This window comes from Brachybacterium sp. J153 (genome assembly GCF_036311905.1).
Classification (GTDB): Bacteria; Actinomycetota; Actinomycetes; order Actinomycetales; family Dermabacteraceae; genus Brachybacterium.
This window is the reverse complement of record NZ_JAZDCH010000018.1, coordinates 1-55767: the sequence shown is the minus strand read 5'-3', so window position 1 is coordinate 55767 and position 55767 is coordinate 1. Positions and strand designations below refer to the sequence as shown.

General features: G+C 73.5%; 52 protein-coding genes and 2 tRNA genes. 20 read left to right on the top strand and 34 right to left on the bottom strand.

What is annotated here, in order from left to right:
* Positions 1–214: 214 nt before the first annotated feature.
* The 6 genes from V1258_RS09300 (at position 215) to V1258_RS09275 (ending at position 6933) form a co-directional block, all read left to right on the top strand.
* Positions 215–1060, top strand: coding sequence for a sugar phosphate isomerase/epimerase family protein (locus V1258_RS09300; protein WP_329749378.1), 846 nt, complete (start codon positions 215–217; stop codon positions 1058–1060).
* 104 nt (positions 1061–1164) lie between these two features.
* Entirely contained in the window at positions 1165–2067 is a 903-nt protein-coding gene (locus V1258_RS09295; protein ID WP_329749377.1) for a phosphogluconate dehydrogenase C-terminal domain-containing protein, read from the top strand.
* A 266-nt stretch (positions 2068–2333) separates the two neighbouring features.
* Complete coding sequence (locus V1258_RS09290) at positions 2334–4052, top strand: dihydroxyacetone kinase family protein (RefSeq protein ID WP_329749376.1); 1719 nt, start codon at positions 2334–2336, stop codon at positions 4050–4052.
* 180 nt (positions 4053–4232) lie between these two features.
* Complete coding sequence (locus V1258_RS09285) at positions 4233–4703, top strand: ribose-5-phosphate isomerase (RefSeq protein WP_329749375.1); 471 nt, start codon at positions 4233–4235, stop codon at positions 4701–4703.
* Positions 4704–5138: 435 nt separating this feature from the next.
* Positions 5139–5912: a triose-phosphate isomerase gene (locus V1258_RS09280; protein ID WP_329749374.1), complete on the top strand. Its 774-nt coding sequence runs from the start codon at positions 5139–5141 to the stop codon at positions 5910–5912.
* Between the two features lie 151 nt (positions 5913–6063).
* Entirely contained in the window at positions 6064–6933 is an 870-nt protein-coding gene (locus V1258_RS09275; RefSeq protein WP_329749373.1) for a hypothetical protein, read from the top strand.
* A gap of 390 nt (positions 6934–7323) precedes the next feature.
* On the opposite strand, the gene V1258_RS09270 is transcribed toward V1258_RS09275, so the two are convergent.
* Positions 7324–8061: a GntR family transcriptional regulator gene (locus V1258_RS09270; protein ID WP_329749372.1), complete on the bottom strand. Its 738-nt coding sequence runs from the start codon at positions 8059–8061 to the stop codon at positions 7324–7326.
* A 245-nt stretch (positions 8062–8306) separates the two neighbouring features.
* Here V1258_RS09270 and V1258_RS09265 point away from each other — a divergent pair, with 245 nt between their 5' ends.
* Complete coding sequence (locus V1258_RS09265; protein WP_329749454.1) at positions 8307–9569, top strand: MFS transporter; 1263 nt, start codon at positions 8307–8309, stop codon at positions 9567–9569.
* 80 nt (positions 9570–9649) lie between these two features.
* Here V1258_RS09265 and V1258_RS09260 read toward each other — a convergent pair whose 3' ends face one another.
* The 9 genes from V1258_RS09260 to V1258_RS09220 all read right to left on the bottom strand — a co-directional run bounded on the left by V1258_RS09260 (position 9650) and on the right by V1258_RS09220 (position 21222).
* The gene (locus V1258_RS09260) at positions 9650–11161 is read right to left on the bottom strand and encodes an aldehyde dehydrogenase family protein (RefSeq protein ID WP_329749371.1); all 1512 of its coding nucleotides are present in this window, start codon (positions 11159–11161) and stop codon (positions 9650–9652) included.
* Entirely contained in the window at positions 11158–12036 is an 879-nt protein-coding gene (locus V1258_RS09255) for an NAD(P)-dependent oxidoreductase (protein WP_329749370.1), read from the bottom strand. The genes V1258_RS09260 and V1258_RS09255 overlap by 4 nt, the downstream gene beginning before the upstream one ends.
* Positions 12036–12566 (bottom strand): hypothetical protein, encoded by a 531-nt coding sequence (locus V1258_RS09250; protein WP_329749369.1) that lies wholly within the window; start codon positions 12564–12566, stop codon positions 12036–12038. Before V1258_RS09250 ends, V1258_RS09255 begins: the two co-directional genes overlap by 1 nt.
* The gene (locus tag V1258_RS09245) at positions 12566–13414 is read right to left on the bottom strand and encodes a DUF3100 domain-containing protein (protein WP_329749368.1); all 849 of its coding nucleotides are present in this window, start codon (positions 13412–13414) and stop codon (positions 12566–12568) included. The genes V1258_RS09250 and V1258_RS09245 overlap by 1 nt, the downstream gene beginning before the upstream one ends.
* A 151-nt stretch (positions 13415–13565) precedes the next feature.
* The gene (locus tag V1258_RS09240) at positions 13566–14501 is read right to left on the bottom strand and encodes a LysR family transcriptional regulator (protein ID WP_329749367.1); all 936 of its coding nucleotides are present in this window, start codon (positions 14499–14501) and stop codon (positions 13566–13568) included.
* A 1-nt stretch (position 14502) separates the two neighbouring features.
* Positions 14503–15516, bottom strand: coding sequence for a Gfo/Idh/MocA family protein (locus tag V1258_RS09235; protein WP_329749366.1), 1014 nt, complete (start codon positions 15514–15516; stop codon positions 14503–14505).
* On the bottom strand, positions 15510–16517 hold the full coding sequence (locus V1258_RS09230; protein WP_329749365.1) for a Gfo/Idh/MocA family protein: 1008 nt from the start codon (positions 16515–16517) through the stop codon (positions 15510–15512). The genes V1258_RS09235 and V1258_RS09230 overlap by 7 nt, the downstream gene beginning before the upstream one ends.
* A 323-nt stretch (positions 16518–16840) precedes the next feature.
* The gene (locus tag V1258_RS09225; RefSeq protein ID WP_329749364.1) at positions 16841–20152 is read right to left on the bottom strand and encodes a GH36-type glycosyl hydrolase domain-containing protein; all 3312 of its coding nucleotides are present in this window, start codon (positions 20150–20152) and stop codon (positions 16841–16843) included.
* A complete protein-coding gene (locus V1258_RS09220) occupies positions 20149–21222 on the bottom strand; it encodes a LacI family DNA-binding transcriptional regulator (RefSeq protein WP_329749363.1) in 1074 nt (357 codons plus the stop codon). The genes V1258_RS09225 and V1258_RS09220 overlap by 4 nt, the downstream gene beginning before the upstream one ends.
* A gap of 227 nt (positions 21223–21449) precedes the next feature.
* Here V1258_RS09220 and V1258_RS09215 point away from each other — a divergent pair, with 227 nt between their 5' ends.
* The gene (locus V1258_RS09215) at positions 21450–23822 is read left to right on the top strand and encodes a beta-galactosidase (protein WP_329749362.1); all 2373 of its coding nucleotides are present in this window, start codon (positions 21450–21452) and stop codon (positions 23820–23822) included.
* Positions 23823–24019: 197 nt separating this feature from the next.
* Here V1258_RS09215 and V1258_RS09210 read toward each other — a convergent pair whose 3' ends face one another.
* The 4 genes from V1258_RS09210 to V1258_RS09195 all read right to left on the bottom strand — a co-directional run bounded on the left by V1258_RS09210 (position 24020) and on the right by V1258_RS09195 (position 29901).
* On the bottom strand, positions 24020–26095 hold the full coding sequence (locus V1258_RS09210) for an ABC transporter ATP-binding protein (protein ID WP_329749361.1): 2076 nt from the start codon (positions 26093–26095) through the stop codon (positions 24020–24022).
* A gap of 1 nt (position 26096) precedes the next feature.
* Positions 26097–27164, bottom strand: coding sequence for an ABC transporter permease subunit (locus V1258_RS09205; protein ID WP_329749360.1), 1068 nt, complete (start codon positions 27162–27164; stop codon positions 26097–26099).
* 1 nt (position 27165) lies between these two features.
* Positions 27166–28152 (bottom strand): ABC transporter permease, encoded by a 987-nt coding sequence (locus tag V1258_RS09200; protein ID WP_329749359.1) that lies wholly within the window; start codon positions 28150–28152, stop codon positions 27166–27168.
* 63 nt (positions 28153–28215) lie between these two features.
* Positions 28216–29901: an ABC transporter substrate-binding protein gene (locus tag V1258_RS09195; RefSeq protein ID WP_329749358.1), complete on the bottom strand. Its 1686-nt coding sequence runs from the start codon at positions 29899–29901 to the stop codon at positions 28216–28218.
* Between the two features lie 262 nt (positions 29902–30163).
* On the opposite strand from V1258_RS09195, the gene V1258_RS09190 reads away from it, so the two are divergent.
* Positions 30164–30574, top strand: coding sequence for a hypothetical protein (locus V1258_RS09190; protein ID WP_329749357.1), 411 nt, complete (start codon positions 30164–30166; stop codon positions 30572–30574).
* On the opposite strand, the gene V1258_RS09185 is transcribed toward V1258_RS09190, so the two are convergent.
* Complete coding sequence (locus V1258_RS09185; RefSeq protein WP_329749356.1) at positions 30560–31939, bottom strand: aminotransferase class I/II-fold pyridoxal phosphate-dependent enzyme; 1380 nt, start codon at positions 31937–31939, stop codon at positions 30560–30562. The two genes, V1258_RS09190 and V1258_RS09185, sit on opposite strands and share 15 nt — an antisense overlap.
* Before the next feature lie 10 nt (positions 31940–31949).
* Positions 31950–32750 carry a hypothetical protein gene (locus V1258_RS09180; protein ID WP_329749355.1) on the bottom strand — a complete coding sequence of 267 codons (801 nt, stop codon included), beginning with the start codon at positions 32748–32750 and terminating at the stop codon, positions 31950–31952.
* 256 nt (positions 32751–33006) lie between these two features.
* Between V1258_RS09180 and pdxS the strand changes: the two genes are divergently transcribed.
* Both pdxS and pdxT read left to right on the top strand, forming a co-directional pair.
* The gene (pdxS, locus tag V1258_RS09175) at positions 33007–33930 is read left to right on the top strand and encodes a pyridoxal 5'-phosphate synthase lyase subunit PdxS (protein ID WP_329749354.1); all 924 of its coding nucleotides are present in this window, start codon (positions 33007–33009) and stop codon (positions 33928–33930) included.
* A gap of 86 nt (positions 33931–34016) precedes the next feature.
* Complete coding sequence (pdxT, locus tag V1258_RS09170) at positions 34017–34598, top strand: pyridoxal 5'-phosphate synthase glutaminase subunit PdxT (protein WP_329749453.1); 582 nt, start codon at positions 34017–34019, stop codon at positions 34596–34598.
* Between the two features lie 86 nt (positions 34599–34684).
* On the opposite strand, the gene V1258_RS09165 is transcribed toward pdxT, so the two are convergent.
* A complete protein-coding gene (locus V1258_RS09165; RefSeq protein WP_329749353.1) occupies positions 34685–35179 on the bottom strand; it encodes a flavodoxin domain-containing protein in 495 nt (164 codons plus the stop codon).
* A gap of 202 nt (positions 35180–35381) precedes the next feature.
* Between V1258_RS09165 and V1258_RS09160 the strand changes: the two genes are divergently transcribed.
* The gene (locus V1258_RS09160; RefSeq protein ID WP_329749352.1) at positions 35382–35927 is read left to right on the top strand and encodes an AMIN-like domain-containing (lipo)protein; all 546 of its coding nucleotides are present in this window, start codon (positions 35382–35384) and stop codon (positions 35925–35927) included.
* Positions 35928–36151: 224 nt separating this feature from the next.
* Here the strand turns inward: V1258_RS09160 and V1258_RS09155 are convergent, their stop codons facing one another.
* Complete coding sequence (locus V1258_RS09155; protein WP_329745905.1) at positions 36152–36781, bottom strand: superoxide dismutase; 630 nt, start codon at positions 36779–36781, stop codon at positions 36152–36154.
* Between the two features lie 151 nt (positions 36782–36932).
* Complete coding sequence (soxR, locus tag V1258_RS09150; RefSeq protein WP_329749351.1) at positions 36933–37415, bottom strand: redox-sensitive transcriptional activator SoxR; 483 nt, start codon at positions 37413–37415, stop codon at positions 36933–36935.
* Between the two features lie 237 nt (positions 37416–37652).
* Here soxR and fdxA point away from each other — a divergent pair, with 237 nt between their 5' ends.
* Entirely contained in the window at positions 37653–37970 is a 318-nt protein-coding gene (fdxA, locus tag V1258_RS09145) for a ferredoxin (RefSeq protein ID WP_329744830.1), read from the top strand.
* A gap of 39 nt (positions 37971–38009) precedes the next feature.
* Here the strand turns inward: fdxA and V1258_RS09140 are convergent, their stop codons facing one another.
* From V1258_RS09140 to idi, 11 genes are all read right to left on the bottom strand, one after another.
* Positions 38010–38465 carry a ribonuclease inhibitor gene (locus tag V1258_RS09140; protein WP_329749350.1) on the bottom strand — a complete coding sequence of 152 codons (456 nt, stop codon included), beginning with the start codon at positions 38463–38465 and terminating at the stop codon, positions 38010–38012.
* A gap of 266 nt (positions 38466–38731) precedes the next feature.
* Positions 38732–39400 carry a class I SAM-dependent DNA methyltransferase gene (locus V1258_RS09135; RefSeq protein ID WP_329749349.1) on the bottom strand — a complete coding sequence of 223 codons (669 nt, stop codon included), beginning with the start codon at positions 39398–39400 and terminating at the stop codon, positions 38732–38734.
* Between the two features lie 58 nt (positions 39401–39458).
* Positions 39459–40349 (bottom strand): prenyltransferase, encoded by an 891-nt coding sequence (locus V1258_RS09130; protein ID WP_329749348.1) that lies wholly within the window; start codon positions 40347–40349, stop codon positions 39459–39461.
* A complete protein-coding gene (locus V1258_RS09125) occupies positions 40346–40654 on the bottom strand; it encodes a lycopene cyclase domain-containing protein (protein ID WP_329749347.1) in 309 nt (102 codons plus the stop codon). The genes V1258_RS09130 and V1258_RS09125 overlap by 4 nt, the downstream gene beginning before the upstream one ends.
* Positions 40651–41046, bottom strand: coding sequence for a lycopene cyclase domain-containing protein (locus tag V1258_RS09120; protein WP_329749346.1), 396 nt, complete (start codon positions 41044–41046; stop codon positions 40651–40653). Before V1258_RS09120 ends, V1258_RS09125 begins: the two co-directional genes overlap by 4 nt.
* Entirely contained in the window at positions 41043–42671 is a 1629-nt protein-coding gene (gene crtI, locus V1258_RS09115; RefSeq protein ID WP_329749345.1) for a phytoene desaturase family protein, read from the bottom strand. The genes V1258_RS09120 and crtI overlap by 4 nt, the downstream gene beginning before the upstream one ends.
* Complete coding sequence (locus V1258_RS09110; RefSeq protein ID WP_329749344.1) at positions 42668–43579, bottom strand: phytoene/squalene synthase family protein; 912 nt, start codon at positions 43577–43579, stop codon at positions 42668–42670. Before V1258_RS09110 ends, crtI begins: the two co-directional genes overlap by 4 nt.
* Positions 43576–44406 (bottom strand): tryptophan-rich sensory protein, encoded by an 831-nt coding sequence (locus tag V1258_RS09105; protein ID WP_329749343.1) that lies wholly within the window; start codon positions 44404–44406, stop codon positions 43576–43578. The genes V1258_RS09110 and V1258_RS09105 overlap by 4 nt, the downstream gene beginning before the upstream one ends.
* Positions 44403–45941, bottom strand: coding sequence for an SDR family oxidoreductase (locus V1258_RS09100; protein ID WP_329749342.1), 1539 nt, complete (start codon positions 45939–45941; stop codon positions 44403–44405). The genes V1258_RS09105 and V1258_RS09100 overlap by 4 nt, the downstream gene beginning before the upstream one ends.
* Positions 45938–47035: a polyprenyl synthetase family protein gene (locus tag V1258_RS09095; RefSeq protein ID WP_329749341.1), complete on the bottom strand. Its 1098-nt coding sequence runs from the start codon at positions 47033–47035 to the stop codon at positions 45938–45940. The genes V1258_RS09100 and V1258_RS09095 overlap by 4 nt, the downstream gene beginning before the upstream one ends.
* Positions 47036–47040: 5 nt before the next feature.
* Positions 47041–47613: an isopentenyl-diphosphate Delta-isomerase gene (idi, locus tag V1258_RS09090; protein WP_329749340.1), complete on the bottom strand. Its 573-nt coding sequence runs from the start codon at positions 47611–47613 to the stop codon at positions 47041–47043.
* Positions 47614–47739: 126 nt separating this feature from the next.
* Here idi and V1258_RS09085 point away from each other — a divergent pair, with 126 nt between their 5' ends.
* Entirely contained in the window at positions 47740–48246 is a 507-nt protein-coding gene (locus tag V1258_RS09085; RefSeq protein ID WP_329749339.1) for a MarR family winged helix-turn-helix transcriptional regulator, read from the top strand.
* A gap of 385 nt (positions 48247–48631) precedes the next feature.
* Here the strand turns inward: V1258_RS09085 and V1258_RS09080 are convergent.
* The 3 genes from V1258_RS09080 to V1258_RS09070 form a co-directional block, all read right to left on the bottom strand.
* Positions 48632–48704: transfer RNA gene (locus V1258_RS09080), tRNA-Ala, on the bottom strand.
* A gap of 27 nt (positions 48705–48731) precedes the next feature.
* Entirely contained in the window at positions 48732–48911 is a 180-nt protein-coding gene (locus V1258_RS09075; protein WP_329749338.1) for a DLW-39 family protein, read from the bottom strand.
* Between the two features lie 20 nt (positions 48912–48931).
* Positions 48932–49005 (bottom strand) — tRNA-Ile (locus V1258_RS09070).
* 327 nt (positions 49006–49332) lie between these two features.
* Between V1258_RS09070 and V1258_RS09065 the strand changes: the two genes are divergently transcribed.
* The 4 genes from V1258_RS09065 to V1258_RS09050 are packed head-to-tail and all read left to right on the top strand — an operon-like array spanning position 49333 to position 53090.
* Positions 49333–50013: a fasciclin domain-containing protein gene (locus tag V1258_RS09065; RefSeq protein ID WP_329749337.1), complete on the top strand. Its 681-nt coding sequence runs from the start codon at positions 49333–49335 to the stop codon at positions 50011–50013.
* A gap of 37 nt (positions 50014–50050) precedes the next feature.
* Complete coding sequence (locus V1258_RS09060; RefSeq protein ID WP_329749336.1) at positions 50051–50656, top strand: sigma-70 family RNA polymerase sigma factor; 606 nt, start codon at positions 50051–50053, stop codon at positions 50654–50656.
* Positions 50653–51480, top strand: a complete 828-nt coding sequence (locus V1258_RS09055; RefSeq protein ID WP_329749335.1) for an anti-sigma factor — start codon at positions 50653–50655, stop codon at positions 51478–51480. The genes V1258_RS09060 and V1258_RS09055 overlap by 4 nt, the downstream gene beginning before the upstream one ends.
* On the top strand, positions 51477–53090 hold the full coding sequence (locus V1258_RS09050; RefSeq protein ID WP_329749334.1) for a molybdopterin-dependent oxidoreductase: 1614 nt from the start codon (positions 51477–51479) through the stop codon (positions 53088–53090). The genes V1258_RS09055 and V1258_RS09050 overlap by 4 nt, the downstream gene beginning before the upstream one ends.
* A 27-nt stretch (positions 53091–53117) precedes the next feature.
* Here the strand turns inward: V1258_RS09050 and V1258_RS09045 are convergent, their stop codons facing one another.
* Entirely contained in the window at positions 53118–53867 is a 750-nt protein-coding gene (locus V1258_RS09045; protein WP_329749333.1) for a hypothetical protein, read from the bottom strand.
* A gap of 141 nt (positions 53868–54008) precedes the next feature.
* Between V1258_RS09045 and V1258_RS09040 the strand changes: the two genes are divergently transcribed.
* Positions 54009–54488 carry an aminoacyl-tRNA deacylase gene (locus V1258_RS09040; protein ID WP_329749332.1) on the top strand — a complete coding sequence of 160 codons (480 nt, stop codon included), beginning with the start codon at positions 54009–54011 and terminating at the stop codon, positions 54486–54488.
* Between the two features lie 348 nt (positions 54489–54836).
* Positions 54837–55679, top strand: coding sequence for an alpha/beta fold hydrolase (locus V1258_RS09035; protein ID WP_329749331.1), 843 nt, complete (start codon positions 54837–54839; stop codon positions 55677–55679).
* Positions 55680–55767 lie beyond the last annotated feature (88 nt).

Here is a 55767-nt window from a genome sequence, read left to right as displayed (position 1 = left end):
CGCCGGCGGCGACCGACGGTCGACTCGCCGGCAGTGGCGGGCGCCGGGCCCCCTGCCGCGGCGGCGGGCGGATCGGCCATCGGAGACTGCGGCGCGATCCACCCCTCCGCCCAGGGTGGCCAACCGGTTGACCACTTGCGACGAGCTGTGTCAGAGTGCTCCCGAGCGGCCGACGTGGCCCGCTGACACGGAACCGCATCGGAGTGACCTGCGCATGAAGATCGGCATCGGCACCTACGCCCTGTTCTGGGAGTTCGAGGCCCGCAACCCCTCCCCCCTGAGCATCGCGGGGATGATCGACCGCGCCGCCGAGCTGGACTGCGAGGTCTTCCAGATCTGCGACGACCCCCGCCTCGAGGAACTCGACGACGAGGCGCTGCGAGCGCTGCGCGACCGGGCCGAGCTGCTCGGCGTCGAGCTGGAGCTGGGCACCCGCACCGTCGGCCGCGAGCACCTGGCCCGCTTCATCCGCCGCGCCGAGCTGCTGGGCGCCCGCACCCTCCGCTCGATGATCCAGAGCCAGGAGATCGCCGCCGGCGTCCCGGCCGTCGCCGAGGAGCTGGCGGCGAGCGTCCCCGCCCTCGAGGCGGCCAGCGTGACCCTCGCCCTCGAGACCTACGAGCAGATCCCCACGGCGACGCTTCTCGAGGTCATCGATCTCGTCGGCTCCCCGCGGATCGGAGTGTGCCTGGACCCCGCGAACTGCGTCTCCGCCCTCGAACACCCGCGCCAGGTCGTCGAGGCCTGCGCCACGCGCACGGCGAACCTCCACGTGAAGGATTTCGCCTTCGCCCGCCAGGAGGGCTGGGTGGGCTTCACGTACTCCGGCGCACCGCTCGGCGACGGCCTGCTCGACCTCGACCACGAGCTGAGCAGCGTCTACGGCGCCGACGGGGGCGCAGTTTCCGGTGCGAGCTCGGCCCCCAGCGCGATCGTCGAGCACTGGCTGCCCTGGCAGGGCGACCTCCCCGCGACCCTCGCCCTCGAGCGCGCCTGGACCGACCGCACCCTCGCGGCGCTGCGCGACTGGCGCGCGACCCACCGCCCGTCGGCCCGCTGAATCGCCCGTCGGCCGCCTGACCTGCCGGGCCGACCCCGCCCGTCGGCCGCCCACCCCCTCCCCGACCACCCCTCACCGCCCCATCCCCCGCGAAGGAGAACCCCATGAGCAGCAGCAAGGAGCTCAACCCCCTGTTCGGCAAGACCGTCGAGCTGGACCCGTCGATCAGCGTCGCCGTGGTCGGTGCCGCCGGGAAGATGGGCACCCGCGTGTCCAACAACCTGAACCTCACCGACGCCCCGGTCTCGTACGTCGAGGCCTCCGAGGCCGGCCGGGAGCGCCTCGCCGCGCTGGGCCGCGAGGTCACCGAGCTCGAGGACGCCGCCGCCGCGGCCGACGTCGTGATCCTCGCGGTGCCCGACGTCGTCCTCGGCAAGATCTCCGCGCAGGTCGTGCCGCTGATGAAGGACGGCTCCGTGCTGCTCACCCTCGACCCGGCCGCCGCCTACGCCGGCCTGCTCACCGAGCGCGAGGGCGTCCACCAGGCGTGCGCGCACCCCGCACACCCGTCGGTCTTCCTCGAGCGCACCACCCCCGAGGAGTGGGCCGACACCTTCGGCGGCATCGCCGCGCCGCAGGAGGTCGTGGCCGCCTACGAGGGCGGCGACGAGGCGATCCGGGAGAAGGTCGCGCAGGTCATCCGCGCCATCTACGCCCCCGTCATCGACGTGCACTGGGTGACCGTCAAGCAGCTCGCCCAGCTCGAGCCCACCCTCGTGGAGACCACCGGCTGCATGATCGGCCAGTTCCTCAAGGACTCGATGGACCACGCGATCTACGAGGTCGGCATTCCCGAGAAGGCCGTGAAGGCGCTGTTCTACGGGCACATCTTCATCTCGCTGACCAATGCCCTGCGCGGCTCGAACCCGTTCTCCGAGGCGTGCCTGCGCGCCATGGACTACGGGCGCGAGTCGATCATCCAGCCCGACTGGACCAAGGTCTGGGACGACGCCGAGCTCGATCGAGTCCTCGCCCAGATGCTCGACATCCCCGCTATCGAGCGCTGAGCCGGGCGAGGCGCAGGGCGAAGGCGGTCCGGGCCAGATTCTCAGCCACTTCCGCGCCCGAAGTGGCTGAGAATCCGGCCCTGTTCCCCTGCGTCGGCGCGGCCGTCGGCCGCGTCGCCCCCGTCGGCCGCCCCCGCACCACCGCCCGTCGCGACCCTCCCTACCCCACCGCCCCCGATTCCTATAGGATTCGGGGAGCTGATCCCGCTGCCGAGCTCGGCACCCGACATCGCCGTCCCCCGTCGGCGCCCGTGGAGGAAGACCCGATGACGTACCTCTTCAACGACCCCGCCCGTTTCGCCGCCGACGCCGTCCGCGGCCTCGCCGCCGCCCATCCCGACCATGTGGCCGTCGTGCACGGCGGCGTGGTCCGCGCGACCGAGACCCCCGCCGGCCAGCCCGCCCTCGTGATCGGCGGCGGCTCCGGCCACTACCCCGCCTTCGCCGGCTGGGTCGGCCCCGGCATGGGTCACGGCGCCCCGTGCGGCAACGTGTTCGCCTCGCCGTCGGCCTCACAGGTCTACTCCGTCGCTCGCAACGCCGAGAACGGCGGCGGCGTGATCCTCGGCTTCGGCAACTACGCCGGCGACGTGCTCCACTTCGGCGCCGCGGCCGAGAAGCTGCGCGCCGAGGGCGTGGACGTGCGGATCATCAAGGTCAGCGACGACATCATCTCCAACACCCCCGAGAACCACCGCGACCGCCGCGGCATCGCCGGTGACCTGCCCGTCTTCAAGATCGCCGGCGCCGCGATCGAGGCCGGCGCCGACCTCGACGAGGCCGAGCGGATCGCCTGGAAGGCCAACGACGCGACCCGCTCCTTCGGCGTCGCCTTCGACGGCCCGACCCTCCCCGGCGCGGGCGAGGCCCTCTTCCACGTCCCGGACGGCCAGATGGGCGTCGGCCTCGGCATCCACGGTGAGCCCGGCGTGCGCGACGAGCCGATCGGTACCGCCGACGAGATCGCGACCCTGCTGGTCGAGGGCCTCCTCGCCGAGCAGCCGGAGCGCGTCGAGGGCGGCTACCAGGGGCGCGCCGCGGTGCTCGTCAACGGGCTCGGCACCGTGAAGTACGAGGAGCTCTTCGTCGTCTACGCGAAGGTCGCCGAGCTGCTCGAGGCTGCGGGCATCACCCCCGTCCGGCCCGAGGTCGGCGAGCTCGTGACCAGCCTCGACATGTCGGGGCTCTCGCTCACCCTGGTCTTCCTCGACGAGGAGCTCGAGCGGCTCTGGCTCGCCCCCGCCGACACCCCCGCCTTCCACCGCGGGTCGATGACCGCCGCGGCGGATCGTCCGCGACGCACCTCCTTCTGGGAGGCCGGGGCCGACGAGATCCCCGCCGCGAGCGCCGAGTCCCGCGAGGTCGCCACGCGGATCACCAGCGTGCTCGACCTGTTCGAGGCGGTGTGCGCGCGGGAGGAGGCCGAGCTGGGCCGGATCGACGCGATCGCCGGCGACGGCGACCACGGCCAGGGCATGGCCTTCGGCTCGACGGGCGCTGCCGCCGCGGCGCGCGAGGCCCTCGAGGGCGGCGCCGGGGCGCGCACGCTCTTGGTGCGTGCCGGGGAGGCCTGGTCGGAGTCGGCCGGCGGCACCTCGGGCGCGCTGTGGGGCGCGGCGCTGATCGCGGCCGGCGGGGTCTTCGCCGACGACGCGGGCGCCGATGACAGCACGACGGTCCGGGCGCTCGACGCCGGCATCGACGCGATCCAGCGGCTCGGCGGTGCGAAGGTGGGCGACAAGACCATGGTCGACGCCGCCGCCCCGTTCCGCGAGGAGCTGGACTCTGCCTTCACCGGCGAGAACGCGGCCGAGGCGATCCTCGCCGCCGCCGAGGTGGCCTGTCGCGCCGCCGACGCCACCGCCGAGATCACCGCCTCCCTCGGCCGCGCCCGTGTGCTGGGCGAGAAGTCCGTGGGCACCCCCGACCCCGGCGCCATCTCCTTCTCGATCCTGATGAAAGAGCTCGGTCAGCACCTGTCGTGAGGCGGTGGCCTGTTTCTCAACCGCTTTCGGGCCGATAGTGGTTGAGAAACAGGCCACCGTCACCGGTCGAGGCCGCGCCGGGCCCTCGTCCGTCGTGGTCACCGACCGTCGCCGCTCTCCGCCTCTCGCCCTCCGCCTTCCACCTCACCCTCTCGTCCACCTCTCTCGAAGGAGACCCTCATGGCTCTCACCATCGTCACCGGATCCGACAACGCCGGCCACGGCCACAAGACCGCCCTCAAGGAACTCCTCGAAGCCGACCCCCGCGTCGAGAAGGTCATCGACGTCGGCGTGCTCTCCCGCGAGGACCAGGAGCTCTACCCCAACGTCGCCGTCGCTGCCGCGAAGAAGGTCGCCGCCGGAGAGGCCAACCGGGCCCTGCTGATCTGCGGCACCGGACTCGGCGTGGCGATCGCCGCGAACAAGGTCTCCGGGATCCGCGCCGTCACCGCTCACGACCTCTACTCCGTGCAGCGCTCCGTGCTCTCCAACAACGCGCAGGTCCTGTGCATGGGCGAGCGGGTCATCGGCCTCGAACTCGCCAAAGAACTCGTCAAGGTCTGGCTCGACCTCGAGTTCGACCCCACCAGCAGCTCCGCCGAGAAGGTCGACGCCATCTGCGCCTACGACGGCAGCCTCGGCCAGGCCTGACCCGGGCTCGAGCCGGCCCGGCCGGCCGGGCTGTCCACACAAGGGACGTGAGCGGCAGCTGCCCTGCATATAGCAGGCCGGTGTCCGCTCACGTCCCTTTGATGGACACGGCCGCTCCGCGCCCCACGGCCAGCTCTTTCTCCCCCGGTCCCGCGCCCCTGGCACAGGTCGACACTGTCGCCTCACGAGCCAGAACCACCCCCAATCTGGCTCGCCAGTCGACACTGTCGACCCGCGGCGGCAGGGTGGAGGGGAGCACCGCGCCGCGCCGGGCCGGGCCGCGCCGGCGACATCCTCCCGTCGGCGGGGGATCTCGCCGTTGGGCGCCCGAGGGGAAGGCAGACTGCGCTCCAAGCAGCCCCGTCCCGCGCCGCGCCCCGCCAGGCCCCGCCCCAGACGCCCCGCCCCGCCCGACCTCGCTAACCAAGGAGACCCATGAACACCATCTGGATCGGCACCAGCTGGAAGATGACCAAGACCCTCGCCGAGGGCCGCGAGTGGGCCACCGGCCTGCGGGGTCACCTCGAGTCCGCGCACGACGGCCGCGCCCCCGCGGGCATCCAGCCGTTCATCATCCCGTCCTTCACGGCGACGACCACGGTGCGGGGCATCCTCGGCGAGGACTCGCCCGTGCTGCTCGGCGTGCAGAACGCCCACTGGGAGGACGCGGGGGCCTGGACCGGCGAGGTGTCCGTCCCGCAGGCGAAGGATGCCGGTGCGCAGCTCGTCGAGATCGGGCACTCGGAGCGTCGGGAGCACTTCGGCGAGACCGTCGAGACGACGCGGCTGAAGGTCGCCGCGGCACTCCGTCACGGCCTGACCCCGCTGCTGTGCATCGGCGAGAGCGCCGAGGTGAAAGAGGCCGGCGGGTCGAGCGCCTTCATCCTCGACCAGGCCGCCGGGGCGCTCGAGGGCCTCTCGGCAGACGAGCTCTCGCGCGTGGTCATCGCCTACGAGCCGATCTGGGCGATCGGCGAGAAGGGCCGGCCGGCCACGATCGAGGAGCTCATCGAGCCCTTCGCCGCGCTCGGCGCCGAGTACACGGGTCGCGTCGCGGGGCTGCTCTACGGCGGCTCGGTGAACCTCGACAACGCGGCCGACCTCCTCGGGATCGAGCACGTGAACGGCCTGTTCGTCGGCCGCACGGCATGGAAGCTGGAGGGCTACCTCGAACTGCTGCGGATCGCCGCCGCCCACGTCGCAGGCTGAGCCGGGGCCGAGGGAGCGCCGCAAGGGGCGTCCCACCCCGCGATCCGCCCCCGACCCTCGGCCATCCACCGGCCGACCTTCCGCCTAGGCCGTCCCGAGGCTCCGGCGATATCCTGGCCGCAGATCTCGCGAGCCCGGGAGGAGGCGGACCATGGCCGATCGACGCGGCGCTCCGCGCGGCGCACCCTGGCGCCAGGGTGCCCCCTCGCCCCCGTTCGGCCGACCCACCCCGCCTCTCGGCGGCCCGCTCGAGGGCACCATCCACTCCCCGCGCTCGCGCGCCGTCGCGCGACCCCGTCGGCGCGGGCGCTGGCTCACCGTCGGCGTCCCCGTGGTCGTCGGCGGCACCCTCGGACTCAGCGCGTTCATGGTGCTCGGCGTCGCCGCGCTGATCGGCGGCGCGGGCCTCGTCGGCCCCGCCCTCGCGGGACTCGGCATCGCGGGAGCGTTCGGCGGCGGCACGGGATTCCTGCTGCGCAACCGTCGGCCCCACCGGACCCTGCAGGTCGCCGCATCGGGTTCGATGCCGACGGGCACGCGCACCGCGCTCGAGGCCATCCTGCGCACCTCCCGCACGCAGCAGCGCCGGATCACGAGGGTGCGGCGCCAGGTGCGGCACCCGGCGGTCCGCGAGCTCACCGACCGCGCGGACCTGCTGCTGCAGCGGATCGGCGCCCTGCTCGCGACCGAGTCGATGCAATCCCGGCGGCCGTCCGACGACGACGTGATGCTGCTCGAGGGCATGGCCGAGCGCTACATCCCCGACCTCGTCGAGGCCCTCGAGAACACCGCGGGCTTCCTGGCCACCGGACGGGAGGAGGCCGCCGCCCGGGCCCAGGCGAACCTGCGCAGCGTCGAGTCGCAGCTCGCCTCCCTCGACGCCGCGCTCGACCGCGTCGAGGACGATCTGATCGCCCACGTGACCCGCAGCCTCGACGTCCACTCGGCGTTCCTCGACCAGCGACTGGCCTCCCGCTCCGCGGATCCGCTGCTGGATCCGGACGCGGGCCGCGAGGGCTGACGGCGCCGGCCGACGGGACCTCCCCCCGGCGTTCCTGCCGGTCGGGCGCCGTGCGCGCCCGACGTCGCCGCGTCAGTCCGCGAGCAGCTCCTGGGCGCTGCTGCGGTCGACGACGACGTTCGTGATCAGCCCGCGCTCGAGCGGGCCCGACTCGAGCTGTGCCGAGCGGAACCGGGCTGGGCTGGACCGACTTCCCGGCCGGGGCGGCTGAGCCGGGCGGGGCTGGGCTGGGCTGGACCGAGCTGACCCGGGGCGATCTCCCCTCGACCGACGTCCCGCCCGGCCCCGCACCCCGGAACAGGTCGACACTGTCGCCTCACGAGCCAGAACCACCCTCGATCCGGCTCGCCAGCCGACACTGTCGAGCTACCCGCCGATCCTGGCCCGCGCTCAGGCCTCGGCCGCAGCTGCCTCCGGCTCGCGCTTCTCCGCCTCGGCGCCCTCGCCGTCCCCCGTCGGCCCCTGCAGCGAGCGGCCGAGCACGAGGTCGAGGTGCTCGGCAAGGGCGCGCAGGGCGCCGTCGTGGTTGTGCTGCCGCACCATCTGCAGGATCCTGCTGTGCTCCTCGTGCGCCTCACGGCCGTCGAAGCTCACGGAACCGCCGGACCAGGTCTGCCGCATCCGGTGGGTGTGGGTGCGGAGGTTCTCGACCATCGTGAGCAGGTAGCGATTGCGGGCGTGGTTGAAGAACACCTGGTGGAAGGCCCAGTCGGCCTGGAAGTGCTCGTTGATCAGGTCGTAGTCGATCTGGCCGTCGCTCTCGATGCGGGCGAGCACCTCGGCATGGTGAGTATGGGCGGCTTCGAGGTCGGCGAGCAGCGGCTCCCACTCCTCGAAGGACTTCCCGAGCGCGGCCGACTCGACGGTTCGGCGCGCATCGAGGAGCTCGACCATCTGGCCGTCGTCGAGCATCGGCGCGACGACGTAGCCGCGCAGCGCCACGTACTCCACGAGGCCCGAGCGCTCGAGGGAGACCATCGCCTCGCGCACGGGCGTCGGGGAGACCTCGAGGTCACGGGCGAGTCCGTCGATGCTGAGGCGGGAGCCGGGCGCCCAGCGGTTCTCGAGGAGGCGCTGGAGGATCAGCTCCTCGACCTCGTCGCGCAGCACCTGTCGTCGAATGGCCATGGTGGGTTCCTTCAGGTGCTGGGGGTCGCTCGGCCCGGATCGGGCTTCCCATAGGATAAGCGGCTCGCTGCCCGCCAGGGGTGCGTTCGGGGACGGCTCACACCCCGCCGCCCACCCGTCGGCCGCCCCTGCCGACCACCCCTCGGACCACCCCGTGCCGGGCGCCCCGCGCGAGGCCTAGGCTCCTTAACTGGTCGCGCCACGCCCCGGCCGACCCGAGACCCGAGGAGCCCGTCACGTCCACCATCGCCCCGCGTCGCTTCGGCGCTCTCCGCGACCGCCATTCGCGGCCGTACCTGTTCACCGCGGGCCTGTCGATGATGGCCGACAACATCGAGCACGTCATCACCTACTGGTTCCTGTGGCAGGCCTTCCACTCCCCCGCCCTCGTCGGCTTCCAGGTGATCAGCCACTGGCTGCCGTTCCTGCTGTGCTCGGTGTGGTTCGGGGAGCTCGCCGAGCGGTACGACTGCCGGCGCATCATCCAGATCGCCCAGGGCCTGTTCGCGTTCGTGTCGATCGCCTGGGGCGTCCTGTTCCTCACCGACAGCCTGCAGATGTGGCAGGCGTGCGTGCTGCTGGTGCTGCACGGCTGCGCGGGCGCGCTGTGGGGTCCGGCCGAGCAGCTGATGCTCCACGACTTCGCCGAGCCGAAGGACCTCCCCGGCGCGGTGCGGCTCAACGCGACGTTCAAGAGCCTCGGCGTGCTCGCGGGGCCGGTGGTCGGCTCGGCGCTGCTGCTCGCCCTCGGCCCCGGTGTCGGGATCCTGGCGAACGTGCTGTTCTACGTGCCGATGACGCTGCTCATGCTGCGCACCCCGTTCACGGGGCACAGCCGGGACGGGTTCGTGCGCCGCGAGCGGCTGGGCCCGATCCGCTCCCTGGGCGTGCTGCGCACCGTCGCCGGCGACCGGGTGCTGGTCTCGATGATCGCGCTCGGCGGGCTGATCGCCGTCGGCGTCGGATCCTCGCTGCAGGTCGCGATGCCGTCGCTGGCCGACGCGCTCGGGGCCGGGGAGGCGGGCGCCGCCTACGGCCTGCTGCTCTTCGCCAACGGCGCGGGCGGCGTGCTGGGCGGCTTCCTGCTCGAGGCGACCGGGGTGATCAAGCCCAGCACGCGGGCGGCGGTGGTCGCGACCTTCCTGTTCGGGGTGACGACGATGGTGGTCGCCGTGTCGCCGAGCTATGCCCTGACGATCCTCGCGCTCGTGATCGGCGGCGTCGCGAACCTCGCCTCGATGACCATCGGCCAGGCGGTCGTGCAGCTGCGGGCGCCCGTCGAGCAGCGCGGTCGCGTGATCGGCGTGTACAGCATGCTCACCACGGGCCTGCGCACCGGCAACGGGATCACTCTCGCCGTGCTCGGCTCGTTCATCGGGGTGACCGGCACGGTGCTCGTGGGCGGGGTGACGCTCGTGGTGGGCGCGGTGGTCATCGCGGCGCTGGTCGCGCTCGCGGCACGGGGCCGACGGCGGGCGGCCGACGGGGGCGCGCCGGTCGGCGAGTGATCGGCGCGGCCGACGGAGGGCCGGCCGGGCCCGCGCCGGTCGGTGAGCAGGGCCCGGGCGGCCCCCCGGGAGGGTGAGGCTCAGTACCCGAACGTGAGCGGGGCCGACGGGTCCGTCTCGACCCACACCGCCTTCGGCGTCGAGTACTCGAGAAGGCCGTCGTGCCCGCTGGAGCGTCCCGAGCCCGAGTGGCCGAAGCCGCCGAAGGGCGCCATGACGTTGATGGTCTTGTAGCTGTTGACCCACACGGTGCCGGCGCGCAAGGCCCGCGCGACCCGGTGCGCGCGATCCACGGCGGAGGTCCAGACAGCGCCCGCGAGGCCGAAGTCGGTGGCGTTCGCGAGAGCGATCGCCTCGTCCTCGTCCTCGAAGGGGATCGCGGCGACGACCGGTCCGAAGACTTCCTGCTGGGCGATGGGGTCCGTGTTGGAGACCCCGGCGAGCAGCGTCGGCGGGAAGAAGAAGCCCGGGCGGTCGAGCACTGCTCCTCCGGCGAGCACGTTGGCCGCTGGAGCGGCCTCGCCCACGAGCGCCGCGATCCTCTCGAGCTGGGCGCGGTTCTGGATCGGGCCCACCTGCGTCGCCGGGTCCGTCGCGTCCCCCTGACGGAGGGAGGTGGCGAGCGCGGCGAGCTTCTCCACCACCTGGTCGTGGACGGAACGGTGGACGAGCAGCCGCGAGCCGGCGACGCAGCTCTGCCCCGCCCCGGAGAAGACGGCGGCCGCTGCCCCGGCGACGGCGCGGTCGAGGTCCGCGTCGGCGAAGACGATGTTGGCGCTCTTCCCGCCGAGCTCGAGCACGGAGGGCGTGAACTGCGCAGCGGCGTCGGCGGCGATCCTCCGTCCCGTCGCCGGCGAGCCGACGAACACCACCTTCGCCACCTCGGGATGGGTGACGAGCCGGTTGCCGGCGGTCGGGCCGAGGCCTGCGAGCACGTTGACGAGGCCGCGGGGGGTGCCCGCGCGCTCGGCCAGCCGCGCGAGGAGCAGCGAGGTGAGCGGGCTCAGCTCGGACGGCTTGAGCACCACGCCGTTGCCGGCGGCGAGCGCGGGGGCTAGCTGCCAGCCCGCAGTGAAGATCGGGGCGTTCCACGGAGTCATCTGCGCGACCACGCCGTACGGCTCGCGCAGCGTGTAGGTGAGGTGGCTCGTGGGGACGGGGATGACCTCGCCGTGCTGCTTGTCGGCCCAGCCGGCGTAGTACTCGAACATCTCCGCGACCTTGGTGACCTCGGCCGTCGCGTCCTTCAGGAGCTTTCCCGCGGTGCGGGACTCGAGGCGGGCGAGCGGCTCGAGGTGCGCGCGGACCTCGGCCCCGATCGCCCAGAGCACGCGGCCGCGGGCGGAGGCGGTGAGCGACCACCACTCGCGCTGGGCCCGTCGGGCGGCCGCGACGGCCGCGTCGACCGCCTCGCGGCCGCCGTCGGCGTAGGCGACGAGGTCGGTGCCGCTCGACGGGTCGACGAGGGTGACCTCCTCCCCCGCGCCGGGGAGGATCTCGCCGTCGACGTAGCTGCCCACCGCGGCGGTGCCCAGGAGCTCGGTCCAGAGGCTCAGCTCGGGGGCGGCGGGGGTCCGGGTCGGAGCGGTCATCGTGCGGTCACCATCCTGTTGAAATCGTCGCGGGGGCCGGTGGTGCGGAGGAGCTCTTCCCACATGGAGCGGGCCGCCTCGACCAGGGGCGAGGAGACGCCGAGGTCCGCGGTGAGATCCGCGGCGAGGCCCACGTCACGGGTCATGAGGCCGACGGGGAACCCGGAGTCGTAGCTGTCGCTGAGCACCCAGCGGGGCAGGTTCACCTCGGTGACGGCGGAGCGGCCCGACGCGGTGTTCAGCGCGGCGAGCAGGCGATCCAGGTCGACCTCGGAGGCCTCAGCGGCTCCGTGGAGGGCGCGCGCCGCGGCGAGGTGGATGCCGCACAGGAGGTTGTTGAGCAGCTTCGCGGTACTGCCGGCGCCAGTCGTGCCGATGTGGTGGACCTGGGCGGCGAGCGGCTCGAGCGCGGCGAGCACCTCCGCGAGGCGCTCCTCGGGGCAGCCGAGGAAGACGGTGAGCGAGCCGGTGGCGGCCCCCGCCGGGCCCCCGCTCACGGGGGCGTCGACCAGCAGGTGACCTGCCTCGGCGAGCACCTCCGCCCTCCGCCGGGAGTCGCCCGGCGGGCAGGTGCTCGCGTCGATCACGAGTCGCGGGCCGGGGGCGGCGAGCAGGTCCGGCAGGAGCTCGTCGACCTGGGCGGTGCCCGGCAGGGAGAGGACCAGGACCTCCGCCTCCGCGATCGCCTCGGCCGCCGTCACGCGCCGGACGCCCCCGGGGGTGGGGACGGGGCCGGGATCCACGCCGAGCACGGGATGGCCGGCGCGGAGGAGGCTCGCGGCCATGCCGCCGCCCATGTGCCCGAGGCCGAAGACCGCCCGGGGCGCGAGATCCTGCGGGCTGGTGCGGTCCGGGCTGGGTGCGGGCGCGGCCATCACACGGCTCCCGTCAGTCGGAGGGTCAGCTCGGCGATCAGGGCGGAGCCGATGTAGGTGCCGAGGAAGACGAGGATCGCGATCGCGAGGATCTTCCATCCCGAGCGCTTGAGGACGTCGATCTCCAGCTTGGAGATCGCGAAGCCGGCGTAGGCGAGCGGAGGCACCGCCAGGGCGAGGAAGTCGATGCCCTCGACGAGCGGGAAGACCGCTCCCGCCCAGGGCAGCATCGGGAGGGTGAGTACCACGGCGACCAAGGAGATCCAGGCGACCGAGGGCAGTCGCAGCGGGACATAGCGCGTCAGCAGCAGGCCGACGACGCACATGCCGTACAGGACGGCGAGGCCGATGACGATGTCGAGGAGACCCAGATCGGTCGCGATGGCTTGGATGGGCACCGAGATGAGGGAGATCAGCGCGAGGTCGCGCAGGGTGCGCCCGAGGTCCATCTTCCGCTCGTCGACCTCGGCGTAGTCGAGATCGGCGAGGTCGTCGGCGGGGCGGTCGGGGGTGGCGTCGGCGGTGGTCATCAGGCGGCCTCTCCCTGGGTGCGGGCGGTGGGGCGGGCGTGGTTGAGCGGGTCGTCGGGGCGGGAGCGGCGGTACATCCACTCCACGAGCGGGAGGGCGACGAACAAGCTCACGTACATGCCGGTCGCGTAGGTGAGCAGGTTCGAGGAGCCCGCGAGCGCGGTGATCGACTCGGTGTCCGCGGGGTTCGCGGCCGCGAGTGCGCCGGAGCAAGCGGCCATCATCGAGCCGGACCCGACGCCGCAGGCCATGGCGAGCGCCTCGAGGCTGAACACGCCGAGGCCGTCGAGCAGCGAGGCGATGATCGCGAAGATGAAGGTGCCGAAGAGGGTGCCCATCACGTAGACGCCGAGCACGCCGGTGCCCTCCGCGCTGCGCAGGCCGTAGCGGTCGGCGATGATCGCGATGTTCGGCTCGCGAGCGATGGAGTGCACGGCGCCGATGGATTCGCGGCCCATGCGCAGGACCCACACGGCCACCGGGAAGGCGAGCACGATCGTGCCGAGGTTGCCGATCTCCTGCAGGAGGAGGGCGGGGCCGGAGCGGATGACGAGCTCGATGCCGGGGCCGATGTCGGCGCCGAACCGGGCGATGAACGGCATGATCGCGACGACGATCAGGGGGCTGGCCGCCGCAGCCCGACGGACCGGCATGATCCGCGAGACCGCAGGGACGATGTTGGGGTTGAGCAGCAGCGCCAACGCGAAGGCGAAGAGCATGGGCAGCAGCAGGATCGTGCCGATGCCGATGGGGATGCGCAGGATCCCGATCAGCTGGCTGACGACGCCGATGACCAGGACCGCCAGGTGCAGGGGCCAGAGCCGGGCCAGTTCGCGGACTGTCTCCATGAGGACTCCTCGGGGACGGGGCCGACGGGCGCTCCTCGTCGTCGAGGGGGCGCGGGTCGGCGGGTGGGGAGGGATCCTTGGAGCGTAGGAGGTCCGCGGCGCACCGGGAAGACCTCGATCGGGCGACACGGTGTTGTCCGCACGGCAACACTCAGGGGTTCTCGCCGGCCATCCAGCGGGAGCAGGCCTGCAGCAGCGCGCGGGAGGCGGGAGGGAGCCGGCGGTCGCGGCGCACCATGAGCGCGGAGCGCACCGCGCTCAGGTGGTCGTCGGCGATGTCGAAGGTCCGCAGCTCGCTCCCCGCGGGGCGCGGGCTGAGGAAGACCGGTGGGAGCAGCGAGACGGCACGGCCCCGCGCCACGGCGCCGAGGAGGACCGTCTGAGAGTCCGTCTCGAGCACCGTCCGCATGCCCACGGTGTGGACGCGGAGGAACTCGTCGTGAAGGGCCCGCAGACCGAAGCCGCGGGCCATCACCGCCACGTCCAGCCCCTCGAGATCCGACGGGGCGAGGACCGCGCCCTCGGGATGTGCGGCCGCCACCGGGTGATCGGCGGCGCAGGTGAGCCGCAGCGGCTCGGGGGCTTCTCGGAGCACGGCGACCCGGGGGTGAGGCGCGGGGTGCAGGGCGATCGCGACATCGGCGTCGTCCCGGGCGAGCGTCTCGACCATCGAGTCGGTGCCCCCGGCCTGCACCACGATCGTCACGTCCGGATGCGCGCGCTGGAAGGGGTCGAGCACGTGCTCGTCGACCTGCTCGAGGAAGCCGAGGCCCACCGCGAGCCGCACCGTGCCGGTCGCGGCGCTCCTCCCCAGGGCGACCTCGTCGGCGAACAGCGCATCGAGGTCCCTGCGCTCCAGGGCGTAGCGCACCGCGACCCGCCCCAGCTCCGTGACCCGGGCCCCGTCGGCCCCGCGCTCGAACAGCGCCTCGCCCAGCCTGCGCTCCGCGGCCGCGATCGTGCGCTGGACGGCCGACGGCGCGATGCCCAGGTCCCGGGCCGCCGCCCGCAGGGAGCCCGCCTGCGCGACCGCGAGGATGCAGCGCAGTGTCCGGTCCTCGAGCACCGGCTCCCCCGTCGGCAGCACCTCAGCCCTCGGCGAGCGCGACTGGCTGCCCGGTCCGCGCCGATTCCTGGGCGGCGGCGACGACGCGGACGGTCGCGAGGCCGGCATCGCCCGTCGGCGCGACGGCCTCCCCGGCGCGGACCGCGGCGAGGAAGGCGTCGAGCAGCTCGGCGTCGAGGTCGACGCCGTAGGGCAGCCAGCGGCCGGGGCCGCCGACGTGCAGGGCGAAGGCGTCGATCTGCATCTGTCCGCCGGTGCCGACGGCCTGCAGGGTCAGGCCGCCCCAGGTGGGGGCGTCGACCGGCTGCGACCAGGAGCAGTCGATCGTGGCGACCATGCCGTTCGCGTAGGTGAGGGTGACGAGGCCGCCGGTCTCGGCGACGGCCCCGGCGCGGTCGGCGCTGAGGATCCGGTTGGTCACGGCGTGCACGGTCGCGGGCGGCCCGAAGACCGCGTCGAGGATCTGGGCGACGTGGACGGTGTGGTCGACGAGGCTGCCGCCGCCGGAGAGCTCCACGTCGGTGAACCAGTCGCGGGCCGTGGGCAGCATGCCGTTGTTGGTGCCGGTCAGGCCGATGACCTGGCCGAGGCGCCCGTCGGCGATCGCGGCTCGGAGGGTCTGCACGGCGGGCGAGAAGTGGACGGGGAAGGCGGTCATCAGCACCACCCCAGCCTCGCGGCAGGCGGCGACCATCTCCTCGGCGTCGGCGACGGTGGTCGCGAGCGGCTTCTCGCAGAGCACGTGGACGCCGCGCCGGGCGGCCTCGAGCACGAGCTCCTTGTGGTGAGCGTTCGCGCTGGTCACGATTACGGCATCGGGCCCCTCGGGCCAGGCGGCCCACGCCTCGTCGTAGCTGCCGACGACCCGTTGCGCGGTCACGTCGCCGAAGCCGTCGGGATCGGCGACGACGAGGTCGACGTCCTCACGGGCGTCGAGCAGGGCGGCATAGCCGGCGGCGTGCGTGTGGGCGCAGCTCAGCAGCGCCACGCGCAGCGGCTCCGCGGCCGACAGGAGAACGTTCTCGGGGGTCAGCATGCGATGCTCCGTCCGGTGCGCAGGGACTCGAGGGCGGCGCGGGCGACCTCGACGGCGCGGACCCCGTCGGCCGCCGTGACGCGCGGGGCCTCCCCGGTGCGCAGCGCGCGGACCGCGGCGAGGACCTCCTCCGCGTAGGGGCTGCGCAGGGACGTCACGTCGGGCAGGTAGTCGTCGGCGGCGCGCTGCCCGTCGGCACCCTGACGAGCGGCGGCGACCTCGTCGAGGCACACTTCCGGATCCGCGGCCGAGTCGTACTGGAGCCGGCCGGCGTCGCCCGCGAGGTCGAAGGTGTAGCGGAAGACGGTGCCGGGCGGGCCCCAGAAGCCGCGGCAGTGGCTGATCGCGCCGCTGGTGTGGGTGAGGACCACGTGGGCGGTGCGCACGGTCGCGTCGCCGTCGGCCGCCGCCTGCTGGGCGTAGACCCGCTCGGCGGGGCCGGCGAGCCACATCGCCTGGTCGATGTCGTGGATCATCTGGTCCATGACCAGGCCGTCGGACTGCGCCTCGTCCGCGAACCACGGCTGCGTCGGGAAGGAGCCGGTGCGCTCGAAGCGGAGCACGGCGAGGCGACCGATCGCGCCGTCCGCGATGGCCCGCTGCGCGGCGGCGTACTGCGGGAACCAGCGGACCACGTGAGCGGGGAACAGCATTCGGCCCTCACGCTCGGCGTGCTCGGCCACGGCTCGGGCGTCCTCGGCCGTCAGGGTCAGCGGCTTCTCGCAGACCACGTCGCGGCCCGCATCGAGCGCCCGGTGGATCAGCTCGGCATGCGCGGGGGTGGGCGTGCAGATGTCGACGACATCCACCGCGGCGAGCAGGGCGTCGAGGGTCTCGTGGGGGCGGGCGCGGAACTCGACGGCGAACTCCTCGGCACCGTCGAGGCTGTGGCAGTGCAACTCCGCCCCGGCCTCGATCCACCCGGGGGCATGGGCGCGGGAGATCCCGCCGGTGCCGATGATGCCGACGCGGAGGGGATCCGGCGGGGCCTTGAGGGGCATGGGTGCTCTCCGTCGTCGGAGCGGTCGCGGTCGACGACGATCCTAGTCAGACGCGGGGCGGGGCGGGGTCTCGGGTCGGATCACCCGCCCCCCACTCCCCGGAGTCCCTGATGCCCCTGCACGGCACCGTCCAGCTCCACCCCGCCCATGTCGTCGACCCCGTCCGGCGGCGCACCGCCCGGCCCTGCTGAAACTCCGGGCCTGGCGTGACCTCACCGCCCCACAGAGCTTCAGGTCACGCCACGCGCGGAGTTCCAGCGGGCAGAGCACCCGACCGAGCCACCGGCAGTTACCTACGGCACCCGAACTGCCTCCGCCTAGCCTCAGCCGGTGACCACCTCGAGCACGGCCCCGGGCCGCACCAGCGCCCGGTCGAGCCCCACGCCGGCCGCGCGATAGCGGCGCTCGAGCGCACGGGCCGCCGCGAGGTCCATCGCCTCTCCGTCGACGCGCAGCTCGCGCACTCCGCAGCCGGTCTCCCCGCGGCGGAATCGGACCGTGAGCAGCCCGCCGTCGTAGGGGATTTCCGCCTCGGCACCGTCGAGCGCGCCCGGAAGCACCGGGTCGACCTCGAGCCGTCCGGCACGGGCGCGGAGACCGAGCAAGTCCTCGACGATCATCCGCAGCAGCAGCCCGGGACCCGAGGAGTACACACGCCAGCCGCCCTCGAAGTCGACCGTGCCCTCGCGCATCCGGGCGCCCTCGGCGGCGGCGGTCGCCCGGTCGGGGAAGACCGCGTCGGAGCTCGAGAAGTAGCAGGTGGACTGGCGGATCCGGGCGGAGTCGACACGGTCGGAGAGCCCGATCGGCACGGCCTTCAGCAGCTCGGTCCAGGCCCGCTCGGGCTCGCCGAGGCGGGTGAGCGCCTCGACGTAGCGCAGGTGGGCGTGCATGTACATGAGCCCGATCTCGCGGCCGAAGAAGGTCGCGGTCTCGGCCCGCTGGAAGACCTCCATGACGCCGCCGTGGTAGCCGACGGGCCGGTCGAAGAGGTGGATGCCGGTGGGTCCGGTGAGGTGCGCCTCGAGCAGGTCGAGGTGGTGGCGGGCCTGCTCGGGGGCGAGCAGCTCGTCGGCCAGGGCGTGGATGACCTGCAGGGATCCTCGCTGGAGACCGGTGGTCTCATCGCGCGGGTGGACCAGGTGGCGCACCTCGCCATCGCGCAGATGGGCGTACCCGGCCAGTTCACCGTCCACCAGGAGCAGCTCGGCGAAGGCCTCGGCGGCGCCGTCGGCGAGGTCCTGGCAGCGGGCCGCGAGTGCGGCGACCTCCGGGTCGGCGCTCGGGTTCGCGTGGGTGCCGAGGGCCGCGGCGAGGTGGCCGAGGGCCTTGATCTCCAGTTCGGTGGTCCAGGTCGAGCAGAGGCTCGCGGCGAGCGCGGGGCTCGCCGGCTGCAGGGAGTCGTTCCAGTCTCCGTGCCCGTAGGCGGGCAGCCGCGGGTCCTCGGTGCGCTGACGGGAGATGTGCTCGACGGCGCGCAGGGCATGGTCGAGCACGCTGGTCGGCTCGCCGAGGCGGTCCGCGCCGACCCATCCCGCGGTCTCGGCGAGGATGCTCGCATCGCCGGTGACCTCGAGGTACTCGGCGAGGGCGAGCAGCGGCCAGTAGACGACGTCGCCGTGCGCATCGCGCAGGCCGGGACCCGCGTATCCGGGGAGATAGTCGAACCACTGCGGCCAGGTGCCGTCCTCCTGCTGGGCGCCGAGCACGGTCAGCAGGGTGCGGCGCAGCTCGGCCGGCTCGTCGGTGGCGAGCAGCAGACCGACAGGTCCCTGGCACACGTCGCGCGTGCCCCAGGCGCCGCCGGTGTACTGCTCGAGGCCGCGCGGGGAGCGGAAGTGCACGGAGGCGTTCTGCGCGAGCCAGGCCAGGGTCTCGCCGACGGCGGCGACTTCCAGCTCGGCGGCGGCCGACGGGGCGGTCGTGTCGGTCGCCGCGGTCGCGGGGTCGCCCGCTGCCGAGGGGGCGGCCGACGCGGCGGTCAGTCGCGGCAGGCGCGGTCGGTAGGGCTCCACCTCCGCGTCCGCGCCGGCTCGCCCGAGCAGCACCTCCGCCTCCCGCGCCGCGCCGAGGGCGACGGTGCGCAGCCGCGAGTCGCGGGCGACGGCGTCGGAGAAGAGCGCGGAGTCGTCCGTGATCTCGAGGCTCTGCCCGTCGGCGGCGGCCTGCAGGGACAGCTCCTCGCTGCCGTCGACGAGGAGCAGCAGCTCGCCCACCGCGCCCGTGGTGGTCACCGTGAGGCGGACCGTGCCGGGCAGGGCGACCTCGGCGCGCACGCGCACCGTCGCCTCACCGTCGGCAGCCACTCCGTCGGCCGCGACGTACAGCCAGGTGCAGACCTCCTCGCCCACGGACCAGGCGGTGGGCAGACCGAGCAGCTGCCAGTCGCCGCCCTCGGCGCGGCGGAGCAGGCGGACGCCGCTGGCCCGCTCGAGGCCGAGGTAGGAGCGGCGCACGCCGGTCAGCTCGCCGCTCGAGGCGTGGCCGATCGTGAGCTGCGAGCAGAACACGCCGCGCATCCAGGCGGTGGAGGCGACGACGTCGAGGTCCGCGGCGGCGCGCGCATGGACCTGCTGCACGTGGCCGTGGGGGCGCAGCACCGCGCGCTCCTTCGCGGCGGCGACCACGTGGCCGGCGGGCCCGAAGGCGGAGAGGACGGCGCCGCGGTCCTCTTCGAGCAGGCGCAGCGCACCGCCGGCGAGCGCCTCGAGATCGATGCGGATCGCCTCGCGCACGGGCAGCTCGGCGGCGGTCGCGAGGAGGCTGCGGGGCACATCGGTGTTCTCGGCGGCGGGCGCAACGGCCTCCGCCGCACCCTCCCCGTCGAGCACCCGCTCGCGCAGGGCGTCGACGAGGGCGGCGTCGGCTTCGGTCGTGGCCGCGGGGTGGTCGGCGACGACCGCGCCCCAGAACACCGTCGACCAGCTCTCGCCGGGGGCGAGGGAGACCACGGCGGTGCGCAGCGCGGCGAGGGTGTGCTCGTGCTGGAGCCGCTCGGAGGGCAGGTCACGGGCGGGATCGAGGCCGGCGCCGGTGCGCTGGTCGAGGAGCTGCAGCGCGTCGGTCCCCCACTGGGCGACGGGGGCGTCGGCCCCGATCACGGCCCACGGCACCTCGCCCGCGGGCATGTTCTGCCGCACGGCGAGCGCGAGCCCGGCACCGTCCGCGCCGTGGCGCACCGGGGTGAGGTCGAGGTACTGGGCGACGTACTGCTCGTTCCGCCGCACGGCGTCGCGCGGGGTGAGCGCCGCGTCGAGGGTGTGCAGCAGATCCACCTCGACGGCGGAGCCCCGATCGTTGCGCACGGTGACGCTCCAGGCCCAGCCCTCGCCGGCCGCGGCGAGGCGGGCGGTGGCGGCGAGGCCGGCGGGGGCGCTCTGCACCGTGCCGTCGGCCGCGCGGACACCCAGCACGGCGGGGCCGGTGAGCGGCGCGGTCATCTCCCAGGCGGAGGCGCCGACGGGGCGGACCCGCAGGTGCACGCCCGCAGGTCCGGACTCGGCGGGAGTGGCCGGGTACTGCAGCAGGCTGAGCACTCCGGCGTCGAGGCGGGCCGGGTCGCCCGCGGGGGTCAGCTCGAGGGCGATCGGCAGGGTGCGCGTCGCGTGGGGCGCGGCGGTGGTCGTGGAGGTCATCGGGTCTCCTCGGGGAGGTCGGGGGAGGTCTCGGGGCCGCTGGGGCCCGGGGTCGCGCAGCCGCAGCTGCCGCGGTGGACGATGCGGGAGTCGAGGACGACCGGTTCCGGATCGGGGTCGGCGCCGTCGACGAGGGCGGCGAGGCGGCGGGCGGCGAGCGCGCCCAGCTCCTCGACGGGCTGGGCCACGGTGGTCAGGCCCGGGCGCACGTAGCGGGCGGCGTGCACGTCGTCCCAGCCGACGACGGCGATGCCGCCGGGGACCTCCACGCCCTGCTCCTGCAGCTGGTGCATGAGCGCGAGGGCCAGCTGGTCGTTGCCGCAGACGATCGCGTCGAGGTCGAGGCCGTCGGCGACGATCTCGCGCGCGACCTGGGTGCCGGACTCGTCGACCGCGTCGGCCGCGAAGGTCGTCGCGCTCTCGAGCCCGGCATCGCGCAGGGCGCTGAGGTAGCCCGTGTAGCGCGCGCCGATGTCGGAGTCCGGTTCGGGCCGGCCCAGGAAGGCGATGCGGCGGCGGCCCGCCTCGATGAGGTGCGCGGTGAGGCGGGCGGCCGTGACCTCGTTCTCGGTGAAGAAGGCGTCGCGGCCGGGGATGCGGCCGCGGGCGGCGGTGACCACGGGCCGACGACGGCTGATCTCCGCCACGAGGGCGTCGTCCGCCGCGCTGCGCGACATGAAGGCGATGCCGTCGACCTTGCCGGCGAGCTGGCGCACGGCCCGCTCCGGGTCGGTGTCGGGGCCGGTCAGGAGGATGACGACGGACAGTCCGAGGTCGCTCGCGGCGGTCTCGAAACCCACCAGCACGGCCGCGTAGTAGGGGCCGTCGATGCCGGGCAGCACGAGACCGAGCGCGTTGGTGCGCCGGCCGGCGAGGGCCCGGGCCGATCCGTCGGGGACGTAGTTCAGCTCGCGCGCGGCGGTCAGCACCGCCTCCCGGGTGCGGGGCGCGACCTTGTCGCTCCCGGCGAGCGCCCGGGAGACCGTCGCGGTGGAGACGCCCGCGCGTTCCGCGACCGCGTAGATGGTGGCGGAGCCCCGCTCGGACCTCTTCGTCGTCTGCCTGCTCATGCCCTGCGCCTTCCTGCTCGACCTCGATGACCGTGCGGCCCGCGTCGACCGCGGCCCTCTCCACCCCCGCCGGGAGGGTCCTCGACGTGCCCGGCTGTGGTGGATATGCTTGTCCCCCAGAGGTGCAAGCGCTTACATGACCTCACCGTAGACGACGGTCGACGCCGCGTCCACCCGACAGCGGGCCCCCGGCCCGACCCCCGACACCGACGACGGGATGTCCCCGCATGCTCACCATCGACCGCCGCCGCCTGCTGATCCACGGAGAGCCGCGGCTGATCCTGGCCGGCGAGATCCACTACTTCCGCGTGCCCCGCGAGCAGTGGGCCGCGCGCATCGCGCAGCTCGTCGAGTCCGGCGCGAACACCGTGGCCAGCTACATCCCGTGGGTCTTCCACGAGCTGCCCGACGGCACCCTCGACCTCACCGGCGCCACCCGCCCGGAGCGGGACCTCGCCGCCTTCCTCGACCTCTGCGCCGAGGCGGGGCTGTGGTTCATCGCCCGCCCCGGCCCCTTCCAGATGGCGGAGCTGAAGAACGAGGGCCTCCCCTATCGGCTCTACTCCGAGCACCCGGAGATCGTGCCCGTCGGCTGGGACGGCGCGCCCGCGCCGAGCCGCACCGTCGACTACCTCGCCCCGGCCTTCCTCGCCGAGGCCGACCGCTGGTACGCCGCGGTGATGCCGCTGCTCGCCGAGCGGTTGATCCAGCACGGCGGCCCGATCATCTCGGTGCAACTGGACAACGAGATCGGCATGCTCGCCTGGGTCACGAACTCCCCCGACCTCACCGACGATCTCCTCTCCGACCTGCGCGGATGGATCCGTGAGCACCGCGCGGACGCCGCCGGGACGTACCCCGCGCTCGAGGAGGACGACGCCGCCTGGGCCCGCGCCGTGCGCAGCCCCGAGGAGGCCTGGGCGGGCGCCCTGCGTGTGGACCTGACGCGGTTCCTGCGCGGCCGCTTCGCCCGCTACGTCGACCATCTGCGCGCAACCGCCGAGTCGCACGGCGTGCGTGATGTGCCCTTCCTGATCAACATCCACGGCACAGAGCAGGGCTCCGCGCTCGGCATCAGCCAGCTGGTCGAGACCTATTCTGGCCGGCCCGGCTACCTCTCCGGCTCCGACCACTATGCCGGGGACATGACCCTCGACGTCACGACCGACATGTACGTGCTGAACGCCTTCCAGCAGGCGGTCCACGACGACGACCAGCCGCTGACCTCCCTCGAGTTCGAGGCCGGGACCGGCGACTACGGCGACGGGATGGAGCGGCTCGCCGAGCCCGCCACCGCCGACCTCAAGAGCCGCCTGTTCGTCGCCCAGGGCAACCGGATGCTGAACTACTACCTCTTCGCGGGCGGACACAACCCGCCGCTCGACGAGCCCGTCGGCGACGGCAACGACCGCCTCGCCTTCACCGGGCGCCGGCACGGCTTCGCAGCCCCCGTCGGCCCCGAGGGCCAGGCCTCCCCGACCCTCGCGCCCCTCGCCGCGGCCATGCGTCAGCTGGCGCTGCACGAGTGGCACCTCGCGAGCGCTGTCGAGGAGCTCGACGACCTCGCGCTCGGCCTCGTGCTCGACTCCTACGCGACCGAGCTGCGGCATCCGGGCAGCGAGATCATGGGCGAGATCGTCCAGGACCTCGAGCTGCACCGCGGGCCCGGCCAGCGCAAGGCCCTCGCCCGCTCCGCCCTCTTCCAGGGCTACCGCTTCGACGCGGTCGACGTCGCCTCCCCCCGTCCGCGACCGGGCGGCGCCGGACGCAGCGTGCTCATGCTCGCCTCCTCGCGGCACCTCGATGCGCACGTGCAGCAGCAGCTCGCCGATCACGTCGCCGGCGGCGGGGGGCTCCTGCTGCTGGGCGTGCTGCCCGAGCGGGACCTCGAGGGACGGCCCTGCCGGATCCTCGCCGATGCCCTCGGCCTCTCCGCCGCGGCCGTGCGCCACGACTCCTCGCGCTTCCACCCCTCGGTGCACTGGACCGAGGACCGTGCGGTGCTCGACGAGACGCGGGTGGGTTGGTTCCAGGAGCTCTCGGGCCCGGACGCCCGGCCGGTGCTGACCACCGTCGACGGCGAGACCTGCGGCGTCGAGGTGCGGCGCGGCGAGGGGCGGGCGATCCTGCTCGCCGCGGGCCTGCCCTCGCACCTGGGCCTGTTCGGGCAGGCCCTCGAGCGCCTCGGCGCGACGCCCGGTCTGCGCCTGCGCTCGAGCGTCCCCGGGGTCGTCGCCACGACCACCCGCGACGAGCACGGCGGCCGCATGCTGCACCTGCTCAACGTCACCGGCTACCGGCCGGACGTCACGATCGAGCTCGACGGGGAGCGACTCGAGCTGCGCCCCGCCCCGCACACCGGCTACCTGCTCGCGCGCGGGCTGGACGTGGGCCGCGCCCGGATCGAGGAGGCGAACGCCGAGCTCACGAGCATCTCCGATGAGCTGCTGACCTTCGCCGAACCGGCCGGGGATCAGCTCCGGGTGGTGCTCCGGACCGACGCGCCGGTCACGGCCGACGGGCCCGGCGCCCGCGCCGCCCGCTCCGGGGAGCGGGTGCTGGTCACGGCCGACGGCCCGGTCCGCGTGCACCTCGGCTGAGGGGGGCTCCGGGCAGGCCCTGCTGAAACTCCGGGCCAGGCGTGACCTCACCGCCCCTGGGGGCTTCAGGTCACGCCACACGCGGAGTTCCAGCAGCCGGCTCCCCGCACCCAGCAGCCCGGCAGCCTGGCCCGGCCTCAGCCCCGTCGCCCCCGCCCCCGGCGCCGCCCCCGGGTCCGGCGCGCCCACCGCGGAGGTCACGGCTTGTAGAGGTCGGCGAAGGGGTTCGGGATCGCCTCCAGCAGCCGCCGCGTGTACTCGTCGCGCGGGGTGCGGATCACGTCGATCGCCTCCCCGTGCTCGACCACGCGGCCCTTGTTCAGCACGATCACGTCGTCGGCCAGCATGCGGGCCGAGAGCAGGTCGTGGGTGATGTAGAGGATGCCCACGTCGGAGTCGGCGACCAGACGCTGGAGCAGTTCGAGCACCTCGGCGCGGATCGACACGTCGAGGCTCGAGATCGGCTCGTCGGCGATGATCAGCTCCGGATCGGCGGCGAGCGCCCGCGCGATCACCACGCGCTGGCGCTGCCCGCCGGACAGCTCGAAGGCGTGCCGGGACCGGTAGCGGCGGGCCGGCGTGAGGGCGACCCGTTCGAGCAGCTCGTCGATCGCCGCGCTCAGCTCCGCCCGCCCCATGGAGCGGTGGTTCTTCAGCGGCCGCGACAGGATGTACTCGAGGGTCTTGTTGGGGTTCAGCGACGAGTACGGGTCCTGGAACACCATCTGCACGAGGGAGCGGTAGCCGCGCAGTCCGCCGCCGCCGAGGGTGCCGACGTCGAGCGGGCCCTCCTTCGCGTGGAACGTGATCGTGCCCTTCGTCGGCCGGTCCACGCCCGTGATCATGCGGGCGAGGGTGGACTTGCCCGAGCCGGACTGGCCCACGAGCGCGGTGACCATGCCGCGGCGCAGCTGGAAGCTGACGTCGTCCACGGCGAGGGTCTCCCGGGTGCGCAGGCCCTGCCGGGACTGGAACACCTTGGTCACGCCGTCGACCTCGAGGAACACCTCGCCGCGCAGCGCCTCCTTGGTGTCCGCGACGGTCTTCTCGAAGGCGGGTCCGGCGAAGCGGACGGTGCGCGGCGGCAAGCCCTTCGTCTCCGGCGCCTCACGCTGCAGCCGCGCCACGTGGCAGGCCGCGCGGGGCGGGGCCCACGTGCCGTGGGAGTCGAGGCGCAGACCGGTGACGGCGTCGTCCGTCCGCAGCGCCGGCATCTCCAGCAGCTGCGGGGCATCGGTCAGGCACTGCGCGATCTTCTCCGGGCAGCGGGGCGCGAAGGGGCAGCCGGTCAGCGGCTGGGAGAGGTCCGGCGGACGCCCCGGCACATAGGTGATCCGGACCGTCTCCTGGCGGGGGTCGCCATAGGAGCCGAGCAGGCCCTTCGTGTAGGGGTGCAGCGGCTCGCGCAGCAGGTCGTCGGTGTCGTGCTCCTCGACGATCCGCCCCGCGTACATCACCAGGATCCGGTCGGAGAGGTCCATGACGGTGCCGATGTCGTGGCTGATGAACAGCACGGCGAAGCCCTGCTCCGCCTGGAGCTTGCGGACGCCCTCGAGGATGGAGCGCTGCACGACCACGTCCAGGCCCGTGGTCGGCTCGTCCAGCAGTACGAACTTGGGGTCGTTGACCAGGGCGAGCGCGAGGTTGACGCGCTGCTTCATACCGCCCGAGAGCTCGTGCGGGTAGGCGCGGATGAAGCGGTGGTCGATGAGGACGAGGTCGAAGAGCTCCTTGATCCGCTCGACCACCTCGGCGCCGCGACGCGAGGAGTGCAGCTCGATCGCGTCGCGGAACTGGTCCTCGACGCGCACCACCGGGTTCAGCGAGTTCATCGAGGACTGGAAGACGGTAGAGATGTCGCGCCAGCGGTAGGGACGCAGCTCCTCCTGGCTCATCGCGGTGATGTCCCGGCCGTCGAAGCGGATGGTGCCGCCCGTGATCCGGCCCGGCTTCTCGGTGAGCCGCAGCAGGGCCGTGCCCAGGGTCGACTTGCCCGAGCCGGACTCCCCGATGAGGCCCACGAACTCGCCGGGACGGATCGAGAAGGAGACGTCCTGCACGGCGTCGAGGGCCGGGTGGAGCTTCGGCTCGTAGCGGACGGTGAGGCCGTCGACCTCGAGCAGCGGGGCGTCGGGGGCGGGGCGGTTCTCGGCGAGGGCGGGGAGGTTCTCGGCGGGGCCGGTGCGTTCCCGGCCGACGGGGGCCGCGGTCGCGTCGGCGCCGCCGACGGTCGGCGCGGGCTGGTGCTCGTTGTTCTCGGCGTGCTCGCTCATGTCAGCCGTCCTCTCGCAGGTGCGGGTTCGAGATGAGGTCTATGCCGAAGTTGATCAGGGTCAGCGCCATGATCAGGCCCGACAGCGCGAGGCCCGGCACCAGCAGCCAGACCCACAGGCCCTGGGCGAGGGCGCCCTGCAGCTGCGCCTGGTAGAGCATCGTCCCCCAGGAGATCGACTCGGTGTTGCCGAGACCGAGGAAGCTCAGCCCCGCCTCCGCGCCGATCGCCCCGGTCGCGGCGCCGAAGAAGCCGGCGGCCACCAGGGAGGTCATCTGCGGGAGGATCTCGCGGAAGATGATCGTGGGGGTGCGGTCCCCGGCGAACTTCGCCGCGGTGACGAAGTCGCGGTGGCGCAGCGTGATCATCAGCGAGCGCTTGGACCGGGCGGCGCCGGCCCAGGAGATGATGCCGATGATCAGGATCGTGAACCACACCGAGCGGACCTCGGAGTAGGCCATCAGGGTGATGATCAGCGGCAGGGTCGGTACCACGAGGGCGACGTTGGTGACCAGCGAGAGCACGTCGTCGATCCAGGTGCCCTCGAAGTAGCCGGAGGTCAGGCCCACGATCAGGCCGAGCACCGTGGCGAAGAGGCCGCCGAACAGGCCGACGATCAGGGAGACCCGGGTGCCCCAGATCAGCTGGCTGAAGATGTCCGCGCCCTGGGTGGTGGTGCCCATCCAGTGCTCCGCGCTCGGCAGCAGCACCGGCGCGAAGGTCGTGTCGTCGCCGCGGTAGGGCGCGATCAGCGGGGCGGCGAGCGCGATCAGCACGTACAGGCCCAGCAGCACGACGCCGACGCGGGCCTTCTTCGAGGCCCAGAGGATCTGGAACCAGGAGGGGCCGTGGTCGATGCGGTCGGTCTGCTCCGCCTCGGCGAGGGCGAGGTCCGTCAGGACGCTCGCGTCGGCGGTCGCGGCCGACGCACCGGGCAGCGGGGCGGGGTCGCCCGCCGGGGAGGCGCCGGCCGCCCGGCCGGAGCCGCGCTCGTCGGCCGGACCGGAGCCGCGCGCCCCGTCGGGCCCGGAGCCTTTCGGGCGGGGGTGGACGTCGTCGTGGTCCGCCATGTCAGGCCGCCTTCCGGGCTCGGGGATCGAGGACGCCGTAGAGCATGTCGGCGAGGAGGTTCGCGATCAGCGTGCCGACGATGGTGAACAGCAGCAGCGCCTGCAGCAGCGGGTAGTCCTTGCCGGAGGCGGCCTGCTGCATGAGCCGGCCCATCCCCGGGTAGTCGAAGGTGGTCTCGATGAGGATCTGCCCGCCGAGGATGCCGCCGAGCGCCATCGCGAGGCCCGTCACCGAGGGGAGCAGGGCGTTGCGGGCCGCGTAGCGCATCGCGATCTGCTTGTCCGGCACGCCCTTGGCCCGGGCGAGGCGGATGTAGTCCTCGCCGAGGTTGAGGATCATCGTGTTGCGCATGCCGAGCACCCAGCCGACCGGCCCCAGCAGCATCAGCACCGCCGCCGGCAGGATCGAGTGCAGCACGGCGTCCCCGAGGAACTCGAGGTTCCAGCCCGGCATCGACGCCTCGTAGCCGCCCGATGTCGGGAACCAGCCCAGCACGTAGCCGAACACGAACAGCAGCAGCAGCGCGACCCAGAAGGACTGCAGGGTGCCGATGAAGGTCGAGCCGAGCGTGACCACCGAGTCGAAGGGCGAGTTGCGCCACCAGGCGGCGAAGGCGCCCAGCACCGTGCCCAGCAGGAAGGAGAGCACCAGCGTCACGCCCACCAGGACCAGGGTCCACAGCATCGCCCGTCCGATCACGTCCGTCACCGTCGCCGGGAAGTACGTGTACGAGTAGCCGAAGTCGCCGCGGGACAGCTGGCCGAGATAAGCGAGGTACTGCTCGAAGAGGTTGCCCTCGGGCTGGCCGAGCATGATCCGCATGGCCTCGATGCGGGCCGGGTCGATCTCGGTGTCACGACCGGAGATCTGGCGGATCATCAGCTCGGCGGGATCGCCGGGCTGGAGGCGGGGGATCAGGAAGTTCAGCGTGATCGCCGCCCACAGGGTGAGCAGGAAGTAGCCGATCCTGCGCAGGAAGTACTTCACGGTGCGCTCCGTTCCGGGTCAGGGCACGGCCGGGGCGGGGACCTCACACCCCGGCCGCGCGGCTCAGGAGGCGCTCGGCGGCACCAGGCGGGTGATGATCATGAGCATCTCGGAGTTGGTCCCGTAGGGGTCCTCCTCCGAGGGCCAGCCCTCCGCCTTGTCGGTGCGGTAGATCATCCGCGCCGGGGCGTAGAACAGCGGGGTGACCGGGTACTTCGTCATCATGATCTCGACGAGCTGACCGGTCAGCTCCTTCTGCGCCTCGGGGTCGGTCTCCCCCGAGAGCTGGGCGATGATCTCGTCGGTCGCCGGGTCCTCCCAGCGGCCCACGTTCGCCTTGACGGTGTCCTCGGTGGGGACCTGGTCCGAGGCGAGTTTCGAGCCCAGGTTGCGGGCCACCTCGCAGCCGCCGTGGAGGTACTCGAGCAGCAGGTCGAAGTTGGTGTCCTTCTTCGCCTGGTCCACGGCCTCGGGCGGTGACGTCTGCACCGAGGCGTTGATCTTCATGGTCTGCAGGTTGCGGACGATCACGTCGGCCGCCGCCTGGTAGTCGATCCAGCCCGCCTGCACCAGGAACTTCGGGGCGAACGCCGAGCCGTCCGGGAGGGTGCGGAAGCCGTCGGCGCCGACGGTGTACCCCGCGGCATCAAGCAGCTCCTCCGCCTTCGCGGTGTCGAAGGGCAGCACGGTGTCCTGACCGGCGTAGGCCTCCGGCAGCAGGTTCTCGGCGTAGGGCAGCTTGAGCCCGGTCTGCGAGGCGGGGGCCATCACCGAATAGGTCGCCTTGGCGCTGATCTCGTCCTTGTCGAGGCCCTGCGAGACGGCCTCGCGGAACTTCTCGTCGTCGAACGGGGCCTTGGTGAGGTTGTAGGTGAGGACCGTCGAGCCGGCCGGGGCGTACCAGAAGTGGTTCAGCTCCGGGTCCTTCGCCGCGAAGGCCTGCTCCGGGTTGGGGATCTCGCCCCAGTAGGCGTCGAGCTCGCCCGCGGCGAGCTTCAGCGCGGCGTTGGTGGCGTCGTAGTTGCCCTCGAGGATGAGCTCCTCGATGAGCACCTTGTCGGCCTGCCAGTAGTCCTCGCGGCGGGTGAGCTGCAGACGGCGGCCGTTGTAGGAGCCGAGGGCGAAGGGGCCCGTGCCGACGGGGGCCTCGTCGACGTACTGGGTCGGATCGCCGACCTCGCCCCACACGTGCTGCGGCATGATCTTCGCGGTGATCAGCGAGTCGAACTTCGCGGCCGCCAGGCCGGAGAAGCTGATCACGACGTCCTGGCCCTCGACCTCGACCGACTCAGCAGGGGCACCGAAGACGTCGGTCCACAGGCCGATGTCGTCCGCGCCGGGGTACTCCTTGCGCAGGTTCAGGGTGAAGGCGACGTCGTCCGGGGTGAGGGGCTCACCGTCGGACCAGGTCACGCCCTCGCGGATGGTGAACACCAGGGTCTGCTCGTCGCGCCAGGCGAACTCGGTGGCGATCCACGGGACCACCTCGCAGTTCATCGAGCTGCGGATCATCAGCGGCTCGTAGAAGTAGGTGCGAGACGTGACGTTCGGGGCGAAGGGGTTGAAGTTCGCGATGCCGGCGACGTTCTCCGCGACCTCGGACGGGAAGGTCAGCTGCGGGATCGTGGTGCCGTCGCCGGCGGGCGCGCCGCCACCCTGGTTGGTCTGGATCCGGCCCGAGCAGGCGGCGGTGCCGGCGACGAGCGCGGCGGCCAGCGGGCCGGTGGTGAGGAGGGTCCTTCTCTTCATCGAGTGCTCCTGAGATCGTGCCCGGCGTTCATGGGCAGAGGGTCCGCGCCGGAGGGTCTGCGCGGGTCGGGGGGTGAGGCGATGGTGCGATCGGTGGGGAGAGGGGACCTCGTCATCAGTGAGCGAGGTCACTCCCTCGGGGAACGAGCACCCATGTTAGCGCTTACATCACGAATGTCAACGCTTACATCGCGACCTGGACCCCCGGCACGGGAAGGGCGGCCCCGTCCTGCACGGGGAGGACGGCCGGCTGCTCGGCGCGGTGGTCACCGCCACGACGCTCGCCACCGAGGGCGTCATCACTCTCGTGCTCGCCGACGCCGACGGGAGCGATCCGCTCCTCGCCGCGATCCGCGCCCCGTGGGAGTTCACCCTCCCCCGCGGCGCCGGCCTCGCCGCGCGCGCCGACGGCAGGATCGACGTGCGGGAGGCGTCGGGACCGGTCCACGCGACCGCGGAGGCGATGGGCGCCTGGGCGGAGTCCGTCCCGACCGCCGTCGAGCGCGCCGACGTCATCGAGCACGTCGTGACCGTCTGGCACGCCCTCGCTGAGATCGGGCGTCGGCCGGGCCCGGGGCAGATCGCCTGGTTCCGGATCCCGGAGAGCGCCGGTGCCGGGGACCCCGACAGCTCCGGGGACGCGGGCAGTGCCGGGGTCTCAGCCGGCTTCTGAGGCGTCCGGCTCGACCGCCGCCCCCAGGTCGGTCGCAAAGCGCTCCGCCTCCTGGTCGCCCAGGCCGTGCACGGTCACGCGCAGGTGCCGGGAGGGCTCCGCGTCCGGAGCGAGGCGGAACTCATCGCCGGTGCGCACGCGCCACCCGCGTCGGGCGAGCTGCGCGGCGACCTCGCCCGCGGGCCGCGGCAGACCCACCCACAGGCTCATCCCGTCGGCCGCCGCGACCTCGGCCCCGACCTCCCGCAACAGCGCGGCGACCTGCGCGTTCCGTGCCGCGTACCGATCCCCTGCCCGCTCGATGAGCGCCCGGGCGCCGTCCTCGCGCAGCACCCCGTGGGCGAGGCGCTGCAACAGGTGGCTGACCCAGGTGGTACCGGGGCTGAGCCGCAGCGCGAGCCGGTCGGCGGTCTCGCCGTCACTCGCGACGACGGCGAGGCACAGGTCGGGCCCGAGGAACTTCGAGACCGAGCGCACCAGCGCCCAGCGCCGATGCCCTGGCCCGACCACCGAGCGGAAGGGCGCGCGGGCGAGGAGCGAGTAGTAGTCGTCCTCGATGACCAGCACGTACGGGTGATCCTCGAGGACGGCGCGCAGCTCCTCGGCGCGGCGCGCGCTGAGCGAGACGCCCGTCGGGTTCTGCGCCCTCGGGGTGAGCACCACGGCCCGCGCCCCCGCCTCGAGCGCGGCACGCAGCCCGACCGGGGTCATGCCCTCCGCGTCGACGGGGACGGGCAGGGCCCGGTAGCCGGCGTGGCGGACGGTCTGGATGCTCGCCAGGAAGCAGGGATCCTCGAGGGCGACCGCGTCGCCGCGCACCAGCGCCTGGTCCAGCAGCCGCTCGATCGCATCGACGGCGCCGCTGGTCAGGGTGAGGTGCGCGGCCTCTCCGTCCGGCACGACGGGGGCGACCCAGCCCCTCGCCCAGGCCGCGAAGCCGGGGTCGATGACGGGCTCGCCGTAGAGCACGGGACGGCCGACGGCCCCGGCGAGCGCGGGGGTGAGATCGGGGATGAGAGCGGGGTCGGGGTTGCCGGTGCCGAGGTCGCGGAGCGTTCCCGCGGGAACGTCGGGGGCGAGGGCGGCGAGTGCTGCCGCGTCGGCGAAACCCTCCTGCGCGGCGGTGCGGGTGCCCGCGATCCGGGTGCCAGCCCGGCCCTGGGCGATCACGGCGCCGTCGCGGGCGAGCCGCTTGTAGGCGGCGACGGCGGTGTTGCGGTTCACGCCGAGCTGTTCGGCGAGGGCGCGGACGGGCGGAAGCAGGTCGCCAGGGGCGAGCTCGCCGCGCTCGACGAGGCCGCGGATGCTCGCGGAGATCTCGGCGGCGGTGGCGCCGGTGATCTGCGCGGGCGAGGGGGTCTCCACGGGAGCGAGTCTAGGGCGGGCCCGGAGGCACGGGCAGTGTCGCGACCCGCGCCGCGAGCGCCCGGAACCAGCGGTGCTCGTACTCGCTGCGCTCGACGGCGAGCGCCGTCCGGCACCAGGCGAGGACCTCGTCGCGCTGCAATTCCCCCTCGCGGATGAGCCGGGGGATGACGGAGGCGTCCAGGCGCGGGCCCGGACCGGTGTCGTCGCGCTGCGCTGCCGACGCTCCCTTGATCCCCGGGGTCTCGAAGAGTCGCGGGAGCGTCGTGCGGAGGAGGACGGGGCGCCTCCGGAGGTAGGCCCAGGGCGAGGGCCAGGCAGCCCAGCAGATCAGAATCAGCACGGCGCCCTGCTGCGTGGGTGGCTCGACGAGTCCAGACTGCGCCCAGTCGAACATCGCCTCGATGCCGCGGTTGCCGTCCCAGGCTTTCGGGTTTGTGAGGAACCGCGTCGAGAACGCCTCGACGAAGGCGGGGAGGTCCTCCGGGAACAGTCTCGGGAGGTGGTCGCGCGCCACGGGCCCGTCGAAGGTGCGCTGCCGCAGCGCCTGGGGGAGCGAGGCGGTCGCGAGCAGCGCCGTCTGCGCCGCGTACCCGTGCCGGCCGCTCAGGGCGCCGCGCCACCGACCTTCGGGGTCCCGGGCCCCGGTCGGGGCGCCGAGGATCGCGTTCGCGCTCCCCATCACGCTCCTGCGCAGCGCCGTGCGCTCCTGCGCGGGGAACGGTTCGAGCAGCTCGACCACAGCGTCATGGTCCCCTCGCTGGAGGGCGGCGAGGAGGGCCGAGGCTGCATCGGGGAGTGACTGGTTCATCGGCCGCTCTCGTGAGGGGGACGGTGCATGTCGCGCTGACATTCTTCCTCCCGGTGAGGGCGCATCTCCATTCGTCCACTAGGCGGCGTCACGGCGCGGGATGTGGCAGGGAGCCCGGACCGCGCACCCTCGCGGCCCTCTCGTGACCACTCCCGCCACCCCGTGCTACCTTTTGGCCTAGATCAAAGTGGTGCAGGGAGGGGCGACGCGCACGGAGCGTCGGCCCGCGCCGCGCGAGCGACGAAGGAACACCTCTGTGACCAGTGACGTCACCCCTGCCCCCACCTCCTCCCCCGCTGCCGCGACCGGCACCGGCACCGTCAAGCGCGGTCTCGCCGAGATGCTGAAGGGCGGCGTCATCATGGACGTCGTCACCCCCGAGCAGGCGAAGATCGCCGAGGACGCCGGCGCCGTCGCCGTCATGGCCCTCGAGCGGGTCCCCGCCGACATCCGCGCCCAGGGCGGCGTCTCCCGCATGAGCGACCCGGACATGATCGACGGCATCATCGCGGCCGTCTCCATCCCGGTGATGGCGAAGGCCCGCATCGGCCACTTCGTCGAGGCGCAGGTGCTGCAGGAACTGGGCGTCGACTTCATCGACGAGTCCGAGGTGCTCTCTCCCGCCGACTACGTCCACCACATCGACAAGCACCGCTTCACCGTGCCCTTCGTGTGCGGGGCGACGAACCTCGGCGAGGCGCTGCGCCGCATCACCGAGGGCGCGGCGATGATCCGCTCCAAGGGCGAGGCCGGCACCGGCGACGTCTCCGAGGCGACGAAGCACATCCGCACCATCACCGCCGAGATCCGGGCCCTCGCCGCCCGCTCCGAGGACGAGCTCTACCTCGCCGCGAAGGACCTCCAGGCGCCGTACGCGCTGGTCAAGGAGGTCGCGGAGGCTCATGCGCTGCCGGTTCTTGTGCGCGGGGTGGTCGGTGTCAAACCCCTGGCCGACGCCGCGATGATGATGCAGCTGGGGGCCGACGGGGTGTTCGTCGGCTCGGGGATCTTCAAGTCCGGCGAGCCCGCGAAGCGCGCGGCCGCGGTCGTCAAGGCGACGACCTTCTTCGACGACGCCGCGGTCATCGCCGACGTCTCGCGCGGGCTCGGCGAGGCGATGGTGGGCATCAACGTCGCCGACCTCCCCGCCCCGCATCGCCTGGCCGAGCGCGGCTGGTGAGCGGCGCGCCCCTCTCCCCGGCGCCCCGGCCCCCAGTCACCGCGCCGTCGGCCGGCACCTCGTCGGACGGCGCCCCGGGCACCGGCCTGCGGATCGGCATCCTCGCCCTGCAGGGCGACGTGCGCGAGCACCGACGGGTCCTCACCGCCCTCGGGGCGCAGGTCGAGACGGTGCGCCGCCCGGCCGAGCTCGCGGCCGTCGACGGCCTCGTCATCCCCGGCGGCGAGTCGACGGTGATCGATCGGCTCGCCCGGCTCTCCGGCCTGCACGAACCGCTGCGGGCAGCGATCGCGGGCGGGCTGCCGGTGCTCGGCACCTGCGCGGGCCTCATCCAGCTGGCGGAGCGTCTGCGCGACGGCGGCCCCGGTCAGGAGACCTTCGGCGGACTCGACGCGACGGTGCGGCGCAACGCCTTCGGGCGGCAGACGGAGTCCTTCGAGACGGACCTGGTGGTGCCGGACCTCGAGGGTCCGCCGGTGCGGGCGGTGTTCATCCGTGCGCCGCTGATCGAGGAGCTCGGCCCGGCCGCGCGCGCCGTGGCGACCCTGCCCGACGGACGGATCGTCGGGGCGCGGCAGGGCGCGGTGCTCGGCCTCGCCTTCCATCCGGAGTCGGCCGGGGAGACCCGCTTCCACGAGCTGTTCCTGGAGTCCGTCCGCCGACGGTGAATCCGGTCGATGGCGGGACCCGTCGATAGCGGGACCCGTCGATAGCGGGACCCGTCGGGAGGCCGCCCCCGTCGTCCGCCCTTCGGTCAGCCGCGCAGCAGCGGGGCGATCTCGACGGCCCAGGCGGCGGTGGCGTCGAGGTCGCGGAAGTCGCCGGTCGGCGTGCGCATCGACCGCAGCAGCAGCTGCTCGTGCGCCGGGATGCGGTCGAAGAGCACCCACCCGGGCAGGTTCCGCGTCGCGACGGGCGTGAGCGGGGTCTGCGCGAGGAAGCGGTCCAGGGCCTTCTGCCGACCCTTCTTCGCCGGGTCCGAGGCGGAGCCGGAGCAGGTGAACAGGGCGAACGGCGCGGCGGCGAGGGCGTCGTCATGGCGCTGCGTCCAGCGGACGAAGCTCTTCTCGAGGCTCTCGGCCCGCACGGCGGAGCCCGCGACGACGGCGCTGCGCGCCCCCGGGTCCGGGTCGTCGGCGACGTCGGCGGCGACGGCGGGCAGGCCGGCGCCGACGAGTGCCTCGGCGATCGTCTCGGCGAGGGTGCGGGTGGCTCCGGAGTGGGTCGCGTAGGCGACGAGCACGGTCATGGGCCCCATCGTGCCAGGGGCCGACGCCCGCCCGCGGGACCGAGGACCCTCGCCCGTCGGCCGGTCTCGAAGGCACCATCCCCGCAGGTCACGATTCGGTGGTCATGACCGACTGGTCACTGGATCCGGCATTTCGGGCGGAGGATGATGTGTCCACGGCCGCTGCCGTCCGGGCCGCGGCCGGGCCACGAAGGAGGCAGCCATGAAGAGGTTCCTCACGGTCCTCGCGAGTCTCGCGCTCTTCGTCGGTCTGGGCATGACCGCTCCGCTCGCAGCGGATGCCGCACCGTTCTGCGGCATCACCTGGGGGTCCCTGCAGAAGACTCGGGCCGGCATGTCCACGGCCCCGCTCACCGACCTGCGCACCGGCCGACACGCCTGCTATGACCGTCTCGTCGTCGATCTCGACGGCGCGGTCTCGGGCTACTCGGTCCGGTACGTCAGCGCGGTGCACCGTCCCGGCTCCGGGTCCGTCGTCCCCCTCGCGGGTGCCGCGGACCTCGAGGTCGTGATCCTCGCCCCGGCCTATGACGACCGCGGCCGTGCGACCTACTCCCCCGCCCGTCCCAACACCGCGGTGGGCGTCTCGGGATACACCACCTTCCGGCAGGTCGCCCTGGCCGGGAGCTTCGAGGGCGAGACCACGATCGGCCTGGGCGTCCGCGCCCGTCTGCCGATGCGGGTCTTCGTCCTGCCGGGTCCCGGTGACGGGTCCCGGATCGTCATCGACGTCGCCCATCGCTGGTGAGCGGACGACCTCGCTGACCCCTCCCCGCGCCGCTCGGCTCGGCCCGGGGCTGCTGGAATTCCGTGCCTGGCGTGACCTCACCGCCTCTCCGGCCTTGAGGTCACGCCACGCGCGGTCTTTCAGCAGGAACGGTCGGCCCCTCCGGAGAGGGACCGACCGTCCGAGATCAGCGCGCACCGGGCGCGCACGGCACCGATCACTGCTGACCCGTGCCGCAGAGCGGATCAGGCGCCGGGCACCACGATCGTGCTCGCGTTCGCCCGCGCGTTCTCGAACCGCGCCTGGACATCCGCCCAGTTCACGATGTTCCAGACCGCCTTCACGTAATCAGCCTTCACGTTCTGGTAATCCAGGTAGAACGCGTGCTCCCACATATCCAGCTGGAACAGCGGGATCGTCGCCACCGGCACCCCGTTCTGCTGATCGTAGAACTGCTCGATCACCAGGTTCCCACCGGCCGGCTCATACGCGAGCACCGCCCAGCCCGAGCCCTGGATCCCCAGCGCCGCGGCCGTGAAGTGCGCGCGGAACGCATCGAAGGACCCGAAGAACTCGTCGATCGCCGCCGCCAGCTCACCGGTCGGCTTGTCGCCGCCCTCCGGGGAGAGGTTCTTCCAGAAGATCGAGTGGTTCGTGTGACCACCGAGGTTGAAGGCGAGATCCTTCGACAGCTGGTTCACCGTGCCGAAATCGTTCGCCTCACGCGCCGCCGCCAGCTTCTCCAGCGCCGTGTTCGCACCCTTGACATAAGTCGCGTGGTGCTTGGAGTGGTGCAGCTCCATGATCCGGCCCGAGATCGAGGGATCCAGAGCGCCGTAGTCGTAATCGAGATCGGGAAGCGTGTAGTCAGCCATGGTCCGTCCTTTCGTGACGTCGATGGCTCGACCCTAGAAGTTCAAGCACGCTTCAGGTCAAGCGCCGTTCACCGTCGGCGGATCCGTCCCCGGAGCCGTCAGTCGATCCGCCCCCCGGACCGTGGGCCGAACCGTCGGCCGGGCCCGCCGCTCAGCTCTCCGCCGAGTCCTCGTCCTCGTCCTCCACGTGGAGCCGACGGGGCCCGGCACCGGTGGCCGCGAGGGCGTCGTCGGGGTTGAGCAGCGCGCACGCCTTGAGGGAAAGGCAGCCGCAGCCGATGCAGCCGGTCAGCTCGTGCTCGAGCCGCTCGATGGCGCGTCGGCGATCCTCGAGCCGCGCCTTCCACCGGCGGGAGGCGCGCTGCCAGTCGGCATGCGAGGGCGTGGAATCCATGGGCACGTCGCCGAAGGCCTCGTCCACATCGGACAGTGGCATGCCGAGCCGCTTCGCGACGGTGATGAGGGAGACGCGCCGCAGCATGTGACGGGGGTAGCGGCGCTGGTTGCCGGCACTGCGCACCGAAGCGATCAGGCCCAGGTCCTCGTAGTAGCGCAGGGCGCTCGCGGCGACGCCGGTGCGTCGGCCCATCTCGCCGATGGTCAGCAGCTCGTCCGGCTCGTGCGGGGTGTTCATCCGTGTCCTCCCTCCCTGCCTCGGGGGCGGCGGCCCGCCCCGGAACCTCAAGGATGCTGGAGATCCTAGCCGCCAAGGGGCTCCGCGCGGAGGGCGCGGACGTCTCCAACCGCCGTCCCGCCGCGCCCCCTCGCCCGTCGCACCCCCGACACGCCCGTTCACGCGCGGCCTTCGGCTTGACCTCAAGGGCGCTTGAACTCCTACGCTCGCGGGTGGACTGTCGAGAAGGAGACCCCCGTGACCTATGTGATCGCCCTGCCCTGCGTGGACGTGAAGGATCGCGCCTGCGTGGACGAGTGCCCGGTGGACTGCATCTACGAGGGCACCCGGTCGCTGTACATCCAGCCCGACGAGTGCGTGGACTGCGGCGCCTGCGAGCCGGTGTGCCCGGTCGAAGCGATCTACTACGAGGACGACGTCCCCGACCAGTGGGCCGAGTACTACGACGCGAACGTCCACTTCTTCGACGACCTCGGCGCCCCCGGCGGCGCGGCCAAGATGGGCGTCATCGACAAGGACCACCCCCTCATCGCGGCGCTGCCGCCGCAGAACTGAGCCCAACGGCCTGGGCCCAACGGCCCCGGCCGACCGCCGCTACGCCAGGACCAGCTCGATCCGCGGGTGATCCGCGAAGACCTCGAGCACCGTCTCGAAGTACGTCGGCCCCACGCCCGCCTCGAGCGCTGCGAGGCGCCGACGCGCCGTCTCCGCGCTGTAGACGTCCGGTCGCGCGAGCTTGGCGAGCAGCTGCTCGCGCGTCGCCTCGACGCCGAGCGCCTCGCGCGCGACCCGGTGATCGGCCCAGAGGATGCGCGCCCGATCGTGACCGTGCAGAGTGCCGAAGCCGCCGTGCAGCAGGTCGTCGAGCGCATCGAGACTCGCGCCGAGACGCCAGTCGACTCCGACCATCAGCACCCGGTCCAGCTCGGCGTAGAGCGAGGGGATGTCGCGGATCCGCGATCCCTCGAGCCGGAGCTGGAGCAGCCCGTCGGCGTCGGAGCCCGCCGCCGACGCGCCCACCCCGTCGGCGCCCCCTTCGCCGCCGGTCACCGCCGAGTCCATCCGAGCAGGTCCGCGATCTGCGCGGGGTCCCCGGCCCAGGAGATATAGCCGCCATCGGCCACGAGGGCGATGCGGACTCCGGCGCCGAGCGGGGTCGGGGGCATGGCGGGTCCTTCGACGGGGCGGATCGGGAGATGGTCGGCGGGCGTGGGAGCATCCTGCCGTTCGGGCGGCCGACTTCGGGGTCTGCATCCTCTCGCCCGCGCCGACATATCGCCAGCGCGGTCCGTCATGGCCGCCTGCCCGATCCCCGCTCAGCGCCTCCCGAGCACCGCGACCAGGAAGTCCTCGGCCGGCGGGCGCAGGTCCCAGGTGGAGAAGCGGTGGTGGAGGTCGAAGCCGCTCGCGTCGGCGTCGGCGAGGAAGTCCTCGACGGCATAGCCGCGGCCGGAGCCGAAGCCGACCACGAGGCGGCCGCCCGGCACCAGGTGCTCCCGCAGCCGCTCGAGGGCGGGACGGCGCTCCGCCTCGGCGAAGAAGGCGACGACGTTCCCCGCGCTCACCGCGAGATCGGCGCGCACCCGTTCTCCCTGGTCGTCGAGCAGATCCAGGCGGGCGAGGTTCTGGGTCTCGAAGCGGGCGGCGGGGTGGTCGGCGCGGGCGATCGCGATCAGTTCCGGGTCGAGGTCGACGCCCACCACGCGGTGCCCCGCGGGCAGCAGGTGCGCCGCGAGCCGGCCCGTGCCGCAGCCGGCGTCGAGGATCAGCGAGCCGCGCGCGGCCATCGCGTCGATCAGCCGCGCCTCCCCGAGGATGTCCTTCCCCTCGGCGGCGAGGCGGCGCCACCGCTCCGCATACCGCTGCGCGTGGGCGGCGTCGCGCGTGACCGCCGCGTCCCACTGGTTGCCGGGGGTCGCGGCGGGACGCGGGTCCGACGGGGTCGGGGCGGACGCGCCCGGGGAGGGGCTGGGGTTCGAGGCCATGCCCCCAGTGTGCCGCGCCACGAGGCGATGACGGACGGAGTCCGCGGACCCGTCGGCATCACCGCCCCAGGAGCTCCACGATCACGAGCTGCGTGAGCAGCGCTCCGGCCACCAGGTTCAGCACCAGGAACCGTCGCCAGGCGGCGTGGGCGCGGCCGCTGCTCGCGTCGGTCAGCGCGAGGTGCGGCGCGATGTTCGCGAGATAGGGGATGACCAGGAGCGCGGCGAGGGTCCCCGGCCAGGGGAGGCCGAGCAGCAGCAGTCCGGAGGCGGCGTAGAGGCCCGCGGCGGTGCGGATCGTGGTCCGGGCGCCGAGCGCGGTCGCGACGGACCCGATGCCCGCCGCCCGGTCCGGCACGATGTCCTGGACCGCCCCGACCGCGTGCGAGGCCATCCCCCAGAGGAAGAAGGCGATCAGGGCGAGCACGGCCGGTCCCGAGGGCTCCGCGCCGGCCAGGGCGAGCCCCACGGCCGCAGGGCCCACGAAATGGGCCGACGAGGTCGCCGAGTCCAGCACAGCCCGCTCCTTCAGGCGGATCCGCGGGGCGGAGTAGCCGACGACGGCGGCTAGCACCCCCACGAGCAGCGCCGTCGAGGCCGTCGTCCCCCACAGGGCCAGGGCGATGACGAACGGCAGGCAGAGCAGTCCCGCGGCCCAGAGGGTGAGGGCGTGCCAGCGGGTGTCCAGCACGACCCCCTCGACCCCGCCCTTGCGCGGGTTGCGCAGGTCCGACTCGTGGTCGAAGACGTCGTTCACGCCGTACATGAGGAGGTTGTAGGGGATCAGGAAGAAGATCGTCCCGACGACGAGCACGGGGCCCGCTCCCCCGCCGCCCAGGAGGTACGCGGCCGCGAAGGGGTAGGCGGTGTTGATCCAGCTGAGGGGTCGGGAGGACCCCACGAGCTGCCGGAGGGCGGTGAGCGGGCCGGAGGCGAGGGCGGTGGTCATGGGCGCTCCTGGGGGGTGAGCAGCAGGTGGAGCGAGGGCAGCAGCAGCCCGGCGGCGAGGGGCCAGGCCAGGTCCTCGACGGGTGCGAGGCCCAGGCGCAGCCCGCTGAGCTGCGACTCGTCGTACCGGAACAGGTCCGCGGCCACCATGAGGCTGTCGAAGACGACCGTGAGGACCATGAGCCCGACGACGGTGAGCGCGGTCGCCGCCCACCAGCGCGCATCCGGCCGACGTCGCACGACGGCCACGGCGGTCACCACCAGCGGTGGGAGGAGGAAGAGCCCGGCGAGGGCGGCGTAGGTCATGCCTCCGCCCCGTCCCGGTCGCCGGGAGCCTGGTCCCGCTCGGCGGGGACCGCGGCCCCGCGCCGTCCCGCCGCCGCGGCGAGGCCCCGAGCGATCAGCGCCCGCAGCACCAGGGTGAGGTAGGCGAGGAAGCTCACGAACACCAGCTCCTCGAGCGGCAGCTCGGGGGCGAGGTGGATGCCGGTCATCGCCGCGCTCCCGCCGGTGCGGTAGTGGCCCGAGGCGATCGCCGCCAGGTCCCACAGGAGGAAGAAGGCCACGCCGAGGCCCAGCGCGATCAGCGCGGACCGCGCCCGTCGGCCGCCCGCCGCCAGCACGAGGCGGAACCGCAGGTCGAGAGCGGCCATCCCGGCGGCGGAGCCCAGCAGGGCGGTGAGGTACAGCAGGCTCATCGGCGTCCCCCGGTTCCCGACGCCGACGGTGACTCTGACTCCGACGACGGCTTCGGCTCCGGCAACGGCCCGGAGGAGCGGTCCGCGCGCAGGCGCTTGACCACCAACTCCGCGCTGATCAGGCACATCGGCAGGCCGATCCCGGGGATCGTGCCGGAGCCGGCGTAGAGCAGTCCGTCCACGTGGCGGGAGACGTTCCCCGCCCGCAGGAAGGCGCTCTGCCGCAACGTGTGGGCGGGGCCCAGCATGCTCCCCCGCCACGCCCCGAGATCCGCCGCGAAGTCGCCGGGACCCACGGTGCGCCGCACCACGATGCGGTCCGCGAGGTCGGGGATGCCGGCGTTCGCAGCCAGGCGGGCGATCGCGTCGTCGGCGATCCGCTCGACCGCCGCGTCGCCGCTGCCGTCGATCCCTCCCCTGCCGAGGGCGGGATCGGAGGGGACGGGGACCAGCACGAACAGGTTCTCGTGGCCGGACGGGGCGACGGAGGGGTCCGTGGCCGAGGGCCGACAGACGTAGCTCGAGGCCGGCCTGGGGACGCGGCCCTCGCGCAGGGCGCCGAAGTTCTCCCGCCAGTCGGCGGTGAACAGGAGGGTGTGGTGCTCCAGCTGGGGCAGCTCGCCGCGCACGCCGAGCATCGCCAGCACCGCGCCTGGGCCGCTGGTGCGGCGCTCCCACCACCGCTCGGGGTAGGTGCGCAGCGAGGGCGGGAGCATCGTGGTCTCCACGTGGTGGAGGTCGGCGGTGGCCACCACGCGGTCGGCGCGGATCGTGCGCCGGCCGCCGTCGGCCCCGACGACCTCGACCCCGCGCGCCCGGGCGCGACGGCGCCCGGCCCCGGGGCGGGCCGGCTCGGTGAGGATTCGCTCCGCCCGCGTCGAGGTGTGCACGCGCACGCCCTCGCGGACGGCGAGGGCGGCGATCCGCTCGATCACCTGGCCGAAGCCGCCCATCGGGTACCGGACGCCGCCGGTCAGGTCGAGCGCGCTCATCAGGTGGTACATGCTGGGCGTGCGGTCGGGCGACGAGCCGAGGAAGACCGCCGGATAGCCCAGCACCTGTCGCAGCCGCGGGTCGTCGATGCGTCGGGCGATGTGGCTCTCGAGGCTCCGCAGCAGCAGGCCCAGCAGCCGCGGCGCCCGCAGCAGCACGGCCGGGGCGAGCAAAGAGCGGGGGGAGTCGAAGGACGTGTAGAGGAAGTGCTCCAGGGCGAGGTCGTAGGTGCGGGCGGCCTCGTCGAGATAGGTGGAGAGCCGGCGGCCCGCCCCCGGTTCGATCTGCTCGAACAGGTCGGCGTTGCGGGCGGCGGAGGCGGTGACGTCCAGCGGCTCCTCGTGGCCGTCGAACAGGACCCGGTACCCGGGGTCGAGCGGACGCAGGTCCAGCTGCTCCGCGGCCGAGCTGCCGAGCAGGCGGAAGAAGTGGTCGAACACCTCGGGCATCAGGTACCACGACGGCCCGGTGTCGAAGCGGAACCCGTCGCGCTCCCAGGTGCCTGCCCGACCGCCCACCGCATCGCGCGCCTCCACCAGGTCCACGTCCCAGCCGTCCCGGGCGAGCAGCGCGGCGGTGGCGAGTCCGGAGATCCCGCCGCCGATCACGACCACGGAGCCGGGCGCGTTCATCCTCGCCCCCGCAGCACGGCCCGGGCGAGGACGATCGCCTTCTCGGGATCGGGCACGCGGACCCGGGCGCGCAGGATGTCCTCGGCGGGGGTGCGCCGCAGGCGGCGGGAGAGGGCGCGGAACAGCCCCAGGGCCGCCGCGACCGCCCGACGGGAGGAGCCGGGGAGCTCGGGAAGGGCCGACGCGGCGAGATCGAGGTCGGCGTCGACCGTGTCGAGCAGGCGATGCTTGTCCGCCTCGTCGAATGCCTCGGGATCCACCCCCGGCAGATAGGCACGGCCGAGCTGGTCGTGGTCCTCGGCGAGATCCCGCAGGAAGTTCACCGTCTGGAAGGCGGAGCCGAGCGCGCGGGCAGGGGCGTCCAGGCGGGTGCAGGCCGCCTCGTCCCCCGCGAGGAACACGCGCAGGCACATCAGTCCCACCACCTCGGCGGAGCCGTGCACGTACTCCTCGAAGCTGTCCTCGTCGTGGGAGGCGACGGCGAGATCGGCGCGCATGGAGGCGAAGAACGGGTCGATCAGCGCCGGGCCGATCCCGTACTGCCGCGCCGTCAGCGCGAAGGCGTGCACGACGAGGTTCGTCGACCGGCCCTCGGCCACGGCACGGGCCGTCTCCTCCGCGAGGTCCTCGAGCATCCGGGACCGTTCCGCGCTGGTGAGGCCGGGATCGGGATCGTCCACCGTCTCGTCGGCGACCCGCACGAGCGCGTAGATGCTGCGCACATGGGTGCGGGCGGGCTCGTCCAGCAGTCGTGTGGCCCAGCCGAAGGAGGTGGAGTAGCCCTGGATCACGCGCGCGGCGCTGCGCTGGGCGACGCGGTCGTAGCGGGCCGACGCCGTCGGTTGGAAAGCAGTGCGGCGGGGACGCTCGGGGCGCTCGGGAGGCGCGAGGAGCCGGTCGGGGGTCATCGGGTCGCCCCGTCGGCCGTGGAGCGGGTTCCCACGGCGGCGCGGGCGACGCGGGACGGGTCCGGGCGACGCACGGCCTGCACCACGGCCGCGGCCGCGATCAGCGCGGCCACCACGGCGGCCACCGCGGCGACGGCGGGGGCGTGCGGCGCGTCGGTCGCCCGGCCCACGGCGATCCAGGCGAGCCCCCACACCATCGCCGCCGGCGCGGCGAGAGGCGCCCGCCCGGTCCGGGAGCGCCCGACCCCGATCAGGGCCAGCGCGATCACGCCCACCACGAGGATCACCGCGATCGCGAGGACCCCCGGGACCCCGAATCCGTCGACCCCGGCCCCGGCGAGCGCCGCGGCGATGTTCGCGCAGGTCGCGACGCTGACCCAGCCGAGGTAGAGCCCGAAGGTGCCGTCCACGACGACGCGCTCGAGAACGCCCTGCGCCGGCCGGAGCACGAGGCGGCGGAACAGCACGGCCAGGACCGCCAGCAGCGCGAGGATCACCAGCACGCTGACCCATACCCACCCCGCCTGCACCACGAGGATCCAGGCGGCGTTGAGCAGCAGCGACGCGATCGCCAGGGCCGCGATCCGGCGGGGATCGCGCGCATCCCGCCACTGCCACAGGGTGTACGCGGCCAGCCCCGCGTAGATCACGCTCCAGATCCTGAAGGCGGGCGCGGCGGGGGCGAGGTGCGTGGCGTCGGCGGAGAGCAGGCCGCCGGCAGCTTCGTCGATCGGGTCGCCGCCGAGGACTCCGACGCCGACGGCGGTGCCGAGCATCGCCGCCGCGAAGGCGAGGGTCACGGCGAGGTGGCGGACGACGGGGGTCATGGGAGGTCCTTCCGGTCGTGGGGCGGGGCGGGGTCGGAGTCGTCGTCAGCGGCGGAGGCCTCGGCGGCGCGGGCGATGTTGCGCTGCATGCCGCCGAAGACGACGCCGTGGAAGGGCCAGACGGCCCACCAGTACGCATCGCCGAGCAGCCCGCGGGGGTGGTACACGGCACGCTGGTGCAGGATCGAACCGCCGTCGCCGTCCTCCTCCACCCCGAGCTCGAGCCAGGCCTCCCCGGGCACCCGCATCTCGGCGCGCAGCCGCAGCAGGCGGCCCGGCTCGAGCCGCTCCACCCGCCACCAGTCCAGCGCCTCCCCCACGGCGAGCCGGTGCGGGTGCCGACGACCGCGGCGCAGCCCGGGCCCGCCGACGACCCGGTCGATCAGTCCGCGGGTCACCCACCCCAGTCGCCACGAGTACCAGCCGTGCGCACCGCCGATGCTCTCGATCACCGACCACACCGTGGCGGCCGGGGCGTCGACCCGGCGTCGGCGCTCGTCCCCGCGCACGATCCCGCCGGACCAGTCCGGATCCTCCGGCAGCGGCGCGGACGGGGCGCCCGCGGGGGTCGCGTCGTGCCAGGCGGTCGCGATGTCGAGCTCGCGGATGCGGATCAGCGCCAGGCCGATGGCCCGGTCGACGCCGGTCAGTCCGCCCTCGGGGTCGGGCACGAGGGCGCGGATGTCCTGCTCGGCGGCGACCGACTCGTGCACGAGGGACTCGACCAGGGGTCGGGCGATGGACGTGGGGACGGGGGTGACCAGCCCGATCCAGTGACTGGCCAGGCGCGGGGTCAGCACCGGCACCACCCGGATGCGCCGCGGGGGCAGGTCTGCGGCGCGGGCGTAGGCCTGCAGCAGTTCGGCGAAGGTGAGGACGTCCGGCCCCGCGACGTCGAAGCTGCGGTTGGGGGCGCCGTCGAGCCGGGCGGCCGCGACCAGGTAGTGGAGCACGTCGCGCACCGCGATCGGCTGGATCCGATTGCTCACCCAGCGGGGGGTGATCATGACGGGCAGCCGCTCCGAGAGGTGCCGCATGATCTCGAACGAGGCGCTCCCGGACCCGAGGATCACGGCGGCGCGGAGCACCACGGTCGGCACCGGACCCGCCAGGAGGATCTCCGCGACCTCCCGCCGCGAGGCCATGTGGGGCGAGAGGTGCTCCTGATCGGGGTGGATCCCGCCGAGGTAGACGATGCGCCGCGTGCCGGCGTGGGCGGCGGCGCGGGCGAAGGCGCGCGCCCCGGCGCGGTCCCGCGCGGCGAAGCTGCGTCCTCCGCCCATGGTGTGGATGAGGTAGTACGCGACGTCGACGCCGTCGAGCGCGGTCCGCAGCGAGTCCGGGTCCTCGACGTCGGCCTCGACCACCTCGACCTCGCCGCGCCACGGGCGGCCCTCGAGCCGTTCGGCGCTGCGCGCCATGGCGCGTACCCGCAGCCCGGCCTGCAGCAGGGCGGGGACGAGCCGGCCGCCGATGTACCCGCTGGCTCCGGTGACGAGGACGAGCGGGGCTTCCGTCGGCTGGTCGGCGCTCATGCGGGGAGTCCGTCCACGGCGTGCAGCGAGGGCTCGCCGGGCAGGAGCAGGTCGGTGGTGCGGAGGATCCGGTCCGTCGCCGCTCTCAGGACCTCCAGGAGCGGGGCGGGGAGGCCGTGCTCGGCGGCGCGCTCGAGGCCCCGGTCGAGGTGCCAGTGGGCGAGGTCCTCGACCCAGGCCCGCGATCCGGTCTCGACGAGGAGGTCGCGTGCCCGGCGGGCCTGGGCAGGTCCGAGGTCGGTCCGGCCCAGCATGGGGCGCAGCTCCGACCAGGCGGGGGTGGTGGCGGCGTGGGCGATGAGGGCGGTGCGCTTCCCCTCGCGGAGATCTCCGAGGGCGCTCTTGCCGGTGCGCCGCTCGTCGCCGAACATGCCCAGCAGGTCGTCGTGCAGCTGGAACCCGATGCCGAGCAGTCCGCCGATCTCCTCGAGCGCGTCGATCGTCGCCGTCGGGGCGTCGGCCAGCAGGGCGGCTGCGTGGAGCGGGAGGCGGAACGAGTAGTCGGCGGTCTTGAGCTCCGCGACGGCCAGTTCCTCGTCGGGTCCCCGCATCTCGCCCGGCGCCTGCAACGGCAGGCGCACATCGGCGAACTCGCCGGCGACGGTGACGTGCACGCAGCGCTCGACGCGATCCAGGAGGGCGTCGACCACCTGCGGCGGGGCGTCGCAGCGGCGGATGGCGCGCAAGGCGGTCATCAGGCCCAGGTCGCCGGTCAGGATGCCGCCGGCCTCGCCCAGGCGTCGGGCGCCGAGGGCGTCGGCACCGGCGCGGCGGGCCGCCTCGGCGATGCTCCCGGGCACGCTCGGCGCACCGCGGCGCAGCAGATCGCCGTCGATCACGTCGTCCTGCACCACGAAGGCGGTGTGGAGGATCTCCAGCGCGGCCCCCACCTGCACGGCCGCTGTGGTGCGGGTGCCGGCGAGGGCGGCGTGGGCGTCGAGCAGCAGCGCCGGCCTCGCCCGCTTGCCGCCGCGGACGGCACGGCACAGCGCCTGCCACAGCGCGTCGTGGTCCGCGAGCTGGAGGGTCCCGGCCCGGCCGGCGCCCTCCGCGAGCAGACGATCGATCTCCGCGTCGACGGCTCCTTGGGCCATGACGGTCATTCTCGCACCGCCGGGTCCGCCGCGAGGAGGGGTCCGAGTCGCGCCAGCTGCTCGGCCGCCCACGGGCTGATGATCCACGGAGCGGCGCCGACGAGGGCCGTGAGCTCGGCGGGATCGACCCAGCGCAGGTCCATCACCTCGTCGGGATGGGGCATCGGTTCCGCGGTCGCGCGTGCGAGGTACACGGGGCAGATCTCGTTCTCGACCACCCCGGAGGCGTCCTGCGCGCGGTACCGGTAGCCCGGCAGCACGCACTGCACGTCGTGCACGGCGAGGCCCAGCTCGTCCTGCGCCCTGCGGGAGATCGCCGCGAGATCGTCCTCCCCGGGGCGAGGGTGCCCGCAGACCGAGTTGGTCCACACCCCGGGCCAGGTGCGCTTGGTCAGGGCGCGCCGGGTGAGCAGCACGCGGCCGTCCTCCCGCACCACATGGCAGGAGAACGCCCGGTGCAGGGGAGTGCTCTCCGTGTGGACGCTCGCACGGGGGGCGACGCCGCGCGGGGTGCCGTCGGGGTCGACGAGCACCACCACGTCCTCCGGGTCGGAGATCGGTGGAGCCGTGGGGGACATGCGGCCTCCTGAGATGCGCTGAGGGACGTACGAGGGACATGCCAGCGACACGCCACGCGAATGGCCGAGCGGCACGCCCAGCGCTTTGCTTAGCCTATCTATCGAAATTGACTGTAGCATCCAGTCATGCGCGATGCCCCTGATGAGGCGGACGACGCCCTCGGGGCCGGGTACTGGTACCCGGAGGCGGACTCCGCCACCGCACTCCTCTCCGCCCTGCGCCGGTTCCGTGCAGCCGACCACGACATGCGGCGACGGATGAGCTCCGACATGGACATGAACACCACGGATCTCGCCGCGCTCCGCCATGTGATCGCCCATGAGCTGCGAGAGGACCCGATCACGCCGCTCCGCCTCGGGCAGCTGCTGGGCATCTCCGGCGCCTCCACCTCGAAGCTGCTGGACCGGCTCACCGCCTCCGGTCACCTCGCGCGCGCTCCGCACCCCCGCGACCGCCGCTCCCGCATCGTGGTGGCCACCGACGCCGGGCACGCCGAGGTGCGCGAGCGGCTCAGCCGGATGCACCGGCGGATGCTCGAGATCGCGCAGGACGTCCCCGAGCCCGCCCGGCGCGCCGCCGCCGACTTCCTCCTGGCCATGGCGGAGCACCTGGAGACCGAGCCGCCGGACTGATCACCGCGGCGATCGCGTCGGACCGGACCCGTCCCCGCGCCCGCGCAGGAGTCCCCCGGCGGTGTCCACGACGACGAACAGCACCAGACTCGCGCCCAGGACGGGCAGCGCCGCCCCGATCACCCTGGCCACCAGGAGCGCCAGAACCACTCCCCCCGGGGGGCATTCCGCAGTGCCCCGCGGCGTGGCGGGGCACCCGGCATCCTCCGGCCGGCGCGGCCACGCTGTCATACGTGTCGGTAACACCGCTGTGACCGACACGTATCACCGCGTCGGCGTGAGAGGTCGACCGAGGATCGCCGCCACCGCCCGCCTCCGGACAGCACGAGGGCCCCACCTCACGGTGGGGCCCTCGTGACGAGTCACTGTCTCACGGTTTCTCGAGTGGAGACTAGGGGGGTCGAACCCCTGACCTGAAGCTTGCAAAGCTACCGCTCTACCAACTGAGCTAAGTCCCCGTATTCAGTTGTGATCCCGCAGGGGGATCAGTTCTGGGAGGCGACGGGCGCCGGAACGGCCTCGTGAGCGTCCTGCTCGGCGGAGATCCGCTCGGCCTCGGACCACAGATCATTGCGAATCCGATCGGACTCGATCTTGCGCCAGGCGAGCAGCCCGGCCGCGGTGGTCCCGATCAGGACGGCGACGGTGGTGACGAACCTCTTCATGAGTCCTCCGTACCTCGAAGTGGGCCTAACTGGACTTGAACCAGTGACCTCTGTCTTATCAGGACAGCGCTCTAACCGACTGAGCTATAGGCCCGTGGGCGGATCTGCACAGTCCCTTGCGGGGGTGAGTGCCGACGGCCACCGACGTGCAACTCTACAGCGAGCCCGCCGAGCACGTCCAACCGATGCGGACCGGTGTACGGGAGGTCACAGCGTCGAGCGGGGACGAGCGCGGATGAGCGGGGGCGGTCGCCGTCGGGTGCCGCCGGTGACGCCGGTCGCCGTCGGGCCCCTCTCCTCTGCTCCCCATCGGGTCCGCGTCGGATCCGCTCCCGATCCTTCCCATCCGATCGGCCGACCGCTCCGAACCACTCCCGTGACGCCGCCCCGGTGTCGCCCACGGAGAACGAAGGAGACGGTCATGACGACACGCACGATGCTCCCCCGGCTGGGAGCCCTGGCGGCCACGGTCGCGCTGATGAGCGCCTGCTCGGGCGGCATGGGCGAGGACCCCGCCGTCGAGGAGAGCCAGAACCCCCCGGCTGCTGAGCAGAGCGAGGCCTCCGACGGCGGCGGCGAGGCGATGGATCCGGCGGCGAACCTGGTCGGACCGGGCTGCGCGAACTACGCGGAGCTGGTGCCCGACGGCGCCGGCTCCGTGGAGGGCATGGCCCAGGACCCGGTCTCCGTCGCCGCCTCCAACAACCCGATGCTCACCACGCTGACCTCCGCGGTCTCCGGCGAGCTGAACCCCGACGTGAACCTCGCCGACACCCTCGACGGGGACGAGTTCACGGTGTTCGCCCCGGTCGACGAGGCGTTCGCGGCGGTGCCCGCGGCGGACCTCGAGGCTCTGGCCGCGGATTCCGATGCGCTGACCACGGTCCTCACGTACCACGTGGTGCCCGGGCAGATGAGCCCCGACGAGATCGCCGGGACCCACATGACGGTCCAGGGCGAGGAGATCGAGGTCACCGGCGAGGGTGACGCCCTGATGGTCGGGGACTCCGCCGTGATCTGCGGCGGCGTGCAGACGCAGAACGCCACCGTCTACCTCATCGACACCGTCCTGATGCCGCCTTCGATGACGGAGCAGGGCTGATCAGGGCACACTGCTCACAGTCCACGGAGGAGCGGCGATGCCCCCTGATCCCCAGGAGGAGCCCGGCTGGAGCGTGATCGGCGGCGCTGATCGCGCCGATCCGCCCTGGCCGGAGCTCCTGCACCGCGTCGCTCTGGGCGACGAGGACGCCTTCTCGCGGCTGTACGACGAGGTCGCGCCGCTGCTGCTGGGTCTGATCCGGCACGTGGTGCGCGATCCCGCGCTCAGCGAGGAGGTGCTGCAGGAGGTGCTCGTGGAGATCTGGCGGCAGGCCACGCGCTTCGATGCGCGACGCGGCTCGGCGCGGAGCTGGCTGTGCATGATCGCGCACCGCCGGGCCGTCGACACCGTCCGCGCCACCGAGGCCTCGCGGCGTCGGGACTCGGCCGAGGGGATGCGGATCATCGAGGAGCAGGTCGTGGACGTGCAGGAGGAGGGGATCTTGAGGGTGGAGGCGCAGCGGGTGGAGTCCGCCCTGCGATCGCTGACCGCCGTGCAGGCCGATGCGATCCGCCTGGCCTACATGGGCGGCTACACCCATCGGGAGGTGGCCGCCCTCCTCGACATCCCGGTCGGGACGGCGAAGACTCGGATCCGTGACGGGATGATCGTCCTGCGGGACAGGCTGGGGGTGACCACGTGACCGAGCGACAGCACGACATGAGCGGCGTCTGGGCCCTGGATGCCCTCGACGACGCCGAGCGGGCGGAGGTCGAGGCCTACCTGGCGGAGGACGCCGAGGCGGCGGCCGAGGCCGCCTCGTTCCGGGAGACCGCCGCCGAGCTCGCCCAGGGGCTCCCCCGGGTCGCACCCTCGGCCGACCTCAAGGCCTCCGTCATGGCGCAGGTGTCCCGGACCCGCCAGCTGCCGCCGACCACTCCCGCGGAGGCCCCTGGGCCGACGTCGTCGGCCGCCGAGCCTCCCGAGGACCGGCGCCCGGCGGGCGAGGTCGTCTCCCTGGAGCGTTTCCGCGCCGCGCGTCGGCGTGCCCTCTGGGCGGGGGTCGCCGCGGCGGCCCTGCTGCTCACGAGCGTGGCCGGGCTGGGGCTCTGGGCCTCCGAACGCGCCGAGCTCCGGCAGGCGGAGTCGAGGATCGAGGCCCTGGAGGCCACATCGGCCGACGCCGCGCAGGAGCAGCAGATGGTGCGCACCATCATGGCCTCCGCCGACGCCGCCCACGTCACCGTCGAGTCCTCCTCCGGCGGGGCGCTGCAGGTGCTGTATTCGCGGGACCGGGAGGCCATGGTCATCCAGGCGGGCGGTCTGCCGGACCTCCCGGAAGACCGCACCTACCAGCTCTGGATGATCGATGAGGACGGAGCCCATGACATGGGAGTGCTGACGGACGCCGACGGGACGACGCTGCTCTCGGGCCCGATGCCCGCCTCGGTGCAGATCGGACTGAGCGTCGAGCCGGCCGGCGGCTCCCCGGAGCCCACCGACGTGGTCGCCGTGGGAGAGCTGTGAACACCGGGCAGAGCGATCCCGGCGGCACGGTCGCACCGGGCGGCCGCTCCGCCCCGAACGACCGCTCCGCCCCAGCCGGCCGGCTCGCGCCCGTGCTCGCCGGTCTCGTCTCCGGGCTGCTGCTGGTGGCGGTGGCGGAGCTGGTCGCTCTCGGCTTCAGCTCCTCGTCCGCGCCCTTCGTGGCCGTCGGCTCGGCGTTCGTCGACATCGTCCCGCCCTGGGTGAAGGACCTGGTCATCTCCCTGGTGGGCACGTGGGACAAGCCCGTGCTGTTCGCCTCGATGGCGGTGGTGTACGGGGTGCTGACAGGGCTGATCGGATGGATCGGAGCGCGTCGGCCGGCCCTCGCGGGCATCCTGCTCACCGGACTCGGCGTGCTCGCCGCCGTCCTGGTCCTCACCCGCGCGCAGAACAGCGTGCTGGACCTGGTCCCCACCCTCGTCGGCACCCTCGTCGCGGTGCCCGTCCTGCGGCTCCTGCTGCGGGCGCTGAGCGGGTCCGGCGCCGACCAGGAGGAGCCGGACCAGGCGGCCTGGTCCCGCCGACGCGCCCTCGTGGTCACCGGCGGCGTGGGCGTCGTCGCGCTGATCGGCGGCGGGGTGGCACGGGGTGTGGGCGCGGCCCGGGAGCGGGCCCGCACCATCGCGCAGTTCGTGCTCCCGAGGCCGGAGACCGCGGCCGATCCGATCCCCGAGGCCGCCCAGGTGCAGCTCGAGGGCATGCCTCCGATCCTCACCCCCGCCGCCGACTTCTACCGGATCGACACCGCACTGTCGGTGCCCCGCGTGGACCCCACCACCTGGGAGCTGAGGATCCACGGACTCGTGGACCGCGAGGTCACGCTGACCTTCGAGGAGCTGCTCGCCGAGCCGATGGTCGAGGCGCACGTGACGCTGGCGTGCGTGTCCAACCCCGTCGGCGGCGACCTCGCCGGCAACGCCACCTGGCTCGGTGTCCCCGTCGGGACCCTGCTGGAGCGCGCCGGGGTGCAGGACGGCGCGGACATGGTCCTCTCCCGCTCGGTCGATGGATTCACCGCCTCGACCCCGCTGGAGGCTCTCACCGACGGCCGCGATGCGCTGATCGCCGTGGGGATGAACGGCGAGCCGCTGCCCGAGGAGCACGGCTACCCGGTGCGCATGGTGGTGCCCGGTCTGTACGGCTACGTCTCGGCGACCAAGTGGCTCACCGAGCTGAAAGTGACCCGCTTCGCGGACGACGTCGCCTACTGGTCCACCCGCGGCTGGTCGGAGCGGGGGCCCATCAAGATCGCCTCCCGCGTCGACGTGCCCCGCTCCTTCGGGGACCTCACCGCGGAGGCCGACGGCGCCGTCATGCTGGGCGGCACCGCCTGGGCGCAGCAGCGCGGGATCTCGCGCGTGGAGGTCCAGCTGGACGACGGAGAGTGGCGCGAGGCGGAGCTCGGCGCGGCGATCTCGGAGGACACCTGGGTGCAGTGGTCCCTGCGCTGGGAGGACGCGAGCCCGGGCGATCATTCCATCTCGGTCCGCGCCACCGACGGCGAAGGCGAGCTGCAGACCGACGAGCGCGCGGCGCCCGCTCCCGACGGGGCGAGCGGCTGGCACACGATCCGCTTCACGGTCGCCTAGCGGCCGACGGGGGCGCTCCGCGCGGGTTCAGCTGCGGGGCAGGCCGTCGGGGATGTCGAGGCCGTGGGAGGCGAGCAGCGCGCGGACGTCGCCGGGGTCGGCGGCGAGGCGTGCACAGACCTCGTCGGCCGGGCCCTCGAACGGATCGGGATCCACGAGCACCGCGAGCCGCTCGAACAGCTGCTGCTGGCTGATGTGCAACGGGAGCGGGCGGAGCCGGCCGATCACCCCGTGCCGGCTCGCATACACCTCGACCTCCGCCGGGGCCTCGCCGGCCGCGAGGGTGAGCTCGAGCGGGGCGGCGGGCAGGGTGAGGCGCTCGTAGTTCGGCTCGGTCGCGTCGAGCGCGGCCAGCTGCTCCTCGCTCACCCAGATCGCCCGCAGCTCGGTGCGCACACCGGGGGCGGCGTACGGGGCGGCGGGCACATAGCCGCGGCGGGAAGCGTGGGCGCTGTGGCCGACGGCGAGACCGGTGACGCTCGCTGCGACCAGGCCGGTCGCGACGGCGGCGTCCCCGTGCAGACCCGCCCGCTCGTATCGCTCGGCGAGGACCTGCGGGGCGGCGAGCGAGCCGACGGTCAGCAGCAGGCAGCGCTCGGAGCGCGGAACGGCCCCGGCGGAGGCGAGGGCCTCGTCCAGGGCGGCGGGTCCGTCGGCGGGTCCAGCGGCTGGAGCGAGCGGACGCACCGTGCCGTCACCCTGCAGGAGGGCGAGGGGAGGCAGCTCGACCGGCCACGGGTAGGCCTGAGGGGTGAGGTCGGAGGCGTCGACGGGCATGCTCCGAGGGTAGCGCCGGGCGGCGCGAGGGTCGGCGGAGCGCGGGGGCGGGTGGTGGCTGAGCCCGGATCGGCGGCGGAGCGCGGCGGCCGGCGGCGCACGGACGGACGGGCGGAGCGTGGCGGGCCTACGCTGGGGACCATGAGCGAACAGCGTGCGATCGCGGCCCTCGAATCCTCCGGGCTGGAGTACGAGATCACCCGTCACGGACGCGTCGGCTCCCTCGCCGAGGCGGCGGCCGCCCGCGGCGTCGAGCCGCGCGACATCGTCAAGACCCTGGTGGTGCGCCGCGGCGAGGGCGACTTCCTGTTCGTGCTGGTCCCGGGCGATAGGGAGATCTCCTGGCCGCTGCTGCGCGCGCTGCTCGGCGTGAACCGGCTGTCGATGCCGGACAAGGAGGTGGCGAAGGAGGTCACCGGCTACGAGCGCGGCACCATCACGCCCTTCGGCTCCACCACCGCCTGGCCGGTCATCGCCGACGCCTCCCTCGTGGACGAGCCCGGCCGACGCATCTCCCTCGGGGCAGGCGCCCACGGCAGCGCCGTCACGCTCGACGCCGCCGCGGCGCTCGCCCACCTCGACGCCCAGGTCGCCGAGGTCACCGGGCTCCAGGCGCCCTGAGGTCCGCAGCCCTCGCCACCGCGCCCCGAACCCCTGCCCCAAACCCCCGCCGCCCCCGCCTTCGCCAAGAACTCCGACGTCGGGCCCCACACCCAGCCCGCGTCCATAACCCCCACGAACTTGGGGGAATAGACGCTCCATTCCCCCAGAGTGCGGGGGTTTCGGGGCGGGTCGGGGTCTGGGGGCGGCGATCCCGGGGAATCGGCGTCCCGGGGTTGGGGTCCCCCGAGCTGGCGACCCCGGGGCGAGTCAGGTCCCGGCCCGGGGGGGCGACGCGAGGGCGCGGGTTCTCTACGGTGGAGTCCTCGGCGGGGACGACCGTCCTCGCCTCGTCCGGAAGGAAGGCCCATGGGCACCATCACCGTCGGCACCGAGAACTCCACCCCCGTCGAGCTGTACTACGAGGACCACGGCTCCGGCCGCCCCGTCCTGCTCCTCCACGGATACCCGCTCGACGGGCACAGCTGGGAGCTGCAGACCCGCGCCCTGCTCGAGGCGGGCCACCGCGTCATCACCTACGACCGGCGCGGCTTCGGGAAGTCCTCGAAGGTCACCACCGGGTACGACTACGACACCTTCGCCGACGACCTCCACACCGTCCTCGAGACCCTCGACCTGTGGGACGTCACCCTGGTCGGCTTCTCGATGGGCACCGGCGAGCTCGCCCGCTACGTCTCCCGCCACGGCCACGAGCGGATCTCGCGCCTCGCCTTCCTCGCCTCCCTCGAGCCGTTCCTGCTGCGCGGCGAGGACAACCCCGAGGGCGTCGAGCAGGAGGTCTTCGACGGGATCAGCGCCTCCGCCCGCGAGGACCGCTACGCCTGGTTCCGGGACTTCTTCGCGAATTTCTACAACCTCGACGAGACGCTCGGCTCCCGCATCAGCCAGGAGGCGGTCGACGGCAGCTGGAACGTCGCCGTCTCGAGCGCGCCCACCGCCGCCTACGCGGTCGTGCCCACCTGGCTCGAGGACTTCCGCGGCGATGTCGAGGCGGTGCGCGAGAGCGGCCTGCCCACACTGATCCTGCACGGCACCGGGGACCGCATCCTCCCCGTCGACGCGACCGGCCGACGCTTCCGCGACCTCGTCCCGCAGGCGCAGTACGTCGAGATCGAAGGTGCTCCGCACGGCCTGCTCAGCACCCACGCCGACGAGGTCAACGCCGCGCTGCTGCCCTTCGCCGGCGCCTGAGCATCGCCCCCCGCCGACACACAGCGGCGGGGGGGGGGGGGGGGGGTTGCGGACAGAGGGCCTGTCGGTTCCGGGGGAGGGGTGCGGG

Bases quoted from the DNA above. Each gene is read 5' to 3' on its own strand.
- V1258_RS09300 (WP_329749378.1), top strand. From the start codon at position 215: ATGAAGATCGGCATCGGCACCTACGCCCTGTTCTGGGAGTTCGAGGCC.
- V1258_RS09295 (WP_329749377.1), top strand. From the start codon at position 1,165: ATGAGCAGCAGCAAGGAGCTCAACCCCCTGTTCGGCAAGACCGTCGAG.
- V1258_RS09290 (WP_329749376.1), top strand. From the start codon at position 2,334: ATGACGTACCTCTTCAACGACCCCGCCCGTTTCGCCGCCGACGCCGTC.
- V1258_RS09285 (WP_329749375.1), top strand. From the start codon at position 4,233: ATGGCTCTCACCATCGTCACCGGATCCGACAACGCCGGCCACGGCCAC.
- V1258_RS09280 (WP_329749374.1), top strand. From the start codon at position 5,139: ATGAACACCATCTGGATCGGCACCAGCTGGAAGATGACCAAGACCCTC.
- V1258_RS09275 (WP_329749373.1), top strand. From the start codon at position 6,064: ATGGCCGATCGACGCGGCGCTCCGCGCGGCGCACCCTGGCGCCAGGGT.
- V1258_RS09270 (WP_329749372.1), bottom strand. From the start codon at position 8,061: ATGGCCATTCGACGACAGGTGCTGCGCGACGAGGTCGAGGAGCTGATC.
- V1258_RS09260 (WP_329749371.1), bottom strand. From the start codon at position 11,161: ATGACCGCTCCGACCCGGACCCCCGCCGCCCCCGAGCTGAGCCTCTGG.
- V1258_RS09255 (WP_329749370.1), bottom strand. From the start codon at position 12,036: ATGGCCGCGCCCGCACCCAGCCCGGACCGCACCAGCCCGCAGGATCTC.
- V1258_RS09250 (WP_329749369.1), bottom strand. From the start codon at position 12,566: ATGACCACCGCCGACGCCACCCCCGACCGCCCCGCCGACGACCTCGCC.
- V1258_RS09245 (WP_329749368.1), bottom strand. From the start codon at position 13,414: ATGGAGACAGTCCGCGAACTGGCCCGGCTCTGGCCCCTGCACCTGGCG.
- V1258_RS09235 (WP_329749366.1), bottom strand. From the start codon at position 15,516: ATGCTGACCCCCGAGAACGTTCTCCTGTCGGCCGCGGAGCCGCTGCGC.
- V1258_RS09230 (WP_329749365.1), bottom strand. From the start codon at position 16,517: ATGCCCCTCAAGGCCCCGCCGGATCCCCTCCGCGTCGGCATCATCGGC.
- V1258_RS09225 (WP_329749364.1), bottom strand. From the start codon at position 20,152: ATGACCTCCACGACCACCGCCGCGCCCCACGCGACGCGCACCCTGCCG.
- V1258_RS09220 (WP_329749363.1), bottom strand. From the start codon at position 21,222: ATGAGCAGGCAGACGACGAAGAGGTCCGAGCGGGGCTCCGCCACCATC.
- V1258_RS09215 (WP_329749362.1), top strand. From the start codon at position 21,450: ATGCTCACCATCGACCGCCGCCGCCTGCTGATCCACGGAGAGCCGCGG.
- V1258_RS09210 (WP_329749361.1), bottom strand. From the start codon at position 26,095: ATGAGCGAGCACGCCGAGAACAACGAGCACCAGCCCGCGCCGACCGTC.
- V1258_RS09205 (WP_329749360.1), bottom strand. From the start codon at position 27,164: ATGGCGGACCACGACGACGTCCACCCCCGCCCGAAAGGCTCCGGGCCC.
- V1258_RS09195 (WP_329749358.1), bottom strand. From the start codon at position 29,901: ATGAAGAGAAGGACCCTCCTCACCACCGGCCCGCTGGCCGCCGCGCTC.
- V1258_RS09180 (WP_329749355.1), bottom strand. From the start codon at position 32,750: ATGAACCAGTCACTCCCCGATGCAGCCTCGGCCCTCCTCGCCGCCCTC.
- V1258_RS09165 (WP_329749353.1), bottom strand. From the start codon at position 35,179: ATGACCGTGCTCGTCGCCTACGCGACCCACTCCGGAGCCACCCGCACC.
- V1258_RS09160 (WP_329749352.1), top strand. From the start codon at position 35,382: ATGAAGAGGTTCCTCACGGTCCTCGCGAGTCTCGCGCTCTTCGTCGGT.
- V1258_RS09155 (WP_329745905.1), bottom strand. From the start codon at position 36,781: ATGGCTGACTACACGCTTCCCGATCTCGATTACGACTACGGCGCTCTG.
- soxR (WP_329749351.1), bottom strand. From the start codon at position 37,415: ATGAACACCCCGCACGAGCCGGACGAGCTGCTGACCATCGGCGAGATG.
- V1258_RS09135 (WP_329749349.1), bottom strand. From the start codon at position 39,400: ATGGCCTCGAACCCCAGCCCCTCCCCGGGCGCGTCCGCCCCGACCCCG.
- V1258_RS09130 (WP_329749348.1), bottom strand. From the start codon at position 40,349: ATGACCACCGCCCTCGCCTCCGGCCCGCTCACCGCCCTCCGGCAGCTC.
- V1258_RS09125 (WP_329749347.1), bottom strand. From the start codon at position 40,654: ATGACCTACGCCGCCCTCGCCGGGCTCTTCCTCCTCCCACCGCTGGTG.
- V1258_RS09120 (WP_329749346.1), bottom strand. From the start codon at position 41,046: ATGAGCCTGCTGTACCTCACCGCCCTGCTGGGCTCCGCCGCCGGGATG.
- crtI (WP_329749345.1), bottom strand. From the start codon at position 42,671: ATGAACGCGCCCGGCTCCGTGGTCGTGATCGGCGGCGGGATCTCCGGA.
- V1258_RS09110 (WP_329749344.1), bottom strand. From the start codon at position 43,579: ATGACCCCCGACCGGCTCCTCGCGCCTCCCGAGCGCCCCGAGCGTCCC.
- V1258_RS09105 (WP_329749343.1), bottom strand. From the start codon at position 44,406: ATGACCCCCGTCGTCCGCCACCTCGCCGTGACCCTCGCCTTCGCGGCG.
- V1258_RS09100 (WP_329749342.1), bottom strand. From the start codon at position 45,941: ATGAGCGCCGACCAGCCGACGGAAGCCCCGCTCGTCCTCGTCACCGGA.
- V1258_RS09095 (WP_329749341.1), bottom strand. From the start codon at position 47,035: ATGGCCCAAGGAGCCGTCGACGCGGAGATCGATCGTCTGCTCGCGGAG.
- idi (WP_329749340.1), bottom strand. From the start codon at position 47,613: ATGTCCCCCACGGCTCCACCGATCTCCGACCCGGAGGACGTGGTGGTG.
- V1258_RS09085 (WP_329749339.1), top strand. From the start codon at position 47,740: ATGCGCGATGCCCCTGATGAGGCGGACGACGCCCTCGGGGCCGGGTAC.
- V1258_RS09075 (WP_329749338.1), bottom strand. From the start codon at position 48,911: ATGAAGAGGTTCGTCACCACCGTCGCCGTCCTGATCGGGACCACCGCG.
- V1258_RS09065 (WP_329749337.1), top strand. From the start codon at position 49,333: ATGACGACACGCACGATGCTCCCCCGGCTGGGAGCCCTGGCGGCCACG.
- V1258_RS09060 (WP_329749336.1), top strand. From the start codon at position 50,051: ATGCCCCCTGATCCCCAGGAGGAGCCCGGCTGGAGCGTGATCGGCGGC.
- V1258_RS09045 (WP_329749333.1), bottom strand. From the start codon at position 53,867: ATGCCCGTCGACGCCTCCGACCTCACCCCTCAGGCCTACCCGTGGCCG.
- V1258_RS09040 (WP_329749332.1), top strand. From the start codon at position 54,009: ATGAGCGAACAGCGTGCGATCGCGGCCCTCGAATCCTCCGGGCTGGAG.
- V1258_RS09035 (WP_329749331.1), top strand. From the start codon at position 54,837: ATGGGCACCATCACCGTCGGCACCGAGAACTCCACCCCCGTCGAGCTG.